51 protein-coding genes, 1 tRNA gene and 2 pseudogenes are annotated in these 50,794 nt (G+C 68.6%); 29 read left to right on the top strand and 25 right to left on the bottom strand.

Going from position 1 to position 50,794, the window contains the following annotated elements:
- Window positions 1-721: 721 nt before the first annotated feature.
- The 3 genes from parE to FA740_RS15140 form a co-directional block, all read right to left on the bottom strand.
- Window positions 722-2,683: a DNA topoisomerase IV subunit B gene (gene parE, locus FA740_RS15130; RefSeq protein ID WP_136857627.1), complete on the bottom strand. Its 1,962-nt coding sequence runs from the start codon at window positions 2,681-2,683 to the stop codon at window positions 722-724.
- Between the two features lie 100 nt (window positions 2,684-2,783).
- On the bottom strand, window positions 2,784-3,443 hold the full coding sequence (locus tag FA740_RS15135; RefSeq protein ID WP_136857629.1) for a glutathione S-transferase family protein: 660 nt from the start codon (window positions 3,441-3,443) through the stop codon (window positions 2,784-2,786).
- Between the two features lie 62 nt (window positions 3,444-3,505).
- Window positions 3,506-4,474 (bottom strand): alpha/beta fold hydrolase, encoded by a 969-nt coding sequence (locus tag FA740_RS15140; RefSeq protein ID WP_246053669.1) that lies wholly within the window; start codon window positions 4,472-4,474, stop codon window positions 3,506-3,508.
- A 154-nt stretch (window positions 4,475-4,628) separates the two neighbouring features.
- Between FA740_RS15140 and FA740_RS15145 the strand changes: the two genes are divergently transcribed.
- The 6 genes from FA740_RS15145 to ccoS all read left to right on the top strand — a co-directional run bounded on the left by FA740_RS15145 (window position 4,629) and on the right by ccoS (window position 10,501).
- Window positions 4,629-5,294 (top strand): DUF1007 family protein, encoded by a 666-nt coding sequence (locus tag FA740_RS15145; protein ID WP_169306323.1) that lies wholly within the window; start codon window positions 4,629-4,631, stop codon window positions 5,292-5,294.
- Window positions 5,291-6,199, top strand: coding sequence for a nickel/cobalt transporter (locus FA740_RS15150; RefSeq protein ID WP_136857632.1), 909 nt, complete (start codon window positions 5,291-5,293; stop codon window positions 6,197-6,199). Before FA740_RS15145 ends, FA740_RS15150 begins: the two co-directional genes overlap by 4 nt.
- A 72-nt stretch (window positions 6,200-6,271) precedes the next feature.
- The gene (gene ccoG, locus FA740_RS15155; RefSeq protein WP_136857634.1) at window positions 6,272-7,684 is read left to right on the top strand and encodes a cytochrome c oxidase accessory protein CcoG; all 1,413 of its coding nucleotides are present in this window, start codon (window positions 6,272-6,274) and stop codon (window positions 7,682-7,684) included.
- A complete protein-coding gene (locus FA740_RS15160; protein WP_136857636.1) occupies window positions 7,681-8,139 on the top strand; it encodes a FixH family protein in 459 nt (152 codons plus the stop codon). The genes ccoG and FA740_RS15160 overlap by 4 nt, the downstream gene beginning before the upstream one ends.
- A complete protein-coding gene (locus tag FA740_RS15165; RefSeq protein ID WP_136857638.1) occupies window positions 8,139-10,343 on the top strand; it encodes a heavy metal translocating P-type ATPase in 2,205 nt (734 codons plus the stop codon). Before FA740_RS15160 ends, FA740_RS15165 begins: the two co-directional genes overlap by 1 nt.
- Entirely contained in the window at window positions 10,343-10,501 is a 159-nt protein-coding gene (ccoS, locus tag FA740_RS15170; protein WP_136857639.1) for a cbb3-type cytochrome oxidase assembly protein CcoS, read from the top strand. The genes FA740_RS15165 and ccoS overlap by 1 nt, the downstream gene beginning before the upstream one ends.
- Here the strand turns inward: ccoS and hisG are convergent.
- The 3 genes from hisG to hisS are packed head-to-tail and all read right to left on the bottom strand — an operon-like array spanning window position 10,486 to window position 13,708.
- The gene (hisG, locus tag FA740_RS15175; RefSeq protein ID WP_136857641.1) at window positions 10,486-11,172 is read right to left on the bottom strand and encodes an ATP phosphoribosyltransferase; all 687 of its coding nucleotides are present in this window, start codon (window positions 11,170-11,172) and stop codon (window positions 10,486-10,488) included. The two genes, ccoS and hisG, sit on opposite strands and share 16 nt — an antisense overlap.
- The gene (locus tag FA740_RS15180; RefSeq protein WP_420873152.1) at window positions 11,169-12,227 is read right to left on the bottom strand and encodes an ATP phosphoribosyltransferase regulatory subunit; all 1,059 of its coding nucleotides are present in this window, start codon (window positions 12,225-12,227) and stop codon (window positions 11,169-11,171) included. The genes hisG and FA740_RS15180 overlap by 4 nt, the downstream gene beginning before the upstream one ends.
- Window positions 12,227-13,708, bottom strand: coding sequence for a histidine--tRNA ligase (gene hisS / locus FA740_RS15185; protein ID WP_136857644.1), 1,482 nt, complete (start codon window positions 13,706-13,708; stop codon window positions 12,227-12,229). The genes FA740_RS15180 and hisS overlap by 1 nt, the downstream gene beginning before the upstream one ends.
- Window positions 13,709-13,766: 58 nt before the next feature.
- Here hisS and FA740_RS15190 point away from each other — a divergent pair, with 58 nt between their 5' ends.
- From FA740_RS15190 to ispG, 5 genes are all read left to right on the top strand, one after another.
- On the top strand, window positions 13,767-13,985 hold the full coding sequence (locus FA740_RS15190) for a SlyX family protein (RefSeq protein ID WP_136857646.1): 219 nt from the start codon (window positions 13,767-13,769) through the stop codon (window positions 13,983-13,985).
- Between the two features lie 160 nt (window positions 13,986-14,145).
- Window positions 14,146-15,438, top strand: a complete 1,293-nt coding sequence (locus tag FA740_RS15195) for an adenylosuccinate synthase (protein ID WP_136857648.1) — start codon at window positions 14,146-14,148, stop codon at window positions 15,436-15,438.
- Window positions 15,439-15,525: 87 nt separating this feature from the next.
- On the top strand, window positions 15,526-15,735 hold the full coding sequence (locus FA740_RS15200) for a DUF2842 domain-containing protein (protein WP_136857650.1): 210 nt from the start codon (window positions 15,526-15,528) through the stop codon (window positions 15,733-15,735).
- Window positions 15,735-16,391, top strand: a complete 657-nt coding sequence (locus FA740_RS15205) for a thiamine diphosphokinase (RefSeq protein WP_136857652.1) — start codon at window positions 15,735-15,737, stop codon at window positions 16,389-16,391. The genes FA740_RS15200 and FA740_RS15205 overlap by 1 nt, the downstream gene beginning before the upstream one ends.
- Window positions 16,392-16,451: 60 nt before the next feature.
- A complete protein-coding gene (gene ispG, locus FA740_RS15210) occupies window positions 16,452-17,582 on the top strand; it encodes a flavodoxin-dependent (E)-4-hydroxy-3-methylbut-2-enyl-diphosphate synthase (protein WP_136857706.1) in 1,131 nt (376 codons plus the stop codon).
- 59 nt (window positions 17,583-17,641) lie between these two features.
- On the opposite strand, the gene moaA is transcribed toward ispG, so the two are convergent.
- Window positions 17,642-18,649 carry a GTP 3',8-cyclase MoaA gene (gene moaA / locus FA740_RS15215; RefSeq protein ID WP_136857654.1) on the bottom strand — a complete coding sequence of 336 codons (1,008 nt, stop codon included), beginning with the start codon at window positions 18,647-18,649 and terminating at the stop codon, window positions 17,642-17,644.
- A 116-nt stretch (window positions 18,650-18,765) separates the two neighbouring features.
- Here moaA and FA740_RS15220 point away from each other — a divergent pair, with 116 nt between their 5' ends.
- Window positions 18,766-19,263 carry a hypothetical protein gene (locus FA740_RS15220; RefSeq protein WP_136857655.1) on the top strand — a complete coding sequence of 166 codons (498 nt, stop codon included), beginning with the start codon at window positions 18,766-18,768 and terminating at the stop codon, window positions 19,261-19,263.
- Here the strand turns inward: FA740_RS15220 and FA740_RS15225 are convergent.
- Window positions 19,251-20,003 (bottom strand): DNA alkylation repair protein, encoded by a 753-nt coding sequence (locus tag FA740_RS15225; RefSeq protein ID WP_169306324.1) that lies wholly within the window; start codon window positions 20,001-20,003, stop codon window positions 19,251-19,253. The genes FA740_RS15220 and FA740_RS15225 overlap by 13 nt on opposite strands.
- 116 nt (window positions 20,004-20,119) lie before the next feature.
- Between FA740_RS15225 and aroA the strand changes: the two genes are divergently transcribed.
- Window positions 20,120-21,451, top strand: coding sequence for a 3-phosphoshikimate 1-carboxyvinyltransferase (aroA, locus tag FA740_RS15230; protein ID WP_136857659.1), 1,332 nt, complete (start codon window positions 20,120-20,122; stop codon window positions 21,449-21,451).
- A gap of 64 nt (window positions 21,452-21,515) precedes the next feature.
- Here the strand turns inward: aroA and FA740_RS15235 are convergent, their stop codons facing one another.
- Both FA740_RS15235 and FA740_RS15240 read right to left on the bottom strand, forming a co-directional pair.
- Window positions 21,516-23,411: a propionyl-CoA synthetase gene (locus FA740_RS15235; RefSeq protein ID WP_136857661.1), complete on the bottom strand. Its 1,896-nt coding sequence runs from the start codon at window positions 23,409-23,411 to the stop codon at window positions 21,516-21,518.
- A gap of 187 nt (window positions 23,412-23,598) precedes the next feature.
- Entirely contained in the window at window positions 23,599-25,878 is a 2,280-nt protein-coding gene (locus tag FA740_RS15240; protein ID WP_136857663.1) for an NADP-dependent malic enzyme, read from the bottom strand.
- Between the two features lie 148 nt (window positions 25,879-26,026).
- Between FA740_RS15240 and FA740_RS15245 the strand changes: the two genes are divergently transcribed.
- The 6 genes from FA740_RS15245 (at window position 26,027) to FA740_RS15270 (ending at window position 31,523) form a co-directional block, all read left to right on the top strand.
- Window positions 26,027-26,419 carry a cytidine deaminase gene (locus FA740_RS15245; protein WP_136857665.1) on the top strand — a complete coding sequence of 131 codons (393 nt, stop codon included), beginning with the start codon at window positions 26,027-26,029 and terminating at the stop codon, window positions 26,417-26,419.
- The gene (locus FA740_RS15250; protein ID WP_136857666.1) at window positions 26,416-27,696 is read left to right on the top strand and encodes a thymidine phosphorylase; all 1,281 of its coding nucleotides are present in this window, start codon (window positions 26,416-26,418) and stop codon (window positions 27,694-27,696) included. The genes FA740_RS15245 and FA740_RS15250 overlap by 4 nt, the downstream gene beginning before the upstream one ends.
- Window positions 27,693-28,871 (top strand): phosphopentomutase, encoded by a 1,179-nt coding sequence (locus FA740_RS15255; RefSeq protein ID WP_136857668.1) that lies wholly within the window; start codon window positions 27,693-27,695, stop codon window positions 28,869-28,871. Before FA740_RS15250 ends, FA740_RS15255 begins: the two co-directional genes overlap by 4 nt.
- Window positions 28,868-29,827, top strand: coding sequence for an adenosine deaminase (locus tag FA740_RS15260; protein ID WP_136857670.1), 960 nt, complete (start codon window positions 28,868-28,870; stop codon window positions 29,825-29,827). Before FA740_RS15255 ends, FA740_RS15260 begins: the two co-directional genes overlap by 4 nt.
- Window positions 29,827-30,456, top strand: coding sequence for a uracil phosphoribosyltransferase (upp, locus tag FA740_RS15265; protein WP_211243723.1), 630 nt, complete (start codon window positions 29,827-29,829; stop codon window positions 30,454-30,456). The genes FA740_RS15260 and upp overlap by 1 nt, the downstream gene beginning before the upstream one ends.
- A 68-nt stretch (window positions 30,457-30,524) precedes the next feature.
- Window positions 30,525-31,523: an SPOR domain-containing protein gene (locus FA740_RS15270; protein ID WP_136857672.1), complete on the top strand. Its 999-nt coding sequence runs from the start codon at window positions 30,525-30,527 to the stop codon at window positions 31,521-31,523.
- Here the strand turns inward: FA740_RS15270 and hemE are convergent.
- On the bottom strand, window positions 31,520-32,548 hold the full coding sequence (gene hemE, locus FA740_RS15275; protein WP_136857674.1) for a uroporphyrinogen decarboxylase: 1,029 nt from the start codon (window positions 32,546-32,548) through the stop codon (window positions 31,520-31,522). The two genes, FA740_RS15270 and hemE, sit on opposite strands and share 4 nt — an antisense overlap.
- 74 nt (window positions 32,549-32,622) lie before the next feature.
- Between hemE and hemC the strand changes: the two genes are divergently transcribed.
- Window positions 32,623-33,561 (top strand): hydroxymethylbilane synthase, encoded by a 939-nt coding sequence (hemC, locus tag FA740_RS15280; RefSeq protein ID WP_211243724.1) that lies wholly within the window; start codon window positions 32,623-32,625, stop codon window positions 33,559-33,561.
- 19 nt (window positions 33,562-33,580) lie between these two features.
- On the opposite strand, the gene lexA is transcribed toward hemC, so the two are convergent.
- The 7 genes from lexA to FA740_RS15315 all read right to left on the bottom strand — a co-directional run bounded on the left by lexA (window position 33,581) and on the right by FA740_RS15315 (window position 39,134).
- Window positions 33,581-34,297, bottom strand: a complete 717-nt coding sequence (lexA, locus tag FA740_RS15285; RefSeq protein WP_136857676.1) for a transcriptional repressor LexA — start codon at window positions 34,295-34,297, stop codon at window positions 33,581-33,583.
- Window positions 34,298-34,390: 93 nt separating this feature from the next.
- Entirely contained in the window at window positions 34,391-35,584 is a 1,194-nt protein-coding gene (locus FA740_RS15290; protein ID WP_136857677.1) for a molybdopterin molybdotransferase MoeA, read from the bottom strand.
- The gene (gene moaC, locus FA740_RS15295) at window positions 35,581-36,054 is read right to left on the bottom strand and encodes a cyclic pyranopterin monophosphate synthase MoaC (protein ID WP_136857679.1); all 474 of its coding nucleotides are present in this window, start codon (window positions 36,052-36,054) and stop codon (window positions 35,581-35,583) included. Before moaC ends, FA740_RS15290 begins: the two co-directional genes overlap by 4 nt.
- Window positions 36,051-36,842 (bottom strand): indole-3-glycerol phosphate synthase TrpC, encoded by a 792-nt coding sequence (trpC, locus tag FA740_RS15300; protein WP_136857681.1) that lies wholly within the window; start codon window positions 36,840-36,842, stop codon window positions 36,051-36,053. Before trpC ends, moaC begins: the two co-directional genes overlap by 4 nt.
- A 53-nt stretch (window positions 36,843-36,895) precedes the next feature.
- Window positions 36,896-37,531, bottom strand: a complete 636-nt coding sequence (locus tag FA740_RS15305; RefSeq protein ID WP_136857682.1) for a uracil-DNA glycosylase — start codon at window positions 37,529-37,531, stop codon at window positions 36,896-36,898.
- On the bottom strand, window positions 37,528-38,547 hold the full coding sequence (gene trpD, locus FA740_RS15310; protein ID WP_136857684.1) for an anthranilate phosphoribosyltransferase: 1,020 nt from the start codon (window positions 38,545-38,547) through the stop codon (window positions 37,528-37,530). The genes FA740_RS15305 and trpD overlap by 4 nt, the downstream gene beginning before the upstream one ends.
- Window positions 38,544-39,134 (bottom strand): anthranilate synthase component II, encoded by a 591-nt coding sequence (locus FA740_RS15315; protein WP_136857686.1) that lies wholly within the window; start codon window positions 39,132-39,134, stop codon window positions 38,544-38,546. The genes trpD and FA740_RS15315 overlap by 4 nt, the downstream gene beginning before the upstream one ends.
- Before the next feature lie 138 nt (window positions 39,135-39,272).
- Between FA740_RS15315 and FA740_RS15320 the strand changes: the two genes are divergently transcribed.
- The 4 genes from FA740_RS15320 (at window position 39,273) to trpE (ending at window position 44,445) form a co-directional block, all read left to right on the top strand.
- On the top strand, window positions 39,273-39,815 hold the full coding sequence (locus FA740_RS15320; protein ID WP_136857687.1) for a hypothetical protein: 543 nt from the start codon (window positions 39,273-39,275) through the stop codon (window positions 39,813-39,815).
- Between the two features lies 1 nt (window position 39,816).
- Complete coding sequence (locus FA740_RS15325) at window positions 39,817-40,992, top strand: aminotransferase (protein WP_136857689.1); 1,176 nt, start codon at window positions 39,817-39,819, stop codon at window positions 40,990-40,992.
- A 67-nt stretch (window positions 40,993-41,059) separates the two neighbouring features.
- Complete coding sequence (locus tag FA740_RS15330) at window positions 41,060-42,943, top strand: peptidylprolyl isomerase (protein ID WP_246053670.1); 1,884 nt, start codon at window positions 41,060-41,062, stop codon at window positions 42,941-42,943.
- Window positions 42,943-44,445 (top strand): anthranilate synthase component I, encoded by a 1,503-nt coding sequence (gene trpE / locus FA740_RS15335; protein WP_136857691.1) that lies wholly within the window; start codon window positions 42,943-42,945, stop codon window positions 44,443-44,445. The genes FA740_RS15330 and trpE overlap by 1 nt, the downstream gene beginning before the upstream one ends.
- Window positions 44,446-44,502: 57 nt before the next feature.
- Here trpE and FA740_RS15340 read toward each other — a convergent pair whose 3' ends face one another.
- From FA740_RS15340 to fabI, 4 genes are all read right to left on the bottom strand, one after another.
- The gene (locus tag FA740_RS15340) at window positions 44,503-45,258 is read right to left on the bottom strand and encodes a PRC-barrel domain-containing protein (protein WP_211243725.1); all 756 of its coding nucleotides are present in this window, start codon (window positions 45,256-45,258) and stop codon (window positions 44,503-44,505) included.
- Window positions 45,259-45,393: 135 nt separating this feature from the next.
- Window positions 45,394-45,894, bottom strand: coding sequence for a xanthine phosphoribosyltransferase (gene gpt / locus FA740_RS15345; RefSeq protein ID WP_136857693.1), 501 nt, complete (start codon window positions 45,892-45,894; stop codon window positions 45,394-45,396).
- Between the two features lie 13 nt (window positions 45,895-45,907).
- Window positions 45,908-46,519 carry a LysE family translocator gene (locus FA740_RS15350; protein ID WP_136857694.1) on the bottom strand — a complete coding sequence of 204 codons (612 nt, stop codon included), beginning with the start codon at window positions 46,517-46,519 and terminating at the stop codon, window positions 45,908-45,910.
- Window positions 46,520-46,532: 13 nt separating this feature from the next.
- Window positions 46,533-47,360 (bottom strand): enoyl-ACP reductase FabI, encoded by an 828-nt coding sequence (gene fabI, locus FA740_RS15355; RefSeq protein WP_136857696.1) that lies wholly within the window; start codon window positions 47,358-47,360, stop codon window positions 46,533-46,535.
- Between the two features lie 79 nt (window positions 47,361-47,439).
- Here fabI and pdxH point away from each other — a divergent pair, with 79 nt between their 5' ends.
- The 4 genes from pdxH to FA740_RS15375 all read left to right on the top strand — a co-directional run bounded on the left by pdxH (window position 47,440) and on the right by FA740_RS15375 (window position 49,533).
- The gene (gene pdxH, locus FA740_RS15360; protein ID WP_136857698.1) at window positions 47,440-48,063 is read left to right on the top strand and encodes a pyridoxamine 5'-phosphate oxidase; all 624 of its coding nucleotides are present in this window, start codon (window positions 47,440-47,442) and stop codon (window positions 48,061-48,063) included.
- 138 nt (window positions 48,064-48,201) lie between these two features.
- A complete protein-coding gene (locus FA740_RS15365) occupies window positions 48,202-48,786 on the top strand; it encodes a cold-shock protein (RefSeq protein ID WP_136857699.1) in 585 nt (194 codons plus the stop codon).
- Complete coding sequence (locus tag FA740_RS15370; RefSeq protein WP_136857701.1) at window positions 48,773-49,291, top strand: DUF192 domain-containing protein; 519 nt, start codon at window positions 48,773-48,775, stop codon at window positions 49,289-49,291. Before FA740_RS15365 ends, FA740_RS15370 begins: the two co-directional genes overlap by 14 nt.
- A gap of 165 nt (window positions 49,292-49,456) precedes the next feature.
- Window positions 49,457-49,533 (top strand) — tRNA-Pro (locus FA740_RS15375).
- A gap of 40 nt (window positions 49,534-49,573) precedes the next feature.
- On the opposite strand, the gene FA740_RS15380 is transcribed toward FA740_RS15375, so the two are convergent.
- The 3 genes and pseudogenes from FA740_RS15380 to FA740_RS20520 all read right to left on the bottom strand — a co-directional run bounded on the left by FA740_RS15380 (window position 49,574) and on the right by FA740_RS20520 (window position 50,612).
- Window positions 49,574-49,912 carry a hypothetical protein gene (locus tag FA740_RS15380; RefSeq protein ID WP_136857702.1) on the bottom strand — a complete coding sequence of 113 codons (339 nt, stop codon included), beginning with the start codon at window positions 49,910-49,912 and terminating at the stop codon, window positions 49,574-49,576.
- Window positions 49,913-50,266: pseudogene (locus FA740_RS20515) on the bottom strand (hypothetical protein); the annotation flags it as partial. It abuts the gene before it with no gap.
- Window positions 50,267-50,399: 133 nt separating this feature from the next.
- Window positions 50,400-50,612, bottom strand: a complete 213-nt coding sequence (locus tag FA740_RS20520) for a hypothetical protein (protein WP_169306325.1) — start codon at window positions 50,610-50,612, stop codon at window positions 50,400-50,402.
- A gap of 82 nt (window positions 50,613-50,694) precedes the next feature.
- Between FA740_RS20520 and FA740_RS15390 the strand changes: the two are divergent.
- Window positions 50,695-50,794: pseudogene (locus tag FA740_RS15390) on the top strand (IS5/IS1182 family transposase); the annotation flags it as partial.

A 50,794-nucleotide genomic window follows, 5' to 3' on the forward strand; every position in this document is an offset into this window, starting at 1 on the left:
GCGCAGCGTTGTAAGCGGGCCAGTTCGTCGTGCGGTAGCGGGCGGGATCGGGCTTGCTCATGCTGCCCGCCTAACCGCATGAAATCGCAATGTGAATCCCTCTCAATAAAAGTTCTGCAACAACGCCGATATAACGTCCCGATCACCCTGCATTATCCCTGCGGCGCAGCCAGCCCGTCGCCATGACAAAGCCGGAAAACTCCAGCATCCGGCGGTCCAAGGTTGGGGAGCAGGGCAGGTTGGGGCGGGGTCTACCTCAGACTGGATGAGGCGGAGGGGGTAGGGCAGCAGCCATAGTCGTGGAGGCATTCCACAAAGCGCTCTTTCGCTCATGGCATGTTGCAAGATGGCAGGCATATCCGGCGGACGCTGCGGGTGCGGGCGTTCGTCCTTGGGAGTATCAGCCCCACACGCACCTGGACGTCCGCGTTACACGTCAAGGGATTGAATATGTTTGGAGTGTCGTACGTTTGGAGAGTCGAGGACCTCGATCACAGCGATCTCAACTCCCCGAGTTTCTATTCGCTCATAGGGTGAGCGCCGCGTGAACGGCGATTGGCCTATCATCCGTGCCGCTTTGACAGAGTGCCGCGGTCCACAGGCCCGCCCGAACCGAGGTCTTCTCGGCCCGTGCACGACGCGCCGGTCGCGGCCTAACCCGTGGTTCCGAAAGCACGCGGCAAGGCATTCCCGCTCGCATGACGCCCTGCCGGTCAACTTTTTAGACGTCCAGTTCCTCGACGAAGCGGGCGTTCTCCTGGATGTATTCGAACCGCAGTTCGGGCTTCTTGCCCATCAGGCGTTCGACCAGATCGCCGGTCTCGCCGCCCTCGTCGTCGTCGATGCTGACGCGGATCAGCTTGCGCGTGTTGGGGTTCATGGTCGTGTCCTTGAGGTCCTTGGCGTCCATCTCGCCCAGACCCTTGAAGCGCTGGACGTCGATCTTGCCGCGCCCGCCAAGGCCCTTTTCCATCATCCGCTCCTTCTCGGCATCGTCGGACACATAGAGGCGATGCGCCCCCTGCGTCAGGCGATACAGCGGCGGGCAGGCCAGATAGAGGTGCCCCTTGTCGATCATCGGCCGCATCTGCGTGAAAAAGAACGTCATCAGCAGAGAGGCGATATGCGCCCCGTCCACATCGGCATCGGTCATGATGATGATCTTGTCATAGCGCAGATCGTCGACGTTGAACCGGGAGCCCATGCCCACGCCAAGCGCCTGGCAGAGGTCGTTGATCTCCTGGTTGGCGCCCATCTTGGCCGATGCGGCGCCCAGCACGTTCAGGATCTTGCCGCGCAGCGGCAGCAGCGCCTGGTTGGTGCGGTCGCGGGCCATCTTGGCGGACCCACCGGCCGAATCGCCCTCGACGATGAACAGTTCTGTCCCGTCGCGGTTCGTGGCGCTGCAATCGACCAGCTTTCCGGGCAGGCGCAGCTTTTTCGTGGCGGTCTTGCGGGCGGTCTCTTTCTCCTGGCGGCGGCGCAGGCGTTCCTCGGCGCGCAGGACCAGGAAATCCAGGATCGCGCCGGCGGATTTGGTATCAGACGCCAGCCAGGTGTCGAAATGGTCGCGCACGGCGCCCTCGACCAGGCGCGCGGCCTCGGTCGTGGCCAGGCGGTCCTTGGTCTGACCCACGAATTCCGGTTCGCGGATGAAACAGCTGACCAGCGCGCAGCCGCCGATGATCAGATCCTCGCGGGTGATCTGGGCGGCCTTCTTGTTGCTGACGCGTTCGCCATAGGTGCGGATGCCCTTCAGGATCGCGGCCCAGAAGCCCATCTCGTGGGTGCCGCCCTCAGGCGTGGGGACGGTGTTGCAATAGGACTGAATGAAGCCGTCGCGCGCGGGCGTCCAGTTGATCGCCCAATCCACCTTGCCCGGCACACCGAACTTGGCCTGGAAATCGATGCTGCCCGCAAAGGGGCGATCGGAATAGGTGCTGGCGCCCGACAGCGTCTCGGTCAGGTAATCGGCCAGGCCGCCGGGGAAATGGAACGTGGCCTCGCGCGGGGTCTCTCCGTCGTCGATTTCGGTCTTCCAGCGGATCTCGACGCCGCTGAACAGATAGGCCTTGGATTTCACCATCTTCATCAGCCGCGCGGGCTTGAAGCGGTGATGGCCGAAGATCTCCTCATCGGCGTGGAAGGTCACCGTGGTGCCGCGCCGGTTCGGCGCCGCGCCGATCTTGGCCACCGGGCCCTGCGGGATACCGCGAGAGAACCGCTGTTCGAACAGCTCCTTGTTGCGGGCGACCTGCACGACCATCAGGTCCGACAGGGCGTTCACGACCGACGCACCCACGCCGTGCAACCCGCCCGAGGTCTGATAGGTATCGCCCGAGAACTTGCCCCCTGCATGCAGCGTGCACAGGATCACCTCCAGCGCGGATTTGCCGGGGAACTTGGGGTGCGGGTCGATGGGGATGCCGCGACCGTTGTCGCGCACGACCACGCTGAAATCGGCCAGCAGTTCGACCTCGATGCGGGTGGCGTGGCCCGCCACGGCCTCGTCCATCGAGTTGTCCAGGATTTCCGCGACCAGGTGATGCAGCGCGCGTTCGTCCGTGCCGCCGATATACATGCCGGGGCGCTTTCGCACGGGCTCCAGCCCCTCCAGCACCTCGATCGAGGAGGCGGAATAGGCGTCGCTGGCGGCATTGCCGGAAAGAAGGTCGTCGGCCATGGGGTCGCTCACTGATCTGGGTCGGGGGCGCTTATCTCATGGGGCGGGGGCGCGCGGCAAGGGGTTGTGTCCCCCGCGCGCACCGCCCCCAAGGATTGCGCTATTCCGGTTCGGCCAGGCGGGCGGCCCACATCGCCTGGAAGGCCGGGCGGTCCTGGCAGGCCGACAGCCAGGCGCGGATCGCGGGAAAGGGCTCCATCAGCGGGCCGTGGCCTTGGGCATAGCGCACGATCTCGGCCAGGTTCAGGTCGGCCACGGTAAAGCGCCCGCCGACCAGATAGGCATGGGTCGCCAGATGATCCTCCAGCACCTTCAGCGGGCGGACCAGTCGTTCTGCGGCCTCGGCCACGATGCCCGCGTCATCCGCCGATTGCAGCGTGCCACGATTGTGCAGCATCATGATGGTCAGCGCGTCGGGTTCGATCGCGGTCGCGCCATAGATCGACCACTGGGTCATCAGCGCGTCCTCGGCATAGTCCTGGGGCCCTGCGGGGCCGCCATGCTTGCGCGCCAGGTGCAGCGTGATGGCCAGCGATTCGGACAGGACCAGCCCCTCATCCTCGATCACGGGGATGGCGCCTGCGGGCGACAGGGCCAGGAAATCGGGGCTGCGCGTGTTGGGAGAGGCGTCGGGCGCGTCGGCATTGCCGATCCGATAGGCCTGGATGACGGGCACCTGGCGGAAGGGCAGGTCCAGTTCGTGGCACAGCCAGATGACGCGGGACGCGCGCGACCGGGTGACGCCGTGGATGGTCAGCATGATGGCCCCCAAAGGTTGGTGTGGCGGCCACCTTGGGGCGCGGGCGCGCGCCCCGCAACCCCCTAGCGCAGGCCCGCGCGCGCCGCCGCGCGGTCGACGGCGTCGATGATCGCCTGCGGGTCGCCATGCTGGGGCATGTGGCCCTGATCGGGCAGGATGGTCAGCGCCGCATCGGGCAGGGCGTCCGACAGGGGCAGGGCGTGGACGCTGGCGGGAACGATGGTATCGCGGGCGCCGTGGATCACCTCGACCGGCATGGTCAGGCGCGGATATTGCGGCGACATCACCCGAAGATAGGCGCGCAACGTATTGATCTGGGACGCATTCGCGCGATAGTTCCCGCGCCGTGCGGCCAGACCCACGCCGATGTAATCGGCATAGCCCGACGGCACCGCCTGCGGCGCAAAGATGCCCGCCATGATCCGGTTGCCCAGGGACACCGGCGCCAGCGCGGTCAGCAAGGGCGGGCCCACGCGGTCACCGAAGGGCGTCTCCAGAAAGGCATACCAGCCGGTCAGCGTGCCGGGCCAGGGCATCGTGGCGCCCGACACGATCACCAGCGCCGCCGTGTCGCCCGGCGCGCGCAGCCCCCAGGCCAGCGCCACCGCGCCGCCGTAACTGTGGCCCAGCACGACCGGGCGGCGCACACCCAGCTGATCGGCCGCCGCGCGCAGCAGTTCGGCCTGCGCGATGGGGTTCGGCGTCTGCGCGCCGATATCCTCGGTCCAGCCCAGGCCGGGCCGGTCAAAGGCCAGCACGCGATAGCGCTCGGCCAGCCGGTCGGCCAGCGCAAAGGTGAAGTCGCGGCTGCTGCCGCTGGCCCCGTGCAGCAGGATCAGGTCGGGACCGCTGCCCCGGATGTCCACATGGACCGTGGTGCCCTGCACGTCGATCAGCTGGCCCGTGGGGGGAAACTCGGCCTCGAACGCGGCCTCGCGGGCCGAGGCGCGGGCATCGACCACGCGCCCGCAGCCGGCCAGCATCAGCCCCGTCACGGCAAGCCCCATCAGGGTATAGGCCAGTCGTCTCATGCGGTCTCTCCTTGCGCTTGACGGGGACAGACACGCAGCACGGGGCGCCGGGGTTGCAGGTCTGCGGTCGGGGCCCGGCTGGCAAAGGGGTGATTTGCACGCCGGGCGCAACGCGGGTAACTGGAAGCGCCGTCCTTGCCAAGGTGTCCGAGCGATGTTCCTGCGATCCTGCCTTGCCGCCCTGATGATCCTGCCGCCCGCGGGCGCGCTGGCCCATCCGCATCTGTTCATCGATGCGGCGCTGGAGCTGGTCTATGACGATCAGGGCGCCCTGTCGCAGGTGGCGGTCGAATGGCGCTATGACGCCTTCTATTCGCTGCTGATCATCGAGGATCTGGGCCTGGATCCCGATGGCGACGGCATCCTGACGCCCGACGAGCAGGCCGCCCTGCAGGGCTTTGACGCGGAGTGGGAGCCGGGCTTTGACGGGCGGCTGTATCTGGGCGTCGAAGGCCGCCGCATCGCCCTGCGCGACGGGCGCGACTTCACGGCGCGCTATGAGGATGGGCAGCTGATCTCGCGCCATTGGCGCGACCTTGAGACGCCTCTGGACGGGGCGCTGCCGCTGCTGGTGCAGGTCTATGATCCCGAATATTATGTGCAGTTCAGCATTCCCGAACCGCCCGCCATCACCGGCGCCGATTGCGTGGCCGACCTGCGCATGGGCGATCCGTTCGCGGCCGCCGATGCCTATGCCCGCGCCGTGGCCGAGGCCTTGGGCGAGGGGGCCGAGACAAGCCCCGAACAGGAGATGCTGGTGGTCGATATCGGATCGGTCGGCGCCGATGAGATCCGCGTCCGCTGCGGGCCGGACGCATGAGCGGGGCCCTGTCGCGCGTCGTGGCACTGGTCGGGCTGGCCGTGGGGCTGGTACTGGTGGCGCTGTGGCTGGGCGGCGGCCTGGCCGGGATCGAATATTGGGCGACCCAGCAACAGCGCAGCGCCCAGAACCTGATGGCCGGCGCCCTGCGCGCGCTGCGCGCCGGAGAGCCGGGGGCGGTCGCCTCGTTGATGGGGCTGTGCCTTGCCTATGGCGTGGCCCATGCGGTGGGCCCCGGTCACGGCAAGGTGATCATCGGCACCTATGGTTTCGGCGCGCAGGTGCCTTTTGCGCGGCTGGCAGGCCTGTCGGTCGCGGCATCGGTGGCGCAGGCGGGGACCGCCGTGGCGCTGGTCTGGGGCGGCATCACCCTCCTGGACCTGGGCCGGGAGGCCCTGACCGAGCTGTCCGAGGTCGTGATGGCGCAGGTCAGCACGGTGATGATCGCGCTGGTCGGCCTGTGGCTGGCGCTGCGTGGTGCCCGCATGCTGCGGTCCGAGGCCGCGCGCCATCACCACGACCACCACCATCACGACGGCTGCGGCTGCGGCCACGCGCATGGTCCCACGCCCCAGCAGGTCGCCCAGACCCGGTCCCTGCGCGACGGGCTGCTGGTCGTGGCGGGCATCGCCGCGCGGCCCTGCACGGGGGCGCTGTTCCTGCTGATCCTGACCTGGCGGATGGGCATCTTCGGCATCGGCATGCTGGGCACGCTGGCGATGGGCCTGGGCACCGCGCTGGTCACCGTGGGCGTCGCGGGTCTGGCGGTCTGGGCGCGTCAGGGCAGCGTCGCGCTGTTCCCCGCGACCGGCCCCTGGGCGCAGCTGGGCCGCTGGCTGCCCGGCGCGATGCAGCTGGGGGCGGGGCTGCTGATCGCCGCCATCTCGGTCGCGGTGCTGCTTTAGTGGGGGTTGATCCAGGTCAAGGCGGGGCGCACCCCCGCGCCCTAGACCGGGCAGGCGATACAGGAGCCTGCCATGACCACGCCGCTGGAGACCCCCAGCCTATACGCCCCACGCGAGCCGATCTTTCCCAAGCGCGTCAGTGGACATTTCCGCCGCCTGAAATGGGCGGCGATGGCCGTTCTGCTGGCGATCTACTATGTCACGCCCTGGCTGCGGTGGGACCGCGGCCCCGCCATGCCCGATCAGGCGGTGCTGGTCGACATGGCGAACCGGCGGTTCTTCTTCTTCTGGATCGAGATCTGGCCGCATGAATTCTATTTCGTCGCGGGCCTTCTGGTCATGGCGGGGCTGGGGCTGTTCCTGTTCACCTCGGCCCTGGGGCGGGTCTGGTGCGGCTATGCCTGCCCGCAGACGGTCTGGACCGACCTGTTCATCCTGGTCGAACGCTGGATCGAGGGCGACCGCAACGCCCGCATCCGCCTGCACCGCGCGCCCTGGTCGCTGTCCAAGGCGCGGCTGCGGATCACCAAATGGGCGGCCTGGCTGCTGATCGCGCTGGCGACGGGCGGGGCCTGGGTGTTCTATTTCACCGACGCGCCGACGCTGGCGCGCGATCTGCTGGCGGGGCAGGCGCATCCGGTGGCCTGGGCGACCATCGCCATCCTGACCGCCACCACCTTCATCTTCGGCGGCTTTGCCCGCGAACAGATCTGCATCTATGCCTGCCCCTGGCCGCGCATCCAGGCCGCCATGATGGACGAGGACACGCTGACCGTCGCCTATCGCGACTGGCGCGGAGAGCCGCGCGGCAAGGGCGCGGGGGCGGGCGACTGCATCGACTGCATGGCCTGCGTGAACGTCTGCCCGACCGGCATCGACATCCGCGACGGACAGCAGCTGGCCTGCATCACCTGCGCGCTGTGCATCGATGCCTGTGACGCGATGATGGACCGCACCGGCAAGCCGCGCGGCCTGATCGGCTATCTGGCCCTGTCGGATGAGACGGCCGAACGCGCGGGCCAGCCCGTGCGCAGCGTCTGGCGGCATCTGCTGCGGCCGCGCATGGCGGTCTATACGGTGCTGTGGTCGGGCATCGGGGTGCTGCTGATCGTGGGCCTGGCGCTGCGGTCGCAGGTGGATCTGAACGTCACGCCGGTGCGCAATCCGCTGTATGTGACGCTGTCGGACGGCACCATCCGCAACGCCTATGAGCTGCGCCTGCGCAACAAGCAGCATCACGACGTCACCTATCAACTGGGCATCGAATCCGGGGCGCCCCTGTCCATCGCCATCGAAGGTGAACTGGCGGGCCACATCACCGTGCCGCCCGACCAGACCCTGACGCGGCGCGTCTATCTGTCCGCCGACCCCCGCAGCCCGCTGGCCAGCGCCGGGTCCGAACCTGTCACCCTGACCGCCCGCGATCTGGACGGGCCCGCCTCCGCGCGGATCAGGACCGTCTTTCACGGAAGGGATGCACGATGAAACGCGAACTGACCGGCGGCCATGTCCTGGCCATCACGCTTGCGGCCTTCGGCACCATCATCGGGGTCAACCTGGTGATGGCCGCCAACGCGATCAGCAGCTTTCCGGGGGTCGAGACGGCCAGCCCCTATGTCGCCTCGCAGCATTTCCAGGCCGACCGCGCCGCCCAGCAGCAGCTGGGCTGGCAGGCCGATCTGACCCTGGTCGAGGGGCGCCTGGCGCTGCATCTGACCGATGCCCAGGGCCAGGGCGTCGCGCCCCGCACGCTGCAGCTGATGCTGCGCCGGCCCACGCACCAGGCCTCGGACCAGCAGCCACGCCTGAACCCCGAGGGGCCGGGCCGCTGGACCGCGCGCGTCGATCTGGCGCCCGGCAACTGGAACGCCGACCTGATCGCCGAAGCCCATGACGGCACCGGCTATCGCCTGCGCCTGCCTTTGCATGTGAGGCCCTGATGTCCGACGCCTCCTACGCCCCGCGCCTTGGCGTCTGCCCCGCCTGCGACGCAGCCCCCCTGGCGCAGCGCCTGGCCGACCGGGCCGAGGCGCTGGCCCCGAACCGCCTGATCCTGTCGCTGCCCGACGCGCATTGCGCCCTGTGCATCACCCAGATCGAAGGCGCGCTGATGGCCCATCCCGGCGTGCGCGCGGCCCGCGTGAACCTGACGCTGCGCCGCGTGACGGTGAACGCGCCGGGCCTGACCGCCGCCGACCTGGTGCCGGTGCTGGCCCGCGCGGGCCATCAGGCGCATGAGCTGGACCCCGACGCGCTGGCCCAATCGGCGGGCGACCGGGCCGGGCGCGACCTGCTGATGCGCATCGGCGTGTCAGGATTCGCGATGATGAACATCATGATCCTGTCGGTCGCCGTCTGGTCCGGGGCCGAGGCCGCGACCCGCGACCTGTTCCACTGGATCAGCGGCGCCATCGCGCTGCCCACGGTGGTCTTTGCGGGCCAGCCGTTCTTTGCCAGCGCGTGGCGGTCGCTGAAGGCGGGCAGGCTGGGGATGGATGTGCCGATCTCTCTGGCGCTGATCCTGGCCAGCGCGATCAGCGTGTTCGAGACCGCCCAGTCCGGCCATCACGCCTATTTCGACGCGGCGGTGATGCTGTGTTTCTTTCTGCTGGTCGGGCGCTATCTGGACCACCGCACCCGCGCCATCGCCCGCAGCGCCGCGGCCGAGCTGACCGCGCTGGAGGTGCCGCGCGCCACGCTGATTTCGGGGGTGGTCGAACGCACCGTCCCCGTGGCCGACCTGCGCCCGGGCGATCTGATCCGCGTGCGTCCCGGCGGGCGCATCCCCGCCGACGGCACCGTGCTGGAGGGCCAGAGCGAGATCGACCGCGCCCTGCTGACCGGAGAGACGCTGCCCGTCGCGGCCGCCCCGGGCATGACCCTGTCAGCCGGAGAGGTGAACCTGACCGGCCCCCTGGTCCTGCGCGTGACGGCGGCGGGACAGGACAGTTCGCTGGCCCGGCTGACCGCGCTGGTCGAGGCGGCCGAGAACGCGCGCGGCCGCTATACCTCGCTGGCGGAGCGTGCGGCGCGGGGCTATTCGCCGGCCGTGCATGTCCTGGCCTTCGGCAGTTTTCTGGGCTGGCTGTGGGCCACGGGCGACGTGCGGCTGGCGGTGAACATCGCGGCGGCGGTGCTGATCATCACCTGTCCTTGCGCGCTTGGGCTGGCGGTGCCTGCGGTGGCGACCTCGGCCTCGGGGCGGCTGTTCCGGCGCGGCTTGCTGATCAAGGACGGCACCGCGCTGGAGCGTCTGGCCGAGGTGGATACCGTGGTCTTTGACAAGACCGGCACCCTGACGATGGGGCAGCCGCGCCTGCTGGACCCCGATTCCATCCCCGCCGACCTGCGCCCGCTGGCCCATGCGCTGGCCCAGGGGTCCGCCCATCCGCTGTCCCGCGCGCTGGCCCAGGCCCTGGAGGGCACACCCCCGGCGGTGCTGGAGGCGCTGACCGAACATCCGGGCCGGGGCGTCTCGGCCCGCTGGCAGGGGCGCGACCTGCGGCTTGGGCGCGCGGAATGGCTGGGGGTCGCGGATGATCAGGACGCGGCCACCCTGTCCAGCTGGCTGTCGGTCGACGGACAGCCACCCCTGCGGCTGGATTTCACCGACAGCCTGCGCCCCGGCGCCGCCGATTGCGTGGCGCGGCTGCTGGCCGACGGGCGGCGGGTGATCCTGCTGTCGGGCGACCGCGCCGCCCCCGTGGCGGCGCTGGCCGCAAGCCTGGGCATCACAGAATGGCATGCGGGCATCGACCCGGTGGGCAAGGCCGATGCAGTCGCCGCCCAGGCCGATGCGGGGGCAAAGGTGCTGATGGTGGGCGACGGCCTTAACGACACGGCGGCCCTGGCGCGGGCGCATGTGTCGCTGTCGCCGGCCAGCGCGCTGGACGCGGCGCGGGTCGCCAGCGACATGGTCCTGACCGGCCACGACCTGGCCCCCGTGGCCGAGGCGCTGGTGATCGCGCGCCTTGCCACCCGCCGCATCCGCGAGAATTTCGCGATCTCGTTCGGCTATAACGTTGTTGCGGTGCCTTTTGCGATTCTGGGCATGGCGACGCCGCTGCTGGCCGCGCTGGCGATGTCGGTCAGTTCGATCACCGTGACGCTGAACGCGTTGCGCCTGTCGGGAAAGGCCCGCTGATGGAGATTCTGGCCATCCTGATCCCGGTCTCCCTGGGGCTTGGCGCGGCGGGGCTGATCGCCTTTGTCTGGGCGCTGCGCAACCGTCAGTTCGAGGACCCCAAGGGCGACGGCGAACGCATCCTGTCCGACCGGTGGGACGATCACCCGCCCCCGTGAAGCCCCAGCCGCGCGGTCAGGGCCGCCATCGCCGGTCCCATCGCCGCGCGGTTCGCGAACAGCGTCGCCTGCGACCGCAGGATCGGCGCCTCGTCCAGGATGCGCAGGTTGTTGGCGCGCAGCGTCTCGCCCGATGAGGTGATGTCGGCGATGGCCTCGGCGGTCAGGTTGGCGACCGTGCCCTCGGTCGCGCCCTGGCTGTCGACCAGCTGGTAATCCGCGACCTCATGGGTGGCCAGCCAGGCCCGCACCAGGCGGTGATACTTCGTGGCGATGCGCAGGCGGAACCCGTGTTCGGCGCGGAAATCGCGGGCGATGGCTGCGAAATCGTCCAGGGTCGCGCAATCGCGCCAACAGTCCGGCACGGCCAGGATCAGGTCGGCATGCCCGAACCCCATCGGCGCCAGCTCGACCAGGTCGGACGACCAGCCGGCCAGCTTTTCGCGCACCAGATCGGTGCCGGTCACGCCCAGCTCTATCCGGCCCGCGGCCAGCTCTCGCGGGATCTCTCCGGCCGACAGCAGGACCAGCGACATGCCGTCCACGCCCTCGACCCGGCCCGCATATTCGCGGTCCGATCCGGCCCGCGACAGGCGCACGCCCCGGTCCGCGAACCAGTCGAACGTCTGCTCCATCAGCCGCCCCTTGGACGGCACGCCCAGCCTGATCATGCCTGCGTCTCCAGTTCGGCCACCAGGCCGGGGCGGATGATACCGCCCACCGCCGGGATCTCGCGTCCGCGCCCCAGCACGCGGGTCAGCGCGTCATAGCGCCCCCCCGACGCGACCGGAGGCCAGCCCGCCCGCCCCGCCACAAAGCTGAAGGTGAAGCCGTCATAATATTCCAGCGTCGTGCGCCCGTGGCTGGCATCAAAGATCACCGCCGACAGGTCGATCCCGCGTGCCGCGATGGCGTCCAGCCGCGCGCGGATGCGCGTGACGGCAGGCGCGATCGCCGGCATGTCGCGGGCCAGATCGGTCAGCGCGGCCAGCGCGTCGGGGGCGGGCGCGCGCAGGGTGAACAGCCGGTCCAGCCGCTCGGTCCAGACCCGGGACAGGGGCGGGACGGCGGCGTCCGATTGCAGGCGGGCGATGCGGCGGATCATCTCGTCCTCGGTCCGCATTCCGGCCCAGGCTGCGGCGGGCTCCGGGAAATCGCGCGCCACGGCGGGGGTCGAGAACCGCGCCAGCAGCCGCGCGAACCGCCCCGGCCGCCAGATGTGGTGCATCAGCGCCACCGCCCGCGCCTGCGTCAGCGGCAGGCCGCGCACCGCGTCCAGCAGCAGCCCCATGTCGCCGATCTGCGCCGTCAGCGACAGCGGCGCCAGCGCGTCGTGGAACAGCGCAAAGACCTCGGCATCGGCCTGCGGGTCGCGGGTGAACAGCTCGAACCCGCATTGCAGGTATTCGTTGTCGCGCGGCGCGGCGGGGCGGGTGTCGCCCATGTCCTGCTTGCGAAACACCTCGCCCAGATAGCAATAGCGGGCGGGGTCGGCGCCGTTCTGCATATGCGCGCGCACCACCGGCACGGTGAAATCCGGGCGCAGCATCATCTCTCCGCGGATCGGGTCCTGCGTGACATAGGCGCGGGCGCGGATATCCTCTCCGTACAGGTCCAGCAGGTCGCCCGCGGGCAGCAGGATGTCGGGCGCGATCTCCTCGGCGCCCGCGTCGCGGAACCGGGCCAGGAACCGCTGGCCCACCGACTGCTTGGCCTGCTTGGGGATCATGACAGGATGCGCCGCACTTCGGCGACCAGATCGGCGCGGGCGACTTCGGTCTGGGCGGGCTGCGATTTCCATTCCTCGACCGAGGCCTCGGCCGCGATCCTGGCGCCCAAAATCAGGTCCTTGACCTGCACGACGCCGCGCTGCGCCTCGTCCGTGCCCTGGATGATCGCCACGGGCGCGCCGCGCTTGTCCGCGTATTTCAGCTGGTTGCCGAAACCCTTGGGGTTGCCCAGATAGACCTCGGCCCGGATACCCGCGGCGCGCAGGTCGGCGGCCATGGCCTGGTATTCCGCCATCCGGTCGCGGTCCATCACGGTCACCACGACCGGGCCTGTCGCATCCGAACCGCCCAGGCCCTTGGCGCGCAAGGCGGCCAGCAGACGGTCCACGCCGATGCTGACGCCCGTGGCGGGAACCTTCTGGCCGGTGAAGCGCTCGACCAGCCCGTCATAGCGCCCGCCGCCCGCGACCGATCCGAACTGCCGCTTGCGGCCCTTCTCGTCCAAAATCTCAAAGGTCAGCTCGGCCTCGAAGACCGGGCCGGTGTAATAACCCAGTCCACGCACGACCGCCGGGTCGATGACGGCGCGATCCTCGGCCACGCCCATCGCGGCCAGCATCGCGGCGATCTGGCGCAACTCGTCCACGCCCTCGGCGCCCACGACCGATCCGCCGACCGCCGCCGCCAGATTGTCCAGGGTCGCGGCATTATCCGCGCCCTTGGAGGTCAGAAAGGCCAGCACCGGCTCGGCCTGCGCGGGCGAGAGGCCGACGCCCTCGATCCGCGCGCCGCTGTCGTCCAGGCGGCCCGTGGTCAGCAGGGACAGCACGCCGTCGCGGCCGACCTTGTCGAACTTGTCGATCTGGCGCAGCACGTCCTCGGCCTGATCCTCGCGGACCTCGGCCGCCTCCAGCACGCCGTTCAGCACCTTGCGGTTGTTGATCCGCACCAGATAGTCGCCGCGCGCGATGCCCACTGCCTCCAGCGCATCGGCCAGCATGCCGCAGATCTCGGCATCCGCCGCGACCGAGGCCGACCCCACCGTATCCGCATCGCACTGATAGAACTGCCGGAACCGCCCCGGACCCGGCTTTTCGTTGCGCCAGACCGGCCCCATCGCATAGCGCCGGTAGGGGCTGGGCAGGTCGTTGCGATACTGCGCCGCCACGCGCGCCAAGGGCGCGGTCAGATCATAGCGCAGCGCCAGCCAGTCGCCCGCGGTGCCGCCACCCGGGACCGCCTCCTCCTGCCAGGCAAAGACGCCGGCATTGGGTCGGTCCACATCGGGCAGGAACTTGCCCAGGGCCTCGACCGTCTCGACGGCGCTGGTTTCCAGCGGATCGAAACCATGGCGGTGATAAACCGCGGCGATGCGGTCCAGCATGTCGCGCCGTTCGGTCACGTCGGCGCCGAAATAATCGCGGAATCCCTTGGGCGTCTCGGCCTTGGGACGGGGCTGCTTCTTGTCTTTTGCCATGGTATCAGTCGCCTTTTCGGGCCCATCTTCAGGCGCCGCTCTAACGGAAGGTGACGACATGGACAAGGATCAGGAAAACCGCCTGCATCAGCTGGAGGAGGCGCTGGCCCATCTGACCCGCCTGACCGAGGACCTGTCCGAGGTCATCGCCCGCCAGGACCGCGACCTGAGCCGCCTGACCGCCCGCGTCGACCGCCTGACCCAGGCCGAGGCCGAACGCCAGGCCGACGCCCCCGGCAGCATCGCCCTGGCAGACCAGCGCCCGCCCCATTGGTAACGAACCTGTCTTCTTCATGAAAATATCCTCTGGGGGTCCGGGGGGCGAAGCGCCCCCGGCCACCGCCCCCGGCAAGGTCCTGACAAAGCGGCTTTCCCCGCCCCCCGCGATGCGCTAATGCCGGGGCGAAAAGAGTTTCGGACAACGAAAAGGATCGCTCATGGCCAATGTTGTGGTTGTCGGAGCCCAGTGGGGCGACGAAGGCAAGGGCAAGATCGTCGACTGGCTGTCGGAACGCGCCGACGTCATCGCGCGCTTTCAGGGCGGTCACAATGCCGGCCACACGCTGGTGATCGACGGCAAGGTGTTCAAGCTGTCGCTGCTGCCCTCGGGGATCGTGCGCGAGGACAAGCTGGCCGTGATCGGCAATGGCGTGGTCCTGGACCCCTGGTCGCTGTTCTCGGAAATCGACAAGCTGGCCGGGCAGGGGGTCGCCATCTCGACTGCGAACCTGATGATCGCTGAGAACACGCCGCTGATCCTGCCGCTGCACCAGGACCTGGACAAGCTGCGCGAGGAAGCCGCCGGCAAGGCCAAGATCGGAACCACCGGTCGCGGCATCGGCCCGGCCTATGAGGACAAGGTCGGACGCCGGTCGATCCGCGTGGCCGATCTGGGCGACGAAGAGACCCTGGACGCGCGCCTGGACCGCCTGCTGGCCCATCACGACGCGCTGCGCGCCGGTCTGGGCGCCACGCCCATCGACCGCGCCGATCTCAAGGCCCGCCTGATGGAGATCGCGCCCAAGCTGCTGCCCTATGCCCAGCCCGTCTGGAAGATCATGGGCGACGCCCGCAAGGCCGGAAAGCGCATCCTGTTCGAGGGCGCGCAGGGTTCGCTGCTGGACATCGATTTCGGCACCTATCCTTACGTGACCTCGTCCACGACGACCTCGGGGGCTGCGGCCAGCGGCACCGGGATGGGGCCGGGCGCGATCGGGTTCGTGCTGGGCATCGTCAAGGCCTATACCACCCGCGTGGGCGAAGGCCCATTCCCGACCGAGCTGGACGATGCGGACGGCCAGCGCCTTGGAGAGCGGGGCCACGAATTCGGCACCGTCACGGGCCGCAAGCGGCGCTGCGGCTGGTTCGACGCAGTTCTGGTGCGCCAGACCTGCGCGATCAGCGGCGTCAACGGCATCGCGCTGACCAAGCTGGACGTGCTGGATGGGTTCGACACGCTGAAGATCTGCACGGGTTATGAGATCGACGGGGTGAAATACGACTATCTGCCGACCGCCGCCGCGCTGCAGGCCAAAGTCACGCCGATCTATGAGGAAATGGACGGCTGGCACGAATCGACGGCCGGCGCGCGCAGCTGGGCCGACCTGCCGGCGGCGGCGATCAAGTATGTGCGCCGCGTCGAGGAGCTGATCCAGTGCCCGGTCGCCATGCTGTCCACCAGCCCGGAACGCGATGACACGATCCTGGTGACCGACCCCTTTGCCGACTGATTGCGTCCCGCGACGTGCCGGGGGACATCCTGTCCCCCGGACCCCCTTGGGCCGCGTCTTGCCCCCTGGATGAAGGACATTGGCGACATGGAACTGAAGACCCGCAAGAGGCTGTCGATCCTGATTCTGGTCGTCCTGATGCCCCTTTACGTCATTGTCGCGGTGTCGCTGATGAACTGGCTGGACGGACGCTTCGGGCGCCAGCCGATCTGGGTCGAGCTGCTGATCTACATCGTCCTGGGCATCCTGTGGACCTTGCCGTTCAAGCGGGTCTTTCGGGGCGTCGGCAAGGGCTGATGCCCGACCGCACCATCCGCCACGACCGGGGCGTCACCGTGATCGGCGGTGGCGCGGTCACGCCTGACGACCTGGATCAGGCGCTGGCGGTGGCGCCGGTGCTGGTCGCGGCCGATGGCGGGGCAGACCGGGCGCTGTCCCTGGGGCAGCCGCCCGACTGGGTGATCGGCGATCTGGACAGCATCTCGGCCCCCGCGCGGCGGCTGATCCCGGCCGAGCGGGTCCTGGAGGTGTCCGAACAGGACAGCACCGATTTCGCGAAATGCCTGAGGCGGATCGACGCACCGCTGGTCATGGCGGTGGGGTTCGCCGGGTTGCGGCTGGACCATACGCTGGCGGCCCTGACCGTGATGGTCGCTCCGGGCCTGCCGCGGGTGGTCATGCTGGCGCCCGACGACGTGGTGATGGTCTGCCCGCCGCGCCTGACGCTGCCGTTGATGCCGGGGACGCGGGTCTCGCTGTATCCGATGGGGCCGACGCGCGGCACCAGCCAGGGTTTGGAATGGCCCATCGACGGCATCCTGTTTGCGCCGGGGGGGCGGGTCGGCACGTCGAACCGCGCCACCGGGCTGGTCAGCCTGCGGATGGAGGGGCCGATGCTGGTCATGCTGCCGCGGTCCTGCCTGGGGACGGTGCTGACGGCGCTGGCGCGCTGAGGGGCGGTTGTCGCGGGGCCTGCGATGGCTTATCTGATGGTCGAACCCCGGAGGCTGTCCATGTCGCTGAACCCGATCCGTCCCTGGCGCAACATCGAGCGCCGCAAGTCGCGCCAGATCATGGTGGGTAATGTTCCCGTCGGCGGCGACGCGCCCATCAGCGTGCAGACCATGACCAACACCAACGGCCATGACGTCCGCGCCACGCTGGAGCAGGTGATCGCCTGCGCCGAGGCCGGTGCCGATATCGTCCGCATCAGCGCCCCCGATCAGGAGACGACGCGGGCGCTGCGCGAGATCTGTCGCGAGAGCCCGGTGCCGATCGTGGCGGACATCCACTTCCACTACAAGCGCGCCATCGAGGCCGCCGAGGCGGGCGCCGCCTGCCTGCGCATCAACCCCGGCAATATCGGCGACGAGAGCCGCGTGCGCGAGGTCATCAAGGCGGCCAAGGACCACGGCTGTTCGATCCGCATCGGCGTGAATGCCGGGTCGCTGGAGCGGCATCTGCTGGAGAAATACGGCGAGCCCTGCCCAGATGCGATGGTCGAGAGCGGTCTGGACCACATCAAGATCCTGCAGGACAACGATTTCCACGAGTTCAAGATCAGCGTGAAGGCCAGCGACGTGTTCTTGTCGGCGGCGGCCTATCAGCAGTTGTCCGAGGCGACCGATGCGCCGATCCATCTGGGCATCACCGAGGCGGGCGGCTTTGTCGGCGGCACGGTTAAGTCGGCTGTGGGTCTGGGCAACCTGCTGTGGATGGGCATCGGCGACACGATCCGTGTCAGCCTGTCGGCCGATCCGGTGCAGGAGGTCAAGGTCGGCTTCGAGATCCTGAAATCGCTTGGGCTGCGGACCCGCGGCGTGCAGATCATCAGCTGTCCCAGCTGCGCGCGGCAGGGGTTCGACGTGATCCGCACCGTCGAGGCGCTGGAGCAGCGGCTGGAGCATATCAAGACGCCGATGTCGCTGTCGATCATCGGCTGCGTGGTGAACGGGCCGGGCGAGGCGCTGATGACCGATCTGGGCTTCACCGGCGGCGGCGCGGGGTCCGGCATGGTCTATATGGCGGGCAAGCAGAGCCACAAGCTGTCAAACGACCAGATGGTCGATCACATCGTGGAACTGGTCGAGCAACGCGCGCAGGTTCTGGAAGCCGAGGCGCGCGCTGCGGAAGCCGCCGAGTAGGCTTGCGTCCCGCGACGGCCGGGGGCGCTCGCGCCCCCCAGACCCCCCGCCCGGCGCGGTCAGCCGCCGGTATGGCTCATGTGGCGGGTCATCTGGCCTGCGACGGCCTGGCGGGAGTAGTCGAAGTCGTGGCCCTTGGGCTTGCGCGCGATGGCCGCGCGGATCGTCTCTCGCAGGGCCGCGTCGTCGGAGCTGGCGCGCAGGGGCGCGCGCAGGTCGGCGTTATCCTCCTGGCCCAGGCACATGAACAGCTCTCCGGTGCAGGTGACGCGGACGCGGTTGCAGCTTTCGCAGAAGTTGTGGGTCAGCGGCGTGATGAAGCCGATTTTTTGCCCGGTCTGGGCCAGCTGCACATATCGGGCGGGGCCGCCGGTGCGTTCGGCCAGATCGATCAGCGTATAGCGTTCGGCCAGCCGCGCGCGCAGGTCGGAGAGCGGCCAGTACTGGTCCAGGCGGTTTTCCTCGCCCATCTCGCCCATCGGCATGACCTCAATGAAGGTCAGATCGTGACCTTGGTCGCCGCACCATTGCACGATTTCGATCAGCTCGCTGTCGTTCACGCCCTTGAGCGCGACGGCGTTGATCTTGACCCGCAGGCCGGCGTCTGTGGCGGCGCGGATGCCCTCCAGCACCTGGGGCAGGCGGCCCCACCGGGTGATCGCCGCGAACTTGTCCGCATCCAGCGTGTCCAGCGAGACATTGACGCGCCGCACGCCGATATCGGCCAGTTCCGCCGCGTGGCGGGCCAGCTGGCTGCCATTGGTGGTCAGGGTCAGCTCATCCAGCCCCGCCCCCAGATGGCGCGAGACCTGGCGCAGTAAGCCCATGATGCCGCGACGGACCAGAGGCTCGCCCCCGGTGATGCGCAGCTTGCGCACGCCCAGACCGATGAAGGCGGTGGACAGGCGGTCCAGCTCCTCCAGGGTCAGCAGGTCGGCCTTGGGCAGGAACTGCATGTGCTCGGCCATGCAATAGACGCAGCGGAAATCGCAGCGGTCGGTGACCGACACCCGCAGATAGGTGATGGGGCGGGCGAACGGGTCGATCAGAGGAGGGTGCATGTCCATCGCCTTAATCTAGGGGCGCGGGGGGCCGCTCACAAGCGGGGCATTCACGCGGGCGTCTGTGGACCTCGGGCGCGGGGCATGTAAGCTGTCGCTGATATGAAGAACGGAGATCCCTGATGCGTCTGATCCCCCTTGCCGCCTTCCTGGGCACCGGGCTGGCCCTGGCCAGCTGCACCCAGATGGCCGCCACGACCGAACGGCCCGCAACCCCCACAGCCACCGCCGAGCAGACGGCCGCCGCGACCGCAGCCGCCGCCGTGACCCACGCGCCCGCACCCCGCCCGGCCGCCCGCGCGACGCCCGCCCAGCTGGACACCACCACGCCCCAGCAGCGCGCCGCCGCAGCCCAGGCCCCGGCCAGCGCCGAGACGCGGCTTGGCACCACGGTCGGATCGCTTGGCAATCCGTCCGAGGGTGGGTTCTGGATCAAGACGCCGTTGGTCCAGGCCCGCGCGCAGGGACGCATCGTCAACCCGGCGACCGGCAAATCGGCTCAGGTCGAGCTGATTCCCCTGACCGGCAGCAGCACGGGCAGCCAGGTCTCGCTGCCCGCGCTGCAGCTGTTGGGTGTGCCGCTGACCGACCTACCGACGCTGGAGGTCTACCGCTCCTGATCTGCTTCGGGGGCCTGATCGTCGGGGGCCAGGTCCTCGGGTGAGGTCGCCTCGGATGCGTCCTGAGGAATGTCGTCGATGGCGTCATCTTCGGGCAGCTCGGCCTCGACCACAGCCATCGCGTCATGCGCCTCGTGCCAGGCGGCGACCCGCGCCGGGTCGCGCTTGGCCAGGTCGCGCAGCCAGGTCTCGGCCGCCTGACGCACCGCGCCATGCCGGTCCGAGGCCAGGCGCAGCATCAGCGCCAGAACCGCCTCGCGAATCTCCAGATCGCCCGGTTTGGGGTTGTTCATCTTGGCCCAGGGCAGCGTAGCCATCAGCAGCCCGCGCCGCAGCCAGGGGTTCCGGCTGCGCGCCCAGGGCACGATCTGGTCCAGACGCGCGGGCTCCGCCACCAGGCGGCGCGCGGCGGCCGACATCACCGCATCGGCGATCTCGGTGCCGTCGATCTGGGGCGCCCAGTCCAGGATCGCGGCCCAGGCCCCGTCATCGGGCTGCATCCGCGCCTGCACCAGCAGCCGGGCGGCGGCCAGACGCGCCTCGTGGACATCGCTGTCCCACAGTGTCTCCGCCAGCGCGATCCGCGCCTCCAGGTCGCGTTCGCCGCGCCATTCCGTGGCCAGCGCCTCGATCTGGGCGGGGGTGACGCCCAAGGTTTCGCGGCCGCTCTTGTGGCGGGCGCTGGCGCGGGCGGCGCGTTCGGGGTCGGCCAGGGCGCGCAGCCGGTCCAGTTCCTGCATCGGGTTCTCCATCCGTGAAGGCTCCCTTCTAGGGCGTGGCGCGTCCGGCCTCAAGATGATGGTGGCAGGCCCGGGCGGCGCGGGCTAAAAGACCCCGCAAAACCATGAGGTCAGCCATGTCGCATTCCACAGATCCCCGCCCGATGACCGCCCGCCGTGCCGGCCCCCTGACCGGCGAGGCGCTGGTGCCGGGCGACAAGTCGATCAGCCACCGCGCCCTGATCCTGGGCGCCATGGCCGTGGGCGAGACGCGCATCACCGGCCTGCTGGAGGGTCAGGACGTGCTGGACACGGCCAAGGCGATGGAGGCCTTCGGCGCGCAGGTCACCCGCCACGGCCCCGGCGCATGGTCGGTGCATGGCGTGGGCGTCGGCGGCTTTCGCAGCCCCGAGGGCGTGATCGACTGCGGCAATTCCGGCACCAGCGTGCGGCTGATCATGGGCGCGATGGCCACGACGCCGATCACCGCGACCTTCACCGGGGATGCCAGCCTGTCGCGCCGCCCGATGGCCCGCGTGACCGACCCGCTGTCGCAATTCGGCGCCCGCATCACCACGCGCGACGGCGGCCGCCTGCCCATCACCATCGAAGGCGCGACCGATCCGGTCCCCGTCACCTATCGCAGCCCCGTGGCCAGCGCCCAGATCAAATCCGCGATCCTGCTGGCGGGGCTGAACGCGCCGGGCGACACGGTGGTGATCGAGCCCGAACCCACGCGCGATCATTCCGAACGCATGCTGGCGGGCTTCGGCGCGCAGATCCGCACCGAAACCGTCCCTGAGGGCCACAAGGTCACCCTGACCGGCCGCCCCGAGCTGCGCCCGCAACCGGTGGCCGTCCCCCGCGACCCGTCCAGCGCGGCCTTTCCCGTGGCGGCGGCGCTGATCGTTCCGGGCTCGGACATCCGCGTGCCGGGCGTCAGCCGCAACCCGACCCGCGACGGCCTTTACGTCACGCTGCTGGAGATGGGCGCCGACATCACCTTTGAAAACCCGCGCGAGGAGGGGGGCGAGCCCGTGGCCGACCTGCGCGTCCGCCACAGCGCGCTCAAGGGTGTGACCGTCCCCGCCGAACGCGCCTCTCGCATGATCGACGAATTCCCGATCCTGTCGGTCATCGCCAGCTTCGCCGACGGCGCGACGGTGATGAACGGCGTGTCCGAACTGCGCGTCAAGGAAAGCGACCGCATCGACGCCATGGCCCGGGGCCTCGAGGCGAACGGCGTCACGGTGGAGGAGACCCCCGACAGCATGACCGTCCACGGCATGACGCGCGTGCCCGGCGGCGGCCAGGCCGTGACCCATCTGGACCACCGCATCGCGATGTCCTTCCTGATCCTGGGCCTTGCCACGGAAAACCCGGTCACCATCGACGACGCGGAACCCATCACGACGTCCTTCCCCGATTTCGTGCCGCTGATGACCCGCCTCGGCGCCGCCCTCGACTAAGCCCTTCTTCTTCATAAAAATATCCCGGGGGGAATCCCGGAACGGGATGGGGGGCAGCGCCCCCCTACGCCGCCCCGACCGGATAGCCGACCCCGGCCAGCGCGGCCCTGATCTCATCCAGGATCGCCGGATCGTCGATGGTGGCGGGCGTGCGGACGTCCTCGCCATCGGCGATCTTGGCCATCGTCGCGCGCAGGATCTTGCCCGAGCGCGTCTTGGGCAGGCGGTCCACCACGCAGGCGGTCTTGAAGGCCGCGACCGGCCCGATCCGGTCGCGGACCATGCGCACCACCTCGGCTACGATCTGCGCGTGATCCGTCTCGACGCCCTTCTTCAGGCACAAAAGGCCCAGGGGCGCCTGACCCTTCAGCGCGTCCGCCACCCCGATCACGGCGCATTCCGCAACGGCAGGATGGCTGGCCAGAACCTCCTCCATGCCGCCGGTGGACAGGCGGTGGCCCGCGACATTGATCACGTCATCGGTGCGCGCCATGATGTACACATAGCCGTCCTCATCGACATAGCCCGCATCGCCCGTCTCGTAGAAACCCAGAAAATGCTCCAGATAGGCCTTGCGGAACCGGCTTTCGGCATTCCACAGCGTCGGCAGCGTGCCCGGCGGCAAAGGCAGCCTGATCGCGATCGCGCCAAGCGTGCCGGGGGCCACGGGATGGCCCGCCTCGTCCAGAACTTGCACGTCATAGCCGGGCATCGGAACTGTGGGGCTGCCCTTCTTGACCGGCATCATCGCGACGCCAAAGGGGTTGGCGGCGATGGCCCAGCCCGTCTCGGTCTGCCACCAGTGGTCGATCACGGGAACCTTCACGCGGTCCTCGGCCCAGGTGACGGTGTCGGGGTCGGCGCGCTCTCCCGCCAGGAACATCGCCTGCAGCGAGGACAGGTCGTATTTCGCGACCAGCCGGCCCTCGGGGTCGTCACGCTTGACGGCGCGGATGGCGGTGGGGGCGGTAAAGAACGACTTGACCTTGTGATCGGCGATGACCCGCCAGAAGGTGCCCGCATCGGGCGTGCCCACGGGCTTGCCCTCAAAGATCACCGTCGTGGCCCCCGCGATCAGCGGGCCATAGACGATATAGCTGTGCCCCACGACCCAGCCCACATCCGAGGCGACCCAGAACACGTCGCCCGGCCCGATGCCATAGATATGCGGCACGCTCCAGGCCAGGGCGACCAGATGGCCGGCGGTGTGGCGCACCACGCCCTTGGGCTGGCCCGTCGTGCCGGAGGTATAGAGGATATAGGCCGGGTGATTGCCCTCGACCGGCACGCAATCGGCAGGGGTCGCTGTGGCGACGGCCTCGCGCCAGTCCAGATCGCGGCCCTCCTGCATCTGGGCCACGCATTCGGGGCGCTGCAGCACGATGGTAAAGTCGGGCTTGTGCGTGGCCTCGGCGATGGCGCGGTCCATCAGCGGCTTGTAGGCCACGACGCGGCCCGGCTCCAACCCGCAGCTTGCGGCGATCAGGGCGCGGGGTTTCGCGTCGTCGATGCGTACCGCCAGCTCGTGTGCGGCGAAACCGCCGAAGACGACCGAATGGATCGCGCCGATCCGCGCGCAGGCCAGCATCGCCTGCAACGCCTCGGGGATCATCGGCATATAGATGATGACCCGGTCGCCCTTGCCGATGCCGCGCGCGGTCATGACGCCCGCCAGCCGGGCCACCTGGTCCTGCAGTTGGGCATAGGTCATGCGGGTGACGCTGTTCGTCATCGGGCTGTCATGGATCACGGCAAGGCGGTCGCCATGTCCGGCCGCGACATGGCGGTCGATGGCGTTCCAGCAGGTGTTGACCATGCTGTCGGCGAACCACTCGCCCGCGGGGCCCTGGTCGAAATGGGCGCGGCTTGGGCGCGCGGTCCAGTCGATGGCGTCGGCGGCCTGCATCCAGAACGCTTCGGGGTCGGCCTTCCAGCGCGCATACATCTTTTGATAGGACATGGATCTCCCCCTCCGTGACGCTGCGGATTGTTACGCAGAGAGGGGGGCGTCACGCAACCTTGTTAGCGTCCGTGGCGGGGCGGGTTTAGCAGAATCAGCCCGCCTGCCCGTGCGTAATTCTGCAAAGCGGGTGGCGCAGCAAAATCGCCTTTGCTGGGCCGCCGGGTTTGCAAACATCCGCGCCGAATCAGCCGTAATGGTTGACCGGCGTGCCGGCCAGAACGCTCATGTTCAGCAGGCCGCGCGTGGTGATCGACGGGGTCACGATATGGGCGCGGTTGCCCATGCCCATCAGGATCGGCCCGACCTCCAGGCCCGCCGCCCGCATCTTCAGCGCGTTCCTGACGCCCGATGCCGCATCGGTGCCCGCAAAGACCAGCACGTTGGCGACACCCTGCAGCCGCGATCCGGGAAAGATCCGCTCGCGCAGGTCGGGGTCCAGGGCCGCGTCGACATGCATCTCTCCGTCATACATGAAGTCGGCCTCGCGCGCGTCCAGCATGGCCAGCGCATCGCGCATCTTGCGCCCAGAATAGCTGTCGGTGTTGCCGAACTGGGAATGGCTGCACAGCGCGATCTTGGGCGTCAGGCCGAACCGGCGCACATGGCGGGCGGCGCCCACGACCGTCTCCATCACCTGCTGGGGGGTGGGGTCGTTATGGCATTGCGTGTCCGCGATGAACAGCGGCCCGTCCTCCAGGATGATCATCGACAGCGCGCCGACCGGGTGCAGCCCGTCGCGGGCCAAGACCTGGCGGACATATTGCAGATGCCAGCTGTATTGCCCAAAGGTGCCGCAGATCAGGCTGTCGGCCTCGTCGCGATGGACCATCACGGCGCCGATGGCGGTGGTGTTGGTGCGCATGATCGCGCGGGCGATGTCGGGGCTGACCCCGCGCCGGGCCATCAACCCGTGATAGGTCTCCCAATAGTCGCGATAGCGGGGGTCGTTCTCGGGGTTCACGATCTGGAAATCGACATCGGGGCGGATGGGCAGGCCTGCGCGTTCGGCGCGCATGGCGATGACCTCGGGGCGGCCGATCAGGATGGGGACGTCGGTCGTCTCCTCCAGCATGGCGTTGGCGGCGCGCAAGACGCGCTCATCCTCGCCCTCGGCAAAGACGATGCGGCGTTCGGTGGTGGCGGCGGCCTCGAATACCGGGCGCATGATCATGGCCGAGCGGAAGACCGAGCTGTCCAGCTTCTGCTTGTAGGCGGTCATGTCCTCCAGGGGGCGGGTGGCCACGCCGGTCTCCATCGCGGCGCGGGCGACCGCGCTGGAGACGACGCCCATCAGGCGCGGATCGAAGGGCTTGGGGATCAGGTAGTCGGCGCCAAAGGTCAGCGTCTCGCCGCGATAGGCGGCGGCGGCCTCGGCGGCGGTGGTGGCGCGGGCCAAGGCGGCGATGCCCTCGATGCAGGCGATCTTCATCTCGTCGTTGATGGTGGTCGCGCCGACGTCCAGCGCACCGCGGAAGATGAAGGGAAAGCACAGGACGTTGTTGACCTGGTTCGGGAAATCGCTGCGGCCCGTGGCGATGATCGCATCGGGGGCGACAGCGCGGGCGGCCTCGGGGTCGATCTCGGGGTTGGGGTTGGCCAGGGCAAAGATGATCGGGCGCGACGCCATGCGGCCCACCATCTCGGGGGTCAGGACACCGGGACCGGATAGGCCAAGGAACAGATCGGCCCCGTCGATGACCTCGGCCAGGGCGCGCTTGTCGGAAGGCTGGGCATAGGCCGCCTTTTGCGGGTTCATGTCGATCTCGCGGCCCTCATGGACCAGACCGTGGATATCACACAGCCAGACGTTCTGGCGCTGCACGCCCAGCTTCAGCAGCATGTTCAGGCAGGCGATGCCCGCCGCCCCGCCACCGGTCGAGACGATCTTGATGTCCTCGAACCGCTTGCCTGCGATGCGCAGCGCGTTGGTCGCGGCCGCGCCCACCACGATGGCGGTGCCGTGCTGGTCGTCGTGAAAGACCGGGATATTCATCCGCTCGCGGCAGATCTCCTCGACGATGAAGCAGTCGGGGGCCTTGATGTCCTCAAGGTTCACGGCGCCGAAGGTCGGCTCCAGCGCGCAGACGATCTCGGCCAGCTTGACGGGGTCGAGTTCGTTCACCTCGATGTCGAAACAGTCGATATTGGCGAATTTCTTGAACAGGACCGCCTTGCCCTCCATCACCGGCTTGGAGGCCAGCGCGCCGATATTGCCCAGGCCCAGAACGGCGGTGCCGTTGCTGATGACCGCCACCAGATTGCCCTTGGTGGTATAGCGCGCGGCGGTGCTGGGGTCGGCCTTGATCTCCAGGCAGGCTTCGGCCACGCCGGGGGAATAGGCGCGGGCCAGATCGCGACCGTTGGCCATCGGCTTGGTCGCGCGGATCTCCAGTTTCCCCGGACGCGGGAATTCGTGATAATCCAGTGCGGCCTGTCTGGCGCTGTCCTGCCTGCGGTCTTCCATCTCTCGCCCCTCAAGTTTCGGAATTGGTTTACCGTTAAACCAATCTGACGTCGGGGAACAGCGGGGTTCTTTGCCCGCGCGCGCGCCTTGCACAAGATCGCCTGCGGGCGCAGATTGGCGGCGGAACTTGCAAGGGATGCACAGGATCATGTCATTGCTGGATGCGGCGCGCGAAGTGCGCGAACGGGCCTATGTGCCCTATTCGAAATTCAAGGTCGGTGCGGCCATCCGCGGCGCGTCGGGCACCGTCTATCGCGGCTGCAACGTCGAGAACGTCGCCTATCCCGAGGGCACCTGCGCCGAGGCCGGGGCCATCTCCGCCATGGTCGCCGCCGGAGAGACGGTCCTGACCGAGGTCGCCGTCATCGCCGACAGCCCCAGCCCCGTGCCCCCCTGCGGCGGCTGCCGGCAGAAGCTGGCCGAATTCGGCGCGGGCGACGTGCCGGTCCTGCTGGCCACGACCGACGGGGCGGAAATGCACACCACCATCGGCGATCTGCTGCCCGGCCGGTTCGACGCGGGCCACATGGCGCGCACATGACCGATCCGCGTCCGGTGATCGCCGCGATCCGCGACGGGCGCGGTCTGGACGGGCCGGGGGCGGCGCTGATCGCCCAGGGGCTGGCCGACGGCTCCGTCAGCGATGCGCAAGCGGGGGCATTCGCCATGGCGGTGCTGACGCGCGGGACCGGGCAGGCGGGCCGCGTGGCGCTGACCCGGGCGATGCGCGATTCGGGACATGTGCTGCAATGGGATCTGCCGGGGCCGGTGGTGGACAAGCATTCGACCGGCGGCATCGGCGATACGGTGTCGCTGGTGCTGGCGCCACTGCTGGCCGCGCGGGGCTGTTTCGTGCCGATGATCTCGGGGCGGGGACTGGGCCATACCGGCGGCACGCTGGACAAGCTGGAGGCGATCCCCGGCTATCTGTGCGACCAGCCCGAGGAGGATTTCCGCCGCATCGTCCGCAAGATCGGCTGCGCCATCGTCGCCGCGACCGGCGATGTCGCGCCAGCCGACCGCAGGCTGTACGCGATCCGCGACGAATCGGGGACGGTGGAATCGATCGACCTGATCACGGCCTCGATCCTGTCGAAAAAGCTGGCCGCCGGGCTGGATGCGCTGGTGCTGGACGTCAAGGCGGGCTCGGGCGCGATCCTGAAGAAATCCGACAGCGCCGGGCGTCTGGCGCAGGCGCTGGTGGAAACTGCGAACGGCGCGGGTTGCCGCACCACCGCCTTCATCACCGACATGGACCAGCCCTTGGCCCGCAGCGCCGGCAACGCGCTGGAGGTGCATGAGGCGATCCGCTGCCTGCAGGGCGAACCGGGCGCGCTGCGCGACCTGACGCTGGCGCTGGCCGCCGAATGCCTGACCCTGGCCGGGCATTCGGCCGAGGGGTTGGCCGCGACCCTCGACAGCGGTGCCGCCGCCGAGGCCTTTGGCCGCATGGTCGCGGCCCAGGGCGGCCCCCGCGACCTGCTGGAGCGCCCGGGCGCGCATCTGGCCCGCGCCCCCGTCATCGTGCCGGTGCCCGCGCCGCAGGGCCGGGTGGGCCGCATCGACGTGACCGCGCTAGGGCATGCGGTGCTGGCGCTTGGCGGGGGCCGGGTGCGGGCGGGTGAGGTGATCGACCACCGCGTGGGCCTGGACCGCATGGCCAAGCTGGGCGACGCGGTGGGCGCGGATGCGCCGCTGGCCATGGTCCACGCCGCCGATGACACCGCGGCCCAGGTCGCCATCGCCGCCGTGCAGGCCGCCTATACCCTGGGCGAGGGACAGGCCGGCGCCCTGATCCGCGACCGGATCACCGCATGAGCCGGGCGTTCCTGATCGTCATGGACAGCGTGGGCATCGGCGGCGCGCCGGATGCCCACGCCTTCTTCAACGATGGCCGCCCCGATACCGGCGCGAACACCCTGGGCCACATCGCGCAGGCGCGTCCGCTGCGCCTGCCGGTGCTGGACGGGCTGGGGCTGGGGGCGGCGGTGCGTCTGGCCTCCGGCACCGATGCGCCGGGCCTGGGCGCCACCCCGCAGGGCCTCTGGGGCGCCGCGACCGAACTGTCGCGCGGCAAGGACACCCCATCCGGCCATTGGGAGATCGCGGGCGTGCCGGTGCCTTGGGACTGGACCTATTTCCCCGACACGAACCCTGCCTTTCCGCCGGACGTTACCGCGCGCATCTGCGAACTGGCGGGCACGGCGGGCATTTTGGGGAACGCCCATGCCTCGGGCACGCAGGTGATCGACGATTTCGGGGCCGAGCATCTGCGCAGCGGCTGGCCCATCTGCTATACCTCGGCCGACAGCGTGCTGCAGATCGCTGCGCATGAGCAGGCGTTCGGCCTGGACCGCCTGATCGCGCTGTGCCGCGACCTGTCGCCCATGCTGCACGCGATGCGCGTGGGCCGGGTCATCGCGCGGCCCTTTCTGGGCCAGCCGGGCAACTTTCGCCGCACCGGCAACCGGCGCGATTTCGCCATCGCGCCGCCGGGCGACACCATCCTGGACATCGCCAAAGGGGCGGGGCGCGTGACCCATGCGGTGGGCAAGATCGGCGACATCTTCAGCCATCGCGGCATCACGCATCTGCACAAGGGCGCCGATGACGCGGCCTTGGCGGATCACCTGATCCGCCTTGGGACGCAGGCCGAACCGGGCAGCCTGACCTTTGCGAATTTCGTCGAATTCGACACGAATTTCGGGCACAGGCGCGACATCGTGGGCTATGCGGGCCAGCTGGAATGGTTCGATGACGTGGCGGGGCGGTTCATCGCGACGCTGTCGCCGGGCGATCTGGCGATCTTTACCGCCGATCACGGCAACGATCCGTCTTGGTCCGGCACCGACCACACCCGCGAACGTGTCCCCGTGCTGGGTTGGGGTCTGGGTCCGCGCGCCGTGGGGCAGGTGGGGTTCAGCGATATCGGCGCCTCGGTCATGGCGCATCTTGGCCTTTCGGCCCCCGCCCATGGAAGGTCGTTCCTGTGAAGAAGATCGAGCTGCATCTGCATCTGGAGGGGGCCGCGCCCCCCGATTTCATCCGCGCCTTGGCCAAGGAGAAACGCGCCGACCTGTCGGGCGTCTTCGACGCGCGCGGCCATTACGCCTATGCCGATTTCCCCGGCTTTCTGCGCTGTTACGAGGCCGCGACCAGCGTCATCACCGGCCCGCGCGACTATGCCCGCCTGCTGGCCTGCGTGCTGGAACGCTGCGCCGAGGAGGGCGTGATCTATGCGGAACTGTTCGTCTCTCCCGAATTCTGCGGGGGTGCGGATCTGTCCGCGTGGCAGGACCATCTGGCCGCGATGACCGAGGTCGCCGACGCCGCCCGCGCACAGGGCATCGACAGCCGCGGCATCGTCACCGCCATCCGCCATTTCGGCGCCGACCGTGCGCGCCAGACCGCCCGTTGCGCGGCGGAAACCGCAGGCGGCTGGATCACCGGCTTCGGCATGGGCGGCGCCGAGCAGGTGGGCCGCGCGACCGATTATGCCTGGAGCTTTGACTGCGCGGCCGAGGCCGGGCTGGGCCTGACCTGCCATGCGGGCGAATGGGGCGGGCCTGCCAGCGTGCGCGACGCGCTGGACCTGGGCTGCACGCGGATCGGCCACGGGGTGCAGGCCATCGAGGACCCGGCGCTGGTCCGCGACCTGGCCCGCCGCGGCGTCACGCTGGAGGTCTGTCCGGGGTCGAACATCGCGCTTGGGGTCTATCCGTCCTGGGAGGCGCATCCCATCGCGCGGCTGGCGGATGCGGGGGTGCGGGTGACGGTCTCCACCGACGACCCGCCGTTCTTTCACACCACGATGCGGGGCGAATACGACCGGCTTGCGTCGACCTTTGGCTGGGGCGATACCGAGTTCCGACAGATCAACCTCTGGGCCACTGATGCGGCCTTTTGCGATGCGCCGACCCGCGAGCGGCTGAGAAAGGAATTCGCCTGATGCAACACCTGACCGTTGTCGATCACCCGCTGGTCCAGCACAAGCTGTCGATCATGCGCCAGAAAGACGTCTCCACCGCCGGGTTCCGCCGCCTTCTGCGCGAGATCAGCCTGCTTCTGGCCTATGAGGTCACGCGCGAACTGGAACTGACCTCCATGCGGATCGAGACCCCGATGTGCGAGATGGACGCCCCCACGTTGGAGGGCAAGAAGCTGGCCCTGATCTCGATCCTGCGGGCCGGGAACGGGCTGCTGGACGGCATTCTGGAGCTGATCCCCGGCGCGCGGGTGGGATTCGTGGGGCTTTATCGCGACCCCGAGACGCTGAAGCCGGTCGAATATTACTGCAAGGTGCCGCGCGAACTGGATGCGCGCATGACCATCGTCGTCGATCCGATGCTGGCCACCGGCAATTCATCGGTCGCGGCCATCGACATGCTGAAAGAGCGCGGCGCGGTCAACATGCGCTTCCTGTGCCTGCTGGCCGCCCCCGAGGGCGTCGAACGCATGCGCGAGGCGCATCCCGACGTGCCGATCTTTACCGCCGCCCTGGATGAGCGTCTGGACGATCACGGCTATATCGTGCCGGGCCTGGGCGATGCGGGCGACCGGATGTTCGGCACGAAATAACGCCCGCCGTTAACCGCCGTTTCATGCCTCTGCGCTAGGTCTGGGGCAGGACAACGGATGGATGGCAGATGATCGGGCAGTGGCGGGTCTTGGCGATGCTTTTGCTGGGCGGGGCGGCACAGGCCGCACCCGTGCCGCCGCCGCCCGACGGCTTTTCGGGCGCGCAATATATCGACGGGCAGGGCTGCGTCTTTACGCGGGACGGCGGTGGCTGGGCGCCGCGGATGGATGGCACGGGACAGGCCCTGTGCGGCTTTCCGCCCAGCATGGACGTGCGGCGCACCGACCCCGCCGCCGATCGCGCGCTGCCCCTGACGCCACCCCCTGCGCCGGATATCGAGACGGTGCTGATGGAGGAGCTGTCGCGCAATCTGGGGGCGGGCGAATGGAACGCCGACCCGCGCCCGGTGGATGCGCGCGCCGAGCCTGCACCCTCGCGCCGGACCGACCCCATCCAGACCGCGCTGCAGGACGCCCTCGCCGCAGCACCCGCAGTGCGGGATGCCGCTGGACTGTCGGGTTCGGCCGAACTCTGCGCCCGACTTGGCTATCGACCGGACCCCGATGGCACGGCGCAGGGCTCGACCCTGGGACTGTGCCCCGGAATGCGCGCCGAACCGGCCATTGCCACGCTGACCACCGGTGTCCGGTTGCCTGTGGCCCCGGCTGTGCAGCCCCGGCCATCCCCGGCCGTTCCGGCCAAGCCCGCAACCGCCCGCGCCACGCCGCCCGCCGCATCGGCGACCGTCACCCGTGATCGCCGGACCGCACCCGCGGCGACGCCCAGTCCCGCGCCCGCGCCGGTTCCGGCCAAGGCCCCTGATGTCGAAATGATCCCGGCATCGGCGCGCTATGTTCAGGTCGGTGCCTATGCGGATGATGAGAATGCGATGATCGTGCTGCGCGCCCTGGCGGCCCGGGGCTACCCCACGGGCCAAGGACGCGCTGCAGGAGAGAAAGGCCCCCTGCGGCTGGTCATGGCGGGGCCCTTTGCCGACAGGCAGGCGCTGATCGCGGCCCTGAACGATCTGCGGCGGAACGGCTATCCCAGGGCGGTGGCGCGCTAGGCGCTGCGGACCGCGTCGATCATCCTGGCGACATTGTCCGGATCGGCATCGGGCGTGATGCCATGCCCCAGGTTGAAGATATGCGGCCCACCCCGCAGCGCGCGCGTGATCCGTTGCGCCTCGGCAACCAGGTCGGGGCCACCGGTGACCATGTGCTGCGGCGCCATGTTTCCCTGGACGCAGCCGTCGACCTGGACATGGCGCGCCGCCCAATCGGCGCTGACCGAATTGTCCAGCGCCACGCAATCGGCGCCGGTCGCCTTGCCGAACCCGATATAGCGGTCACCCGCCTCGCGCGGAAAGGCGATGACGGGAATGCCGGGGTGGCGGGCCTTCAGCGCCCCGATGATGCGCGCGGCGGGTGCCAACGCGAAATCGTCGAAATCGCGGCCCTTCAGGCTGCCGGCCCAGCTGTCGAACAGCTTGACGACCTCGGCCCCCGCGTCGATCTGTCGCGACAGGTAATGGATGGTCGCCTCGGTGATCAGGTCGATCAGGGCGGTGAAGGTGGCGCGGTCCTGATCCTTCAGCAGGTGTGCGGGACCCTGATCCTTGGTGCCGCGCCCCGCGACCATATAGGTCGCGACCGTCCAGGGCGCACCCGCAAAGCCGATCAGCGTCGTCTCGCCCGGCAGTTCCCGGCTGAGAATGCGCAGGGTCTCATAGACCGGCGACAGCTGCGCATCCACCTGATCGGCGGGCTTCAACCGCGCCAGATCGGCGGCGGACGTGACGGTGGACAGGCGCGGGCCCTCGCCTGTCACGAACCACAAATCGGCGCCCAGAGCCTGCGGGATCAGCAGGATATCCGCGAACAGAATGGCCGCGTCAAAGCCAAAGCGCCGGATCGGCTGAAGCGTGACTTCGGCCGCCAGGTCCGGGTTGTAGCACAGCGACAGGAAATCACCCGCCTGCGCCCGCGTCGCACGGTATTCCGGAAGATAGCGACCGGCCTGGCGCATCATCCAGATCGGCGGGGTGGGCAGGGTCTCGCCAGCCAGGGCGCGCAGCAGAAGTTTGGTCATGAAGCCTCCTGCGCCCCTTGAAGGGGAGGCGACAGACGTTGTCAAGCACGCCCCCGGCCGCTATGCGGGGCCGCATGACACAGATGCCCACACCCACCCGCCCACTTCGGATCGGAACCCGCGGCTCGGCGCTTGCGCTGGCGCAGGCCCATGAGACCCGCGATCGCCTGATGACCGCGCATGGTCTGCCCGCCGATGCGTTCGAGGTCGTGGCCATCAAGACGACCGGCGACCGGGTGCTGGACCGGCCCCTGAAGGAGATCGGCGGCAAGGGGCTTTTCACGCGCGAAATCGAGGACGCGCTGATGGACGGCCGGATCGACATCGCGGTTCACTCGATGAAGGACATGCCGACCCTGCAGCCCAACGGCCTGGTGATCGACTGCCTTCTTCCGCGCGAGGATGTGCGCGACGCCTTTGTCAGCCCGCATGTCGCGTCCATTGCCGAGCTGCCGCAGGGCGCCGTGGTCGGCTCGTCCAGCCTGCGGCGGCGCGCCCAGCTGGCGCATCGTCGTCCCGACCTGCAACTGGTCGAATTTCGCGGCAATGTGCAGACGCGGCTACAGAAGCTGGCCGATGGCGTGGCTGTTGCGACCTTTCTGGCCATGGCCGGGCTATCGCGTCTGAACATGCGCCATGTGGCGCAGGGCTCGATTGCCCCCGAGGACATGCTGCCCGCAGTCGCTCAGGGGGCGATCGGGGTGGAACGGCGCGCAGAGGATCACGACTGCGCCGCGCTGCTGTCGGCCATCCATGACGGCGCAACGGGGCTGCGAATCGCGGCCGAGCGCGCGTTCCTCAAGCGACTTGACGGGTCCTGCCAGACGCCGATCGCAGGATTGGCGGATCTGGAGGGGGACACCCTGATGCTGCGCGGAGAAATCCTGCGCCCGGATGGCAGTGAGGTCGTATCGGGCCAGCGCCAAGGTGACGCGCGCGATGGCGAGGCCATGGGCGACGATCTGGCGCGCGAGCTTTTGTCCCGCGCGGGTCCGGGGTTCCTTCACGCGTGATGCGGAACCCCGGCGTGGGTCAGTAGCTGCGGATCAGGCCGACCAGGCGACCCTGGATCCGGACCCGATCCTCGGGCAGAAGGCGCGTCTCATAGGCCGGGTTTGCGGCCTCCAGCGCGATCATCGAGCCCTTGCGCCGATACCGCTTCAGCGTGGCTTCTTGGTTGTCGACCAGCGCCACGATGATGTCGCCTGTCTCTGCCGTGTCCTGTTCGCGGATCACAACCACATCGCCGTCGTTGATCCCGGCCTCGATCATCGAATCGCCCGTCACTTCGAGCGCGTAATGATGCTCACGGCCCGACAGCATGGTTCCCGGAACGGCGACGTGATGCGAAACCTCGGATATGGCCTCGATCGGGACGCCTGCAGCGATGCGCCCCATCAGCGGCAATTGCACCGCCGGGCTGTCCATCACCGTCATGGCGCCGCGGGGTCGGGCAGGGCGGGTGTTCGAAATGACGCGCGGCGTGAAGGCCGGGCGCGGCTTATCGTCTGCGGTTTCGGTCAGATGAGAGAGGGCATCCGGTAGCCGCAGGACTTCGAGCGCGCGGGCACGATGCGGCAAGCGGCGGATGAAGCCACGTTCCTCCAGCGCCGTCACGAGGCGATGGATGCCGGATTTCGAGCGAAGATCCAGCGCATCCTTCATTTCGTCAAAGGAGGGTGGCACGCCATCCCGCGCCATCCGCCTCTGGATGAACTCAAGCAGTTGAATCTGCTTTTTCGTCAACATGACCCGCCCTTTTTCTGATGTTCTACCTATGTTCTAAACCATGGTCAGAATCCCGTCAATCATTTGACCCTGAAATGGTGAAAAAACAGTTAACTAGTGCGGCAGGACATCGCTGCGCAGCGGTATATAGGATACCTGATCGCCAGCCTTGCGCGCGGGGTCTTCGGGGGGCCTGATCAGCAGGGCATCCGCGTCCGACATCACCGTCAGCCGGGCGGAATCCTGGTCATCGAACGGCGTGATCCGCGGCAGGTCGCCTTCACCATCAAGGGAAGCGCGCAGGTAGTGCTGCCGTGGCCCCTCAGCCGACAGATCGCGCCCCAGCAAGGCCGTGCGGATCAAAGGACCAGGCTCCAGACCAAGCATCGCCCGAATGAGAGGTTGCATGAACAAGATGCCGCAAACCATTGCCGATACGGGATTACCCGGCAGGCCCAGCATGGCGCCTGCGCCCATCGGTCCGGCCATCAGCGGCTTTCCGGGGCGCAGTGCGACCTTGTAAAAGGACTGCACGATTCCCTGTTCGGCGGCGATCCCAGCGATCAGGTCATGATCGCCGACCGAGGCGCCGCCGATGGTCACCAGAAGGTCCGCCCCCTCTGCAGCCCGAAAGCTGTCGCGCAGGCTGTCAGGGGTGTCACGGGCGATCGGCAGGATGCGCGGAACGGCCCCCGCCTCGCGCGCCAGTGCCGCCAGCGCGAGGTCGTTGGAACTGATGATCTGCCCCGGTGCGGGCGTGGTGCCGGGCGGCACCAATTCGTCACCTCCGGTCAGGATCACCACCTGTGGGGCGCGAGCCACGGTCACATCCGCGACATTCATTGCGGCCAAGAGGCCGATCTGAGCGGCGCCGAGGATGTGCCCCGGCTCCACCCGGTCGCCTGCCGCGAAATCGTTTCCACGGGCGCGGATGTTGCTGCCGGTCGAGCGGGTCTGAACGGTGATCCGGTCATCTTCGCGGAGAATGTTCTCCTGCAACTCCACATGATCATAGCCCGTGGGCACGGGCGCGCCGGTGAAGATGCGGATGGCAGTGCCGGGACGGGCCTCGCCTCCCCAGGGGTGCCCTGCCGCGCTGGTGCCGATGACATCCAGGGGGCCCGGAAGGTCGGCGCGTCGCAGCGCATATCCGTCCATGGCCGAGGCGTCGAATGGCGGTTGCGTCATGGCGGCCACCGCAGGCTCCAGAAGGACGCGGCCATGGGCATGCTCCAGCGCGACCGTCTCGGGGCGCGGGGCGGGGGCCAGGGCCAGGACATGGGCCAGTGCCTGTTCGACCGAAATCACAACTCTGCCTCGTAGAGGCCTGATTTGCCGCCCTCTTTCCGCATCAGGCGGATATCCTGGATCTGCATTGATTTCTGCGCGGCCTTGAGCATGTCATAGATGGTCAGGCAGGCGGTGGTGACGGCGGTCAGGGCCTCCATCTCGACGCCGGTGCGGCCCGTCGTGCGGACCGTAGCCGTGACGCGGATGCCGGGCAGGTCAGGATCGGCGATCAGGTCCAGGGCAACCTTGGCCAGCGGCAGGGGGTGGCACAGTGGGATCAGGTCGGCAGTGCGTTTCGCGCCCATGATGCCCGCCAGGCGCGCGACGCCCAGCACGTCGCCCTTGGCGGCGCCGCCCTGCGCCAGGGCCAGCGTCTCGGGTGACATGACAACGCAACCGGTGGCCACGGCCTCGCGCATCGTCTCGGGCTTGGTCGAGACGTCGACCATATGCGCCTGACCGGTGGCGTCGAAATGCGTCAGGCTCATGCCGGGACCGACAGGATGGCGCGGGTGGCGGCGGTCACGTCGGGCTGGCGCATCAGGCTCTCTCCGATCAGGAAGCGCCGGGCGCCGGTCTGCATCATCGCGCCCAGGTCCTCCGGCGTGAACAGCCCGCTTTCGCAGACGACCTGCCGGTCCTCCGGAATGCGGGGCGCAAGGTCGCGCGTCACATCAAGAGTGACGTCGAAGGTCTTGAGATTGCGGTTATTTATTCCGATCAGAGGCGATTTCAGCTGAAGCGCGCGGTCCAGTTCGGCACCGTCATGCACCTCGATCAGAACGTCCATGCCCCAATCCATGGCGGCATCCTCAAGGTCGCGCGCGAGGGCGTCATCGACCGAGGCCATGATGATCAGGATGCAATCCGCGCCCCAGGCCCGCGCCTCGGTCACCTGATAGGTGTCATAGAGGAAATCCTTGCGCAGCGCGGGCAGATCGCAGGCGGCCCGGGCGGCGGTTAGATAGTCGGGCGCGCCCTGAAAGCTGGGGCCGTCGGTCAGCACCGACAGGCAGGCGGCGCCCCCGGCCTGATAGGCGCGGGCCAGCGCGGGCGGGTCGAAATCGGCCCTGATCAGGCCCTTGGAGGGGCTGGCCTTCTTGATCTCGGCGATCAGGGCCGGGCCGGTCGCGGCGGCACGGTCCAGGGCGCGGGCAAAGCCGCGCGGGGCGTCGGCCGCGCGGGCCTGTGCGTCGAGGTCGGCCAGCGGACGGGCAGCCTTGGCGGCGGCAATCTCGTCCAGCTTGTAGGCCTTGATCTTGTCCAGAATATCCATGCTGCTGTTCTAGCCCCCATGGGCGGGCGGGGGAAGGGGGCGCCGCGACAGGGTCAGGCGGACCAGTCGATCGGCGCGCGGCCCTGCGCAGTCAGCCAGGCGTTGATCCGGCTGAACGGGCGCGACCCAAAAAAGCCGCGCCGCGCCGACAGGGGTGAGGGATGCGCCGTGGCGATCACCAGATCGCGGTCGGTCGGCAGCCCCGCCAGCGTCTTTTGCGCGTGATTACCCCATAGCAGAAAGGCCAGCGGGCCGTGGGCCTGCGCCTCGGCCACCGCCTGTCGGGCCAGATGGTGCCAGCCCCAGGCGGCATGCACCCCGGCCTTGCCCGGCATCACCGACAGCGCACTGTTCAGCAGCAGCACGCCCTGACGCGCCCAGGGGCTGAGGTCGCCGGTCTGGGGCGCCGCACCGATATCGTCGCGCAACTCCGCATAGATGTTGCGCAGCGATCGCGGCAGCGGCGTTTCAGGCGTGACGGAGAACGCCAGGCCGTTCGCATGGCCGGGGGTGGGGTAGGGATCCTGCCCCAGGATCACCACGCGCACGTCCTGCGGGCGCAGCGCCTCCAGCGCGGCAAAGACCCGGTCGGGGCCGGGCAGAAACCCGGTCCCCTCCAGCCGGTCGCGGATCGCGGGCCAGGGGTCCGCGAAGAACGCCAGATGCGCCCAGGGTTCGGGCGGCGTCACGACTCGGGCGCGCCGGTCACCTGCGCCAGCGCGACCAGACGCGCCTTGGCCGACCCGCTGTCCAGCGATTCGGCCGCCATGCGCGCGCCGTCGCGCAGGTGGGGCACGCGGCCCGCGATCAGCAGCGCGGCGGCGGCGTTCAGCAGCACCGCGTCGCGATAGGCGCCCCGTTCGCCGTCCAGCAGGGCGCGAAAGGCCGCGGCGTTCTGCGCGGGCTCTCCGCCGATGATGGCCTCGAAGGGGTGGCGGGGCAGGCCCGCATCCTCGGGCGTGACGGTGAATTCGGTGATCTGGCCGTCCGCCAGGGCCACGACCTCGCTGGGCTCGGCGATGGACAGCTCATCCGTGCCGTCGCCGCCATGGACTAGCCACGCAGACGTCGATCCCAGATCGCGCAGCACCTCGGCCATGGGCCGCAGCCAGGCGGCGCTGAAGGCGCCGGTCAGCTGGTGGCGCACGCCCGCCGGGTTTGTCAGCGGACCCAGCAGGTTGAAGACCGTGCGCGTACCCAGTTCGGCGCGCGGCGGCCCCACATGGCGCATCGCCGGGTGGTGCATCGGCGCCATCATGAAGCAGATGCCCGCCTGATCCAGCGCGCGTTGGGCCACCGCCGGCCCGCCCATCACGTTGATCCCCATCTGGGTCAGCGCATCCGCCGCCCCCGATTTCGACGACAGGTTGCGGTTGCCATGCTTGGCCACCGGCACGCCCGCCCCCGCCACGACAAAAGCCGTCGCGGTCGAGATGTTCAGCGTCCCCTTGCCGTCGCCGCCGGTGCCGACGATGTCCATCGCGCCATCGGGCGCGGTCACGCGGGTCATGCGGGCGCGCATGGCGCGGGCAGCGGCCGCGATCTCGTCCACGGTCTCGCCGCGCACGCGCAGCGCCATCAGCAGGCCGCCGATCTGGGCGGGCGTCGCGGCACCGTCGAACAGCGCGGAAAACGCAGCCTCGGCCTCGGGGCCGGTCAGCGGGCGTTCCGCGGCCAGGCCGATCAGGGGGCGGATATCGGTCATGCGGCGTCCTTGCGGGCGGGGCAGCGGCCCAGGAAGGTGCGGATCATCTCGTGCCCGAACTGGGATGCGATGGATTCGGGGTGGAACTGCACGCCCTCGATGGGCAGGTCCTTGTGGATCAGGCCCATGATCGTCCTATCATCCGAGGTGGCGGTGACGCGCAGGCAGTCCGGCAGGGTCTCCGGCTCGACCGTCAGCGAGTGATAGCGGGTGGCGTTCAGGGGCGATTGCAGCCCGGCAAAGACCCCGGTGCCGTCATGGCTGATCGCGTCGACCTTGCCATGCAGGATGCGGTTGGCGCGCACGACCCGCCCGCCAAAGGCCTGGCCGATGGCCTGATGCCCCAGGCAGACGCCCAGCAGCGGAATGGCTCGTTCCGCCGCCGCCGCGATCAGGTCCAGACAGATCCCTGCCTGCGCCGGATCGCAGGGCCCCGGAGAGATCACGATGCCGTCGGGCGCCATTTCCAGCGCCTCGTCCACGGTGATCTGGTCGTTGCGGCGCACGGTCACCTCGGCCCCGGCCTCGCCCATGTAATGGACCAGGTTCCAGGTAAAGCTGTCGTAATTGTCGATCAGAAGGATCATCGGGGCACCTTGCGGCCAGGAAAAAGGGGGCGGTTTCCCCCGGAAAAAGCGTCCGCTATAGATGGGCCAAAGCGCGACCGGGGGTCAAGACCGACCGGACGCCGCGCATCGGGCAAGGCAGACGGGACGGGCGCGGGCATGGCACGGGGTTTTCTGGCGGGGGTTTTGCTGGGCGGTCTGGCGGGCGCAGGCGCGCTGGCGGCGCTGTCGCTGCTTGCGCCGCTGCCGCAGGGGGGCGTGGCGCCGCTGTCGGTCGGGCTGCCGGTGGGGTCGGAATTCGGACGCGGCGGCGATCTGACCCCGCGCCTGCCCGCGCCCAACGCCGCCGGGCCGCGCATCGACACCCGCCCGGCGGCCGTGCCCGCCCCCGAGGGCGAACCCGCGCCGGTGGCCGTCACCGGCGACACCGCCCGCCCCGAGACCCTGGCCGATGACCGCATCCCCGCTCAGGACCAGCCGCCCGCGGTCGATGACGCGCCCGGCCTGACCCTGCCGCAGGCCGCCCCCCGCACTCAGCTGAGCGTCCCGCAACCCATGGCCGGACCCGTGCAGGACGACACCCCCCGCATCGCCCCCGACAGCGCCGCAGCCCCCGATGACCGGCCGGCGATGCCTTCGCCAGCGCTGGATCTGTCGCTGCCGCCCGATCTGACCGACCTTCGCCGACTGGAACGGAACTAACATGCACCCCCTGAACCCCGCCCTTGCCGCGACCTTTGCCCCCCCGGTGATGGAGGCGCGCCGCTGGCTGGACGGGGTGCGCTTCGCCCCCGACCGGCCGCTGATCAATGTTAGCCAGGCAGCCCCCGTCGATCCGCCCCCCGAAGGGCTGCGCCGCGCCATCGCCGAGGCCGCGCTGCATCGCCCCGAGGCGCATCTGTATGGCCCCGTGCTGGGCAATACCGATCTGCGCGACGCGGTGGCGGCGCAGTTTTCGGCGGCCTATGGCGGTGCGCTGAGCGGATCGCATGTGGCGATCACGCAGGGGTGCAACCAGGCGTTCTGCGCGGTCATGGCCACGCTGGCCGGGCAGGGCGACCAGGTGATCGTGCCGACGCCGTGGTATTTCAACCACAAGATGTGGCTGGACATGGCGGGCGTCACCACCGTGCCGCTGCCCTGCGGGGCGGACATGCTGCCCGACCCCGACCACGCGGCGGCGCTGATCACCCCCGCCACGCGGGCCATCGTGCTGGTCACGCCGAACAACCCGTCGGGCGCCGAATACCCCGCCGATCTGGTGGGCCGGTTCTATGACCTGGCGCAGGCGCATGGCCTGGCGCTGGTCGTGGACGAGACCTATCGCGATTTCGACAGCCGCACGGGCGCACCCCATAACCTGCTGACGCGGCCCGATTGGGACCGGGTGCTGATCCAGCTTTACAGCTTCTCCAAGGCCTATCGGCTGACCGGGCACCGGGTGGGCGCGATGGTCGCGGGCCATGACCGGCTGGCCCAGGTCGAGAAGTTTCTGGACACGGTCGCCATCTCTCCGGCGCAGCTGGGGCAGATCGGGGCGGTCTGGGGCATGACCAACCTGCAGGAATGGCTGGCCGGAGAGCGGGCCGAGATTCTGGCCCGGCGCGCGGCGGCGGCATCGGCCCTTGGGGCGCTGGATGGCTGGCGGCTGAAAAGCGCGGGCGCCTATTTCGCCTGGCTGGAGCATCCCTTTGCCGAAAGCTCGGCCGTTTTGGCGCGGCGGATGGTACGCGATGCGGGGGTGCTGGCGCTGCCCGGCACCATGTTCACGCCGGCGGACGATCCGACCGGGCCGCGACACCTGCGCATCGCCTTTGCCAATGTCGATGCGGCGGGTATCGCGGTGCTGGCCGGGCGTCTGGCGGGGCTTTCGGCCTGATCCACTTGTGGGTCGCGCGCCCGCGCCCTAAAGACGGGCGGGACACGACCACGAGGAAGGCCGCGCCATGTCACAGCTGCGTACCAAGGGCAAATCGACCATCGTCTGGATCCTGATGGGTCTGATGGTTCTGGGGCTGGGGGGCTTTGGCGTCACCAGCTTCTCGGGCGGAACGACCGAGGTCGCGTCGGTCGGGCAGACCAAGATCACCGCCGACGAATATGCCCGCGCGCTGCAATCGGAATTGCGCGCCTTTCAGCAGCAGACCGGCCAGCCGATCACCATGCAGCAGGCGCAGGCGATGGGCCTGCCGCAATCGGTGCAGGCCAACCTGATCGCCTCGGCCGCCCTGGCCGAGGAGGCGCGCCGCATCGGCGTGTCCGTGGGCGATGCGCAGGTCGCGCAGACGATCATGCAGGCCGGTGCCTTCCAGGGCCCCAACGGCAGCTTTGACCGCGCCGCCTATGCCGAGGTCCTGCGCCGCGAGCGTCTCTCCGAGGCCGAGTTCGAGGCCACCGTCCGCGATGACGAGGCCCGCCTGATGCTGCAGCGGGCCGTGGTGGGCGGCGTGACCGCGCCCGCGCCGCTGGTCGACCAGACCGCGCGCTGGCTGCTGGAATCGCGTGACTTCAGCTGGCGCGAGCTGACCGAGGACGACCTGCCCGCCCCCGTGACTGAACCCGACGAGGCCACCCTGCGCGCCTGGCACGAGGCCAATGGCGACCGCTTTACCGCGCCGGAGACGCGGGCGATCTCTTATGCCTGGGCCACGCCCGACATGCTGTCCGCGACCGTCCAGCTGGACGAGGCCGCGCTGCGCGCGACCTATGACCAGAACATCGACCAATTCCAGCGCCCGGCGCGGCGCATGGTCAGCCGCCTGGTCTTTCCCGATGCCGCCCAGGCCGAGGCCGCCCGCGCGCAGATCGACGCCAACGAGGCCCCGTTCGAGGCCTTTGTGCTGCAGCGCGGCCTGACCCTGGACGATGTCGATCTGGGCGAGGTGACCGAGGCCCAGCTGGGCGCCGCCGCCGAGCCGGTCTTTGCGCTGGAGCAGCCGGGCGTCGTGGGTCCGATCCAGACAGATCTGGGCCCGGCGCTGTTCGCGGTCAACGCGATCCTGGACCCGGTGGACGTGCCCTTCGAGGAGGCCCGCGACGATCTGCGCGCCGAGGCGGCCCTGTCGGCCGCCGCCCGCCTGATCCGCGACCGGACCGGCGATTACGAGGATATCCTGGCCGGTGGCGCCACGCTGGAGGATCTGGCCGAGGAGACCGAGCTGGAGCTGGGCCGTATCGATTGGACCGCCGACGCCCCCGCCGAGGAGGGCAGCATCGCGGGTTATGAGGCCTTCCGCGAGCGGGCGGCGCAGATCTCGACCACCGATTTTCCGCAGCTGGCCGAGCTGGCCGATGGCGGTGTCTTTGCCCTGCGCCTGGACGAGGTGATCCCGCCCACGTTGCGCCCCTTCGAGGAGGTGCGCGACGCCGTTCTGGCCGACTGGCGCGAGGCCGAGGTCCAGCGACAGCTGTTGGCCGCCGCCGCCGAGCTGCGCCTGGAGGAGGTTGCCGAGACCGTGACGCCCACTCCCGAGGTCGGTGCCGAGCCTGCAGCCGACACCCTTTGGACCGCCGAGACCGGCCTGCAGCGCAGCGACTGGATGGACGGGCTGCCGCCGCAGCTGCTGTCGCAGGCCTTTGCGCTGACCGAGCCGGGTGACGCGGATGTGGTGGATGCGGGCGACCGGGTGTTCGTCGTGCGGCTGGACCAGATCAACGATGCCGACCTGTCCCAGAGCGACGCGGCCCAGGTCCTGGACGGCGTGCGCGCCCGCCTGAACCAGTCGCTGCAGATCGATCTGTTCGACTATTACGCCCGCCACGCACAGCGCCAGACGCCCGTGCAGCTGAACCAGTCGGCGATCAACGCCATCAACGCGCAGGTCCAGTGATGCAGCTGACCCCCGATTTCGCCGCATTTCAGGCCGAATGGGAGGCGGGCCACAACCAGCTGGTCACGATCCGCCTGGCCGCCGATCTGGACACCCCGGTCAGCCTGATGCTGAAGCTGGCCGAGGCCGCCCCCCAGAGCTTCATGCTGGAATCCGTGACCGGGGGCGAACTGCGGGGCCGCTATTCCATCGTCGGCATGAAGCCCGACCTGGTCTGGGAATGCCGCGACGGGCGCGCTCGCATCAACCGTCAGGCGCGCTTTTCGCAGGATTTCCAGGATGATGCCCGCCCGGCGCTGGACAGCCTGCGCGCGCTGATCGCGGAAAGCCGCATCCAGGTCATGCCGGATGGCGTGCCCCCGGTGGCGGCGGGACTGTTCGGCTATCTGGGCTATGACATGATCCGTCTGGTCGAGCACCTGCCCGACGTGAACCCCGACACGCTGGACCTGCCCGACGCGATGCTGATGCGCCCGTCGGTGGTGGCCGTGCTGGACGGGGTCAAGGGCGAGGTGACGCTGTGTGCGCCCGCCTGGCATGACGGGGGCGATGCGCGCGCGGCCTATGCGCGGGCGGGCGAACGGGTGATGGACGCGCTGCGGGCGCTGGACCGCCAGCCGTCCGAGCCGCGGGTCATGGGCGACGAGGGCCAGATCGGCGCGCCGGTGTCGAACTTCACCAAGCCCGCCTATCTGGCGGCGGTCGAGAAGGCCAAGGACTATATCCGCGCGGGCGACATCTTTCAGGTGGTGCCCAGCCAGCGTTGGCGGATGGATTTCCCGCTGCCGCCCTTTGCGCTGTATCGCAGCCTGCGCCGGACCAACCCGTCGCCCTTCATGTTCTTCCTGAACATGGGCGGATTCCAGATCGTGGGCGCCAGCCCCGAGATCCTGGTGCGTCTGCGCGACGGAGAGGTGACCATCCGCCCCATCGCCGGAACCCGCCCGCGCGGCGCTGACGAGGCCGAGGATCGCGCGTTGGAGGCCGATCTGCTGTCCGACCAGAAAGAGCTTGCCGAGCATCTGATGCTGCTGGATCTGGGCCGCAACGATGTGGGCCGCGTGGCGCGCCCCGGCACCGTCCGCCCGACCGAGCAGTTCGTCATCGAACGCTACAGCCACGTCATGCATATCGTTTCGAACGTGGTCGGAGAGCTGCGCGAGGGCGAAGATGCGCTGTCCGCGCTGCTGGCCGGGATGCCTGCGGGGACCGTCTCGGGGGCGCCCAAGGTCCGCGCCATGGAGATCATCGACGAGCTGGAGCCCGAGAAACGCGGCGTCTATGGCGGCGCGGTCGGCTATTTCGCGGCCAATGGCGAGATGGACATGTGCATCGCGCTGCGCACGGCGGTGGTGAAGGACAAGGCGCTGTATATTCAGGCGGGCGGAGGCGTCGTCTATGACAGCGACCCCGAGGCTGAGTTCGAGGAAACCGTCAACAAGAGCCGCGCCCTGCAGCGTGCCGCCGAAGGGGCCGCCCGCTTTGTGCGGGGGAACGGCTGACCGCATGCGAAAACGGCGACCCCGAAGGGTCGCCGTTCCAGCCAGATCGCGCGGCGATCAGTTCGCCGGAGCCGGCTCGGTCGTGGTGCCTTCTGCGGGCATCGTGCCGTCAGCCGGTGCCATCGTGCCATCGGCCGGGGCCATCGTGTCGGCGGGCATCGTCTCTGCCGGCATCGCGCCATCCGCCGGTGCGTCGGTCATGCCAGCCGGATCGTTGGTGGGCGTCGTCGCCATCGGGTCGGCGGCGGGTGCCATCGCAGGATCGGCGGCCGGATCGGTCATCATGTCGCCCGCGGCGGCTTCCTGATCGCGGAAGACGTACTCCGGGGCGGCGTCAGCCTCCTCGCGGGTCAGCGAGCTGGTGATCTCCTGGGCGTCCGAGTTGACGGTCAGGTCGGTCCACGGCAGAGCGATCTGCTTCTGGCCGATGCCCAGGAAGCCACCGACGCCGACGATCGCGGCCTTCATCTCTCCGGTGTCGCCATCAACGATCAGGTCGCTGATCGAGCCGATGTTTTCGCCATCGGGCGAGGTCACGTTGGTGCCGGTGATCCAGTCGACGCGCCATTCGTTGGCGGCCTGCTGAACCTCGACCTTGTCAGCGGCCGACGCGGCGGCGGCGGCGTCATCCGCATCCTCGGTCGAGGTGGTGGCCATGTCGGTGGTGCCCATGTCGGTCGTGGGCGCCGTACCGGTATCGGTCATCGGCGCGGGCTCCATCGCCGGGTCGGCGGCGGGGGCGGTATCCTGGGCAAAGGCGGCGCCCATGGTCAGCGGCAGGGCGAGGGTGGTGGTCAAAAGCAGCTTGCGCATGTTCTTGTCTCCTGTGTGTGCCTTGCGGGTCGCCAGTGCAGCCCGCTATTGGATGCACAATGCAAAGGCGGGGCGCGCGGTTCCGGAAAACCACGGCCCCACCCGGCAGTCACAGGTCAAGCATTTGATATCGCGTCAATCTTCGCCGCGGAAAGGCTGGACGTATTGCAACGCCATATCCCAAGGGAAGAAGATCCAGGTGTCCTGGCTGACCTCGGTCACATAGCTTGCGACCATCGGCTTGCCCTTTGGCTTGGCATAGACGGTGGCCAGATGCGCCTTGGGATACATCTCGCGGATCAGCTCCAGCGTGCGGCCCGAATCGACCAGATCGTCGACCACCAGGATGCCCTCTCCGTCGCCCATCAGCTCGGGGTCGGGACGTTTCAGCACCTCCAGCTGGCCTTGGCCAGCCTCGGTCCCCACGCCCTTGTAGGAGCGGATCGAGATCGTGTCGATCGTGCGGATGTCCAGCTCTCGGGCGACGATCATGGCGGGGACCAGTCCGCCGCGGGTCACGGCCACCACGGCACGCCAGTCGGTGCCGTCCATGCGCCAGGCCAGGGCGCGGGCGTCGCGGTGCAGCTGATCCCAGCTGACATGAAAGCCTTTCTCGTGGGGCAGGCGGTCGGTCACGGTCTTGTCTCCTTCAGGGGCGCAGGATCAGGGACAGGCCAAGGGCGGCGATCGCGAACCCCGCGCCTCGGTCGATCCAGAATTTCGATGCGAAATAGCGCTGCCGCAGGACCGGCAACGCCATCAGGCTGGCCAGTGCGGTATAGAACAACAGCTCGACCGACAAGGCCACAGCATAGATCGCGCCCTTGTCGGCCAGCCCAAGTGCGCCGGGAAAGATCGACAGCAGCACAGCGGAATAGAACAGGGCGGGCTTTGGGTTCGACAGGTTCAGCGCCATGCCGGCCCACAGACCCCGCGCGCGCCCCTGCGCCGGATCGGGCAGCGGATCGGCGGCGTGGCGCCACATCTTGACCCCAATCCACAGCAGATAGGCCCCGCCCATCAGCTTCAGCGCGGTCAGCGTCCAAGGCGCCACGCGAAACAGCGCGGTCAGGCCCAGCAGCGCGAACAGGCACCAGACCGAGGCCCCGATCGCCAACCCCCAGCCATAGGTCAGCGCCCGCCTGCGCCCAAGCGCGAACGCCCCCTGGCTGACCGCGATGACGCCCGGCCCCGGCGACAGGATCGCGACCGAGAGCGTGGCGACAAAGACGGCCATCTGTTCGGTCGTGACCTGGATCATCGGGGCGCGGACCTCAGTCCTTCTTGACCGTGGCGATATCGGGCGCGTCCACGGCCTTCATGCCGACGACATGATAGCCCGCATCGACGTGATGCACCTCTCCGGTGACACCCGCGCCAAGGCGCGACAGCAGATACAGCGCCGAATTCCCGACATCCTCCTGCGTGACATTGCGACGCAAGGGAGAGTTCAGCTCGTTCCATTTCATGATGTAGCGGAAGTCGCCGATGCCGCTGGCGGCCAGCGTCTTGATGGGTCCGGCGCTGATCGCGTTGACGCGGATGTTGTCCTTGCCGAAATCCTCGGCCAGGTAGCGGACCGATGACTCCAGCGCGGCCTTGGCGACACCCATCACGTTGTAATGCGGCATCACCCGTTCGGCGCCGTAATAGGTCAGCGTCAGCATCGCGCCGCCATCGGTCATCATGGCGGCGGCGCGGCGGGCAACGGCGGTAAAGGAATAGACGGAAATATCCATCGTCATCAGGAAGTTGTCGCGCGTGGTTTCCGCATAGCGGCCGCGCAGCTGCTCCTTGTCGGAAAAGCCGATGGCGTGAACGATGAAGTCCAGCCCGCCCCAGGCCGCGCCCAGATCCGCGAACAGCGCGTCGATGGAGGCCTCGTCGGCCACGTCGCAGGGCAGGACCAGGCCCGATCCCAGCTGGGCGGCCAGCGGGTCCACACGCTTTTTCAGCGCATCGCCCTGATAGCTGAAGGCCAGCTGCGCGCCCTCGGCGGCCAGCGCCTTGGCGATGCCCCAGGCGATCGACTTGTCATTGGCCAGTCCCATGATGAGACCGCGTTTTCCGGCCATCAGGCCGGCTCTCTGCTCGCTTGACATGTCTTGTCCCCCGCGCTTTCAACCATTTGATCGGTGATTAGGGCAACTGCCCTGTCGCAGCAAGCACAAGGAACGCGCGATGACAGATCGAACCGGACTCTTCGCGGGCGACGACCCCTTCGACATCGCCCGCGCCTGGCTGGCCGAGGCGACCGCGACCGAACCAAACGACCCCAACGCCATCGCGCTGGCCACGGTCGATGCGCAGGGGATGCCCGATGTGCGGATGGTGCTGCTCAAGGAGATCGACGGGCAGGGGACCGACGGGACGTTCGTGTTCTACACCAATTACGACAGCGCCAAGGGCCGCCAGATCGGCGCGACCGGCACTGCGGCCTTTGTCATGCACTGGAAATCGCTGCATCGCCAGATCCGCGTCCGCGGCACCGTCACGCGGGAGGAGGGGCCGCAGGCCGACGCCTATTACGACAGCCGCGCCCTGCAAAGCAGGCTGGGAGCCTGGGCGTCGCGCCAGTCGCAGCCGCTGGACGCGCGATCGACCCTGGTGGCCGAGGTGGCCCGCGCCGGGCTGCGTCATGGCACGCGCCCGCAGCGCCCCCCGTTCTGGGGCGGCTTTCGCATCCGGCCGGTGCAGATCGAATTCTGGGCCGATGGCGCGTTTCGCCTGCATGACCGGTTCGTCTGGACACGCCGGGACGGTGCGGCCGAGGCGGGATGGGACGTCACACGCCTGTCACCCTGACCTTGAACTGACAGCGAACGGTTCCGACATGGGACTGACAGGGGTGGCAGAGTCCCGCCTCTGGCCACGTCCCGTATTGTAGTCGGGTCGAGGCCACTTTACTGTCGGAGCTTGGAAATGCGCGAAGACGGAAATGCGATGACGGAAGAAGGCAGCCTCAGGCTGGTGACGGGTCTGGTCAAGTGGTTCGACCCCTCGAAGGGCTACGGCTTCGTCCTGGATGACGAAGGGGGCACGGACATTCTGCTGCATGCGAATGTCCTGCGGAACTTCGGCCGCAGCTCTGTCGCGGACCAGTCCCGGGTCCGCGTGATGGTTCAGCACACCAAGCGGGGCGTGCAGGCCGCCGAGGTCGTCTCGATCGAGCCGCCCCCGACGGATGGCCAGCCGCCCATCGCGGATCTGGACATCGACGTGATCGAGCACATGGACAGCCTGCCCCTGCGCCCCGCACGCGTGAAATGGTTCGACAAATCCAAGGGCTTCGGGTTCGCCAACATCTTCGGTCATGCCGATGACGTTTTCATCCATATCGAGGTTCTGCGCCATTCCGGTTTTGCTGACCTTGCCATCGGAGAGGCGATCTGTCTGCGCGTGGTCGAGGGACCGCGCGGCCTGATGGCGGCCCAGATATCGGCCTGGGACAACGCTCTGCCGCAGGACAAGGATGACCGCGGTCATCACGACGACGAGACTGATGTGATGGCCCATGTGGCGGAATAGCCTTGCCGCGCTGCTGATCGCACTGGCGGCAGGCCCTGCGGCGGCGCAGGCGCCCGTCACGCCCGCGCCGGTTGCGGTCTGCACCAGCGACGTCGCGCTGATTCGCGTCGCACCGGACCGGGCACTGTCCTTTGCGGTCGAACTGGCCGATACGGCCAAATCGCGGGCGCGGGGGCTGATGTTCCGCCGCGATCTGCCCGCGGGGCAGGGGATGCTGTTCATCTATCCCGAACCGCAACCGGTCAGCTTCTGGATGCGCAATACGCTGATTCCCCTGGACATGGTCTTTGCCGATGCACAGGGCGTGATCCGCCACATTCACGCCAATGCCCGCCCCCTGGACGAGACGCCGATTCCCGGCGCGGCCGTGGGCGACCCGGACCGCGACCGCCTGATGGTGCTGGAGATCGCCGGTGGCGAGGCCGCGCGGCTTGGGCTGGAGGCGGGCATGGTCCTGGCGCATCCGGGGCTTGACCCGGAAACCGCAGCCTGGCCCTGCGGCTAGGGCTTTTCACCGCCGCAGTCTTACGCTAAAGCACAAGGGTTGAGCCGTGGCACAGCCTGTGTCGCGAGACGATGTCGGGCAACCCAGGCCCGACTGCTGAGAGGCTATTGTGATCGAACGCGTCCCAGCCAATACGGCTATCGGTCGCGGCTCGAGCCACGGATACGGAGTGTAGCGCAGTCTGGTAGCGCGCCTGGTTTGGGACCAGGATGTCGGGGGTTCGAATCCCTCCACTCCGACCATCTCACCTCTGTTTTATGGCACGTAGCTCTGCCGTTCCTGTCAGGCGGCCTGCCTCTCAGGCTTGCCAGCTTGACTATAGCGGACGGTTGCTGAAGCTGCTTTAAGCGTCGCGGCGAAGGTATCCTGCAGCATTCCATCAAGGAATTCGTCCACGCTTGACGCAACGTCTGGATCATCCGCGCCCAGACCACCGGCTACGATTTTAATCTGTCCCGCGTCTGTCGTATCAAGCATTAACGTTACTCCTATACCGTCGTAGGACAAGACGACATACGTCTCTGCGGATACCTGATCTGCAGCTTTGGTCGCAGCGACGGCATGTAGGAAAAACGACGGCCCATCAGTCTCCTGTGGAGTGGCGCCGCTCAATTCGAACACTTATGCTCCCGGCATCTTGTGGATGGGATTTAGGATGACTCTGTTTGGCTCGGATGTCCAGATCTTGCAGATGTATTCGTAAGGCGTGAGGGCCAGCCATGGTCCGCCATCGGTCCGAGGACCATGGCGGCCGAGCGTCTTGAGCCTGCGCGCAAAATTGTAAGCTGCCATGAAGTCGGTGAGATGGGTGCGGAGCTGGTCGTGGTCGTCGTAATGGAAGCGTTTGACCGTCGCGTTCTTGATCGTGCGGCGCGTCCGTTCGACCTGTCCGTTGCTCGGGAAAACAGCCCCCCGGACTGTTTTCTGATCCTCGCAACTCCAAGGGGGGTTTGGCTTCGTGAGGCGATGCTCGATACCGCTCGACCATGTCCTCGGACCGATGGCGAACACGGTCTCGCCCTCGCAGATCATGTCAAAGCGCATGGGCCGGGAAGAGATGGTGTTGCGGTTCCGCGGCTGCTTGGGCCGACCTGAATGCCCCTCGCCATCAGGCTTGAACCGATGGCGCCCGCTGGCTCGATCGGTGAGAATGGTGTGAACCTGATAGGATGAGCCGCATGCCGGCGAATGCTTCGAGCATGTGCTGCAGGAACTCCCAGGCCGTCTTCCTGTCCGCCTTGTCGACGAGCTGGGTCACGGCAAACTTGCTTGTGCGGTCAATGCCGACGAACAGAAACAGCTTGCCTTCAGCGGTCTGCACCTCGGCGATGCCAAGAGGCGTTGTTGCAGAACTCTTATTGAGAGGGATTCACATCGCGATTTCATGCGGTTAGGCGGGCAGCATGAGCAAGCCCGATCCCGCCCGCTACCGCACGACGAACTGGCCCGCTTACAACGCTGCGCTCAGGAAGCGCGGGTCTTTGTTGATCTGGCTGGACAAGG

It is taken from the genome of Paracoccus hibiscisoli, assembly GCF_005048265.1.
GTDB classification, from domain to species: Bacteria; Pseudomonadota; Alphaproteobacteria; order Rhodobacterales; family Rhodobacteraceae; genus Paracoccus; species Paracoccus hibiscisoli.

Bases quoted from the DNA above. Each gene is read 5' to 3' on its own strand.
- hisG (WP_136857641.1), bottom strand. From the start codon at position 11,172: ATGATCAGGCTGGGCGTGCCGTCCAAGGGGCGGCTGATGGAGCAGACG.
- trpD (WP_136857684.1), bottom strand. From the start codon at position 38,547: ATGACCGATATCCGCCCCCTGATCGGCCTGGCCGCGGAACGCCCGCTG.
- FA740_RS15165 (WP_136857638.1), top strand. From the start codon at position 8,139: ATGTCCGACGCCTCCTACGCCCCGCGCCTTGGCGTCTGCCCCGCCTGC.
- FA740_RS15160 (WP_136857636.1), top strand. From the start codon at position 7,681: ATGAAACGCGAACTGACCGGCGGCCATGTCCTGGCCATCACGCTTGCG.
- ispG (WP_136857706.1), top strand. From the start codon at position 16,452: ATGTCGCTGAACCCGATCCGTCCCTGGCGCAACATCGAGCGCCGCAAG.
- ccoS (WP_136857639.1), top strand. From the start codon at position 10,343: ATGGAGATTCTGGCCATCCTGATCCCGGTCTCCCTGGGGCTTGGCGCG.
- FA740_RS15220 (WP_136857655.1), top strand. From the start codon at position 18,766: ATGCGTCTGATCCCCCTTGCCGCCTTCCTGGGCACCGGGCTGGCCCTG.
- FA740_RS15200 (WP_136857650.1), top strand. From the start codon at position 15,526: ATGGAACTGAAGACCCGCAAGAGGCTGTCGATCCTGATTCTGGTCGTC.
- FA740_RS15235 (WP_136857661.1), bottom strand. From the start codon at position 23,411: ATGTCCTATCAAAAGATGTATGCGCGCTGGAAGGCCGACCCCGAAGCG.
- FA740_RS15150 (WP_136857632.1), top strand. From the start codon at position 5,291: ATGAGCGGGGCCCTGTCGCGCGTCGTGGCACTGGTCGGGCTGGCCGTG.
- FA740_RS15245 (WP_136857665.1), top strand. From the start codon at position 26,027: ATGTCATTGCTGGATGCGGCGCGCGAAGTGCGCGAACGGGCCTATGTG.
- hisS (WP_136857644.1), bottom strand. From the start codon at position 13,708: ATGGCAAAAGACAAGAAGCAGCCCCGTCCCAAGGCCGAGACGCCCAAG.
- aroA (WP_136857659.1), top strand. From the start codon at position 20,120: ATGTCGCATTCCACAGATCCCCGCCCGATGACCGCCCGCCGTGCCGGC.
- fabI (WP_136857696.1), bottom strand. From the start codon at position 47,360: ATGTCAAGCGAGCAGAGAGCCGGCCTGATGGCCGGAAAACGCGGTCTC.
- pdxH (WP_136857698.1), top strand. From the start codon at position 47,440: ATGACAGATCGAACCGGACTCTTCGCGGGCGACGACCCCTTCGACATC.
- FA740_RS15320 (WP_136857687.1), top strand. From the start codon at position 39,273: ATGGCACGGGGTTTTCTGGCGGGGGTTTTGCTGGGCGGTCTGGCGGGC.
- lexA (WP_136857676.1), bottom strand. From the start codon at position 34,297: ATGTTGACGAAAAAGCAGATTCAACTGCTTGAGTTCATCCAGAGGCGG.
- ccoG (WP_136857634.1), top strand. From the start codon at position 6,272: ATGACCACGCCGCTGGAGACCCCCAGCCTATACGCCCCACGCGAGCCG.
- parE (WP_136857627.1), bottom strand. From the start codon at position 2,683: ATGGCCGACGACCTTCTTTCCGGCAATGCCGCCAGCGACGCCTATTCC.
- FA740_RS15135 (WP_136857629.1), bottom strand. From the start codon at position 3,443: ATGCTGACCATCCACGGCGTCACCCGGTCGCGCGCGTCCCGCGTCATC.
- upp (WP_211243723.1), top strand. From the start codon at position 29,827: ATGCAACACCTGACCGTTGTCGATCACCCGCTGGTCCAGCACAAGCTG.
- trpC (WP_136857681.1), bottom strand. From the start codon at position 36,842: ATGGATATTCTGGACAAGATCAAGGCCTACAAGCTGGACGAGATTGCC.
- hemE (WP_136857674.1), bottom strand. From the start codon at position 32,548: ATGACCAAACTTCTGCTGCGCGCCCTGGCTGGCGAGACCCTGCCCACC.
- FA740_RS15250 (WP_136857666.1), top strand. From the start codon at position 26,416: ATGACCGATCCGCGTCCGGTGATCGCCGCGATCCGCGACGGGCGCGGT.
- FA740_RS15330 (WP_246053670.1), top strand. From the start codon at position 41,060: ATGTCACAGCTGCGTACCAAGGGCAAATCGACCATCGTCTGGATCCTG.
- FA740_RS15225 (WP_169306324.1), bottom strand. From the start codon at position 20,003: ATGCAGGAACTGGACCGGCTGCGCGCCCTGGCCGACCCCGAACGCGCC.
- trpE (WP_136857691.1), top strand. From the start codon at position 42,943: ATGCAGCTGACCCCCGATTTCGCCGCATTTCAGGCCGAATGGGAGGCG.
- FA740_RS15365 (WP_136857699.1), top strand. From the start codon at position 48,202: ATGACGGAAGAAGGCAGCCTCAGGCTGGTGACGGGTCTGGTCAAGTGG.
- moaA (WP_136857654.1), bottom strand. From the start codon at position 18,649: ATGGACATGCACCCTCCTCTGATCGACCCGTTCGCCCGCCCCATCACC.
- FA740_RS15350 (WP_136857694.1), bottom strand. From the start codon at position 46,519: ATGATCCAGGTCACGACCGAACAGATGGCCGTCTTTGTCGCCACGCTC.
- FA740_RS15325 (WP_136857689.1), top strand. From the start codon at position 39,817: ATGCACCCCCTGAACCCCGCCCTTGCCGCGACCTTTGCCCCCCCGGTG.
- FA740_RS15315 (WP_136857686.1), bottom strand. From the start codon at position 39,134: ATGATCCTTCTGATCGACAATTACGACAGCTTTACCTGGAACCTGGTC.
- FA740_RS15340 (WP_211243725.1), bottom strand. From the start codon at position 45,258: ATGCGCAAGCTGCTTTTGACCACCACCCTCGCCCTGCCGCTGACCATG.
- FA740_RS15240 (WP_136857663.1), bottom strand. From the start codon at position 25,878: ATGGAAGACCGCAGGCAGGACAGCGCCAGACAGGCCGCACTGGATTAT.
- hemC (WP_211243724.1), top strand. From the start codon at position 32,623: ATGACACAGATGCCCACACCCACCCGCCCACTTCGGATCGGAACCCGC.
- FA740_RS15145 (WP_169306323.1), top strand. From the start codon at position 4,629: ATGTTCCTGCGATCCTGCCTTGCCGCCCTGATGATCCTGCCGCCCGCG.
- moaC (WP_136857679.1), bottom strand. From the start codon at position 36,054: ATGAGCCTGACGCATTTCGACGCCACCGGTCAGGCGCATATGGTCGAC.
- FA740_RS15190 (WP_136857646.1), top strand. From the start codon at position 13,767: ATGGACAAGGATCAGGAAAACCGCCTGCATCAGCTGGAGGAGGCGCTG.
- FA740_RS15270 (WP_136857672.1), top strand. From the start codon at position 30,525: ATGATCGGGCAGTGGCGGGTCTTGGCGATGCTTTTGCTGGGCGGGGCG.
- FA740_RS15370 (WP_136857701.1), top strand. From the start codon at position 48,773: ATGTGGCGGAATAGCCTTGCCGCGCTGCTGATCGCACTGGCGGCAGGC.
- FA740_RS15195 (WP_136857648.1), top strand. From the start codon at position 14,146: ATGGCCAATGTTGTGGTTGTCGGAGCCCAGTGGGGCGACGAAGGCAAG.
- FA740_RS15205 (WP_136857652.1), top strand. From the start codon at position 15,735: ATGCCCGACCGCACCATCCGCCACGACCGGGGCGTCACCGTGATCGGC.
- FA740_RS15255 (WP_136857668.1), top strand. From the start codon at position 27,693: ATGAGCCGGGCGTTCCTGATCGTCATGGACAGCGTGGGCATCGGCGGC.
- FA740_RS15140 (WP_246053669.1), bottom strand. From the start codon at position 4,474: ATGAGACGACTGGCCTATACCCTGATGGGGCTTGCCGTGACGGGGCTG.